The sequence below is a fragment of the Nocardia sp. NPDC087230 genome, from assembly GCF_044744725.1.
Taxonomy (GTDB): Bacteria; Actinomycetota; Actinomycetes; order Mycobacteriales; family Mycobacteriaceae; genus Nocardia; species Nocardia canadensis.
On record NZ_JBIUYV010000004.1, the window covers coordinates 446,957 to 502,190 of the forward strand.

Annotated in this window: 57 protein-coding genes, 1 tRNA gene and 1 other RNA gene (1 of these 59 only partly in view); 34 read left to right on the forward strand and 25 right to left on the reverse strand. The window is 70.2% G+C overall.

Translation table 11 applies throughout. The features are described from left to right. Window positions 1-155 precede the first annotated feature (155 nt). Window positions 156-497, forward strand: a complete 342-nt coding sequence (locus ACIO52_RS17755; RefSeq protein WP_402645000.1) for a DUF4377 domain-containing protein — start codon at window positions 156-158, stop codon at window positions 495-497. Between the two features lie 3 nt (window positions 498-500). Here the strand turns inward: ACIO52_RS17755 and ACIO52_RS17760 are convergent, their stop codons facing one another. Beyond that, complete coding sequence (locus ACIO52_RS17760) at window positions 501-1,454, reverse strand: ADP-ribosylglycohydrolase family protein (RefSeq protein ID WP_402645003.1); 954 nt, start codon at window positions 1,452-1,454, stop codon at window positions 501-503. 641 nt (window positions 1,455-2,095) lie between these two features. On the opposite strand from ACIO52_RS17760, the gene ACIO52_RS17765 reads away from it, so the two are divergent. The 4 genes from ACIO52_RS17765 (at window position 2,096) to ACIO52_RS17780 (ending at window position 4,554) form a co-directional block, all read left to right on the forward strand. Continuing rightward, window positions 2,096-2,536 (forward strand): hypothetical protein, encoded by a 441-nt coding sequence (locus ACIO52_RS17765; protein WP_402645006.1) that lies wholly within the window; start codon window positions 2,096-2,098, stop codon window positions 2,534-2,536. Between the two features lie 216 nt (window positions 2,537-2,752). After that, window positions 2,753-3,553, forward strand: a complete 801-nt coding sequence (locus ACIO52_RS17770; protein WP_402645009.1) for a class I SAM-dependent methyltransferase — start codon at window positions 2,753-2,755, stop codon at window positions 3,551-3,553. A 151-nt stretch (window positions 3,554-3,704) separates the two neighbouring features. Then, on the forward strand, window positions 3,705-4,283 hold the full coding sequence (locus ACIO52_RS17775) for an RNA polymerase sigma factor (RefSeq protein WP_402645011.1): 579 nt from the start codon (window positions 3,705-3,707) through the stop codon (window positions 4,281-4,283). After that, window positions 4,264-4,554: a hypothetical protein gene (locus tag ACIO52_RS17780; protein ID WP_316573983.1), complete on the forward strand. Its 291-nt coding sequence runs from the start codon at window positions 4,264-4,266 to the stop codon at window positions 4,552-4,554. Before ACIO52_RS17775 ends, ACIO52_RS17780 begins: the two co-directional genes overlap by 20 nt. Window positions 4,555-4,634: 80 nt before the next feature. On the opposite strand, the gene ACIO52_RS17785 is transcribed toward ACIO52_RS17780, so the two are convergent. The 6 genes from ACIO52_RS17785 to ACIO52_RS17810 all read right to left on the reverse strand — a co-directional run bounded on the left by ACIO52_RS17785 (window position 4,635) and on the right by ACIO52_RS17810 (window position 8,503). Continuing rightward, a complete protein-coding gene (locus ACIO52_RS17785; protein ID WP_402645153.1) occupies window positions 4,635-5,249 on the reverse strand; it encodes a histidine phosphatase family protein in 615 nt (204 codons plus the stop codon). A 112-nt stretch (window positions 5,250-5,361) separates the two neighbouring features. Beyond that, a complete protein-coding gene (locus ACIO52_RS17790; RefSeq protein WP_316573984.1) occupies window positions 5,362-6,183 on the reverse strand; it encodes a hypothetical protein in 822 nt (273 codons plus the stop codon). 580 nt (window positions 6,184-6,763) lie between these two features. After that, a tRNA-Val gene (locus ACIO52_RS17795) sits at window positions 6,764-6,835 on the reverse strand. Between the two features lie 32 nt (window positions 6,836-6,867). Continuing rightward, complete coding sequence (locus tag ACIO52_RS17800; RefSeq protein WP_218718893.1) at window positions 6,868-7,332, reverse strand: peroxiredoxin; 465 nt, start codon at window positions 7,330-7,332, stop codon at window positions 6,868-6,870. Between the two features lie 73 nt (window positions 7,333-7,405). Continuing rightward, complete coding sequence (locus ACIO52_RS17805) at window positions 7,406-7,828, reverse strand: DUF3052 domain-containing protein (RefSeq protein ID WP_218718892.1); 423 nt, start codon at window positions 7,826-7,828, stop codon at window positions 7,406-7,408. A gap of 117 nt (window positions 7,829-7,945) precedes the next feature. Beyond that, a complete protein-coding gene (locus ACIO52_RS17810) occupies window positions 7,946-8,503 on the reverse strand; it encodes a hypothetical protein (protein WP_316573985.1) in 558 nt (185 codons plus the stop codon). Window positions 8,504-8,995: 492 nt separating this feature from the next. Between ACIO52_RS17810 and aceE the strand changes: the two genes are divergently transcribed. The 6 genes from aceE to ACIO52_RS17840 all read left to right on the forward strand — a co-directional run bounded on the left by aceE (window position 8,996) and on the right by ACIO52_RS17840 (window position 17,445). Continuing rightward, entirely contained in the window at window positions 8,996-11,779 is a 2,784-nt protein-coding gene (gene aceE, locus ACIO52_RS17815; protein ID WP_394358680.1) for a pyruvate dehydrogenase (acetyl-transferring), homodimeric type, read from the forward strand. A 44-nt stretch (window positions 11,780-11,823) separates the two neighbouring features. After that, entirely contained in the window at window positions 11,824-13,125 is a 1,302-nt protein-coding gene (locus ACIO52_RS17820; protein WP_218718966.1) for a CdaR family transcriptional regulator, read from the forward strand. A gap of 127 nt (window positions 13,126-13,252) precedes the next feature. Next, window positions 13,253-14,167 carry an ACP S-malonyltransferase gene (locus ACIO52_RS17825; protein ID WP_218718889.1) on the forward strand — a complete coding sequence of 305 codons (915 nt, stop codon included), beginning with the start codon at window positions 13,253-13,255 and terminating at the stop codon, window positions 14,165-14,167. A gap of 81 nt (window positions 14,168-14,248) precedes the next feature. After that, window positions 14,249-14,548 carry a meromycolate extension acyl carrier protein AcpM gene (gene acpM / locus ACIO52_RS17830; RefSeq protein ID WP_019046010.1) on the forward strand — a complete coding sequence of 100 codons (300 nt, stop codon included), beginning with the start codon at window positions 14,249-14,251 and terminating at the stop codon, window positions 14,546-14,548. Window positions 14,549-14,558: 10 nt separating this feature from the next. Beyond that, the gene (locus tag ACIO52_RS17835; protein ID WP_218718888.1) at window positions 14,559-15,809 is read left to right on the forward strand and encodes a KasA/KasB family beta-ketoacyl-ACP synthase; all 1,251 of its coding nucleotides are present in this window, start codon (window positions 14,559-14,561) and stop codon (window positions 15,807-15,809) included. A 205-nt stretch (window positions 15,810-16,014) separates the two neighbouring features. Next, window positions 16,015-17,445: an acyl-CoA carboxylase subunit beta gene (locus tag ACIO52_RS17840; RefSeq protein WP_218718887.1), complete on the forward strand. Its 1,431-nt coding sequence runs from the start codon at window positions 16,015-16,017 to the stop codon at window positions 17,443-17,445. A 75-nt stretch (window positions 17,446-17,520) separates the two neighbouring features. Here the strand turns inward: ACIO52_RS17840 and ACIO52_RS17845 are convergent, their stop codons facing one another. Further along, window positions 17,521-17,919 carry a DUF4279 domain-containing protein gene (locus ACIO52_RS17845; RefSeq protein WP_218718886.1) on the reverse strand — a complete coding sequence of 133 codons (399 nt, stop codon included), beginning with the start codon at window positions 17,917-17,919 and terminating at the stop codon, window positions 17,521-17,523. A gap of 808 nt (window positions 17,920-18,727) precedes the next feature. On the opposite strand from ACIO52_RS17845, the gene ACIO52_RS17850 reads away from it, so the two are divergent. Then, window positions 18,728-19,192 (forward strand): helix-turn-helix domain-containing protein, encoded by a 465-nt coding sequence (locus ACIO52_RS17850; protein ID WP_218718885.1) that lies wholly within the window; start codon window positions 18,728-18,730, stop codon window positions 19,190-19,192. An 88-nt stretch (window positions 19,193-19,280) separates the two neighbouring features. On the opposite strand, the gene ACIO52_RS17855 is transcribed toward ACIO52_RS17850, so the two are convergent. Continuing rightward, window positions 19,281-19,976: a nitroreductase gene (locus ACIO52_RS17855; protein ID WP_402645021.1), complete on the reverse strand. Its 696-nt coding sequence runs from the start codon at window positions 19,974-19,976 to the stop codon at window positions 19,281-19,283. Between the two features lie 266 nt (window positions 19,977-20,242). On the opposite strand from ACIO52_RS17855, the gene ACIO52_RS17860 reads away from it, so the two are divergent. Continuing rightward, window positions 20,243-20,404 carry a hypothetical protein gene (locus ACIO52_RS17860; protein WP_218718883.1) on the forward strand — a complete coding sequence of 54 codons (162 nt, stop codon included), beginning with the start codon at window positions 20,243-20,245 and terminating at the stop codon, window positions 20,402-20,404. Between the two features lie 204 nt (window positions 20,405-20,608). After that, window positions 20,609-22,480, forward strand: coding sequence for an Eco57I restriction-modification methylase domain-containing protein (locus ACIO52_RS17865; protein WP_402645023.1), 1,872 nt, complete (start codon window positions 20,609-20,611; stop codon window positions 22,478-22,480). Here the strand turns inward: ACIO52_RS17865 and ACIO52_RS17870 are convergent. Beyond that, a complete protein-coding gene (locus ACIO52_RS17870; protein ID WP_218718881.1) occupies window positions 22,474-23,097 on the reverse strand; it encodes a TetR/AcrR family transcriptional regulator in 624 nt (207 codons plus the stop codon). The two genes, ACIO52_RS17865 and ACIO52_RS17870, sit on opposite strands and share 7 nt — an antisense overlap. On the opposite strand from ACIO52_RS17870, the gene ACIO52_RS17875 reads away from it, so the two are divergent. Then, window positions 23,078-23,404 (forward strand): hypothetical protein, encoded by a 327-nt coding sequence (locus ACIO52_RS17875; protein ID WP_342800007.1) that lies wholly within the window; start codon window positions 23,078-23,080, stop codon window positions 23,402-23,404. The genes ACIO52_RS17870 and ACIO52_RS17875 overlap by 20 nt on opposite strands. A 4-nt stretch (window positions 23,405-23,408) precedes the next feature. On the opposite strand, the gene ACIO52_RS17880 is transcribed toward ACIO52_RS17875, so the two are convergent. Then, entirely contained in the window at window positions 23,409-23,924 is a 516-nt protein-coding gene (locus ACIO52_RS17880) for a gamma carbonic anhydrase family protein (protein ID WP_316573992.1), read from the reverse strand. Between the two features lie 7 nt (window positions 23,925-23,931). Continuing rightward, a complete protein-coding gene (locus tag ACIO52_RS17885) occupies window positions 23,932-24,888 on the reverse strand; it encodes a helix-turn-helix domain-containing protein (RefSeq protein WP_316573993.1) in 957 nt (318 codons plus the stop codon). A 71-nt stretch (window positions 24,889-24,959) separates the two neighbouring features. Here ACIO52_RS17885 and ACIO52_RS17890 point away from each other — a divergent pair, with 71 nt between their 5' ends. Then, window positions 24,960-25,730 (forward strand): MBL fold metallo-hydrolase, encoded by a 771-nt coding sequence (locus ACIO52_RS17890; protein ID WP_218718877.1) that lies wholly within the window; start codon window positions 24,960-24,962, stop codon window positions 25,728-25,730. A 41-nt stretch (window positions 25,731-25,771) separates the two neighbouring features. On the opposite strand, the gene ACIO52_RS17895 is transcribed toward ACIO52_RS17890, so the two are convergent. Further along, a complete protein-coding gene (locus ACIO52_RS17895) occupies window positions 25,772-26,389 on the reverse strand; it encodes a hypothetical protein (RefSeq protein ID WP_402645030.1) in 618 nt (205 codons plus the stop codon). 81 nt (window positions 26,390-26,470) lie between these two features. Here ACIO52_RS17895 and ald point away from each other — a divergent pair, with 81 nt between their 5' ends. After that, window positions 26,471-27,583, forward strand: a complete 1,113-nt coding sequence (gene ald, locus ACIO52_RS17900) for an alanine dehydrogenase (protein ID WP_402645033.1) — start codon at window positions 26,471-26,473, stop codon at window positions 27,581-27,583. A 14-nt stretch (window positions 27,584-27,597) separates the two neighbouring features. Here ald and sigJ read toward each other — a convergent pair whose 3' ends face one another. Beyond that, on the reverse strand, window positions 27,598-28,536 hold the full coding sequence (gene sigJ / locus ACIO52_RS17905; RefSeq protein ID WP_316573996.1) for an RNA polymerase sigma factor SigJ: 939 nt from the start codon (window positions 28,534-28,536) through the stop codon (window positions 27,598-27,600). 118 nt (window positions 28,537-28,654) lie between these two features. Between sigJ and ACIO52_RS17910 the strand changes: the two genes are divergently transcribed. Together ACIO52_RS17910 and ACIO52_RS17915 are read left to right on the forward strand one after the other, a co-directional pair. Beyond that, window positions 28,655-29,587, forward strand: a complete 933-nt coding sequence (locus ACIO52_RS17910) for a cobalamin biosynthesis protein (protein ID WP_402645036.1) — start codon at window positions 28,655-28,657, stop codon at window positions 29,585-29,587. A gap of 55 nt (window positions 29,588-29,642) precedes the next feature. Beyond that, window positions 29,643-30,194 (forward strand): dihydrofolate reductase family protein, encoded by a 552-nt coding sequence (locus ACIO52_RS17915; RefSeq protein ID WP_218718872.1) that lies wholly within the window; start codon window positions 29,643-29,645, stop codon window positions 30,192-30,194. Between the two features lie 10 nt (window positions 30,195-30,204). Here the strand turns inward: ACIO52_RS17915 and ACIO52_RS17920 are convergent, their stop codons facing one another. Both ACIO52_RS17920 and ACIO52_RS17925 read right to left on the reverse strand, forming a co-directional pair. Further along, window positions 30,205-31,074, reverse strand: coding sequence for an SURF1 family protein (locus ACIO52_RS17920; protein WP_402645039.1), 870 nt, complete (start codon window positions 31,072-31,074; stop codon window positions 30,205-30,207). Further along, window positions 31,074-31,577: a low molecular weight protein-tyrosine-phosphatase gene (locus ACIO52_RS17925; RefSeq protein ID WP_218718870.1), complete on the reverse strand. Its 504-nt coding sequence runs from the start codon at window positions 31,575-31,577 to the stop codon at window positions 31,074-31,076. Before ACIO52_RS17925 ends, ACIO52_RS17920 begins: the two co-directional genes overlap by 1 nt. A 44-nt stretch (window positions 31,578-31,621) precedes the next feature. Here ACIO52_RS17925 and ACIO52_RS17930 point away from each other — a divergent pair, with 44 nt between their 5' ends. The 6 genes from ACIO52_RS17930 to ACIO52_RS17955 all read left to right on the forward strand — a co-directional run bounded on the left by ACIO52_RS17930 (window position 31,622) and on the right by ACIO52_RS17955 (window position 37,400). Continuing rightward, a complete protein-coding gene (locus tag ACIO52_RS17930) occupies window positions 31,622-32,974 on the forward strand; it encodes a pyridoxal phosphate-dependent aminotransferase (protein WP_402645043.1) in 1,353 nt (450 codons plus the stop codon). Window positions 32,975-33,215: 241 nt separating this feature from the next. Further along, on the forward strand, window positions 33,216-34,331 hold the full coding sequence (locus ACIO52_RS17935; protein ID WP_218721890.1) for a Nif3-like dinuclear metal center hexameric protein: 1,116 nt from the start codon (window positions 33,216-33,218) through the stop codon (window positions 34,329-34,331). A gap of 110 nt (window positions 34,332-34,441) precedes the next feature. Beyond that, complete coding sequence (locus ACIO52_RS17940) at window positions 34,442-35,179, forward strand: zinc ribbon domain-containing protein (RefSeq protein WP_402645045.1); 738 nt, start codon at window positions 34,442-34,444, stop codon at window positions 35,177-35,179. A gap of 4 nt (window positions 35,180-35,183) precedes the next feature. Further along, entirely contained in the window at window positions 35,184-36,335 is a 1,152-nt protein-coding gene (locus ACIO52_RS17945) for a bifunctional RNase H/acid phosphatase (RefSeq protein WP_218721886.1), read from the forward strand. 128 nt (window positions 36,336-36,463) lie between these two features. Next, window positions 36,464-37,168: a S1 family peptidase gene (locus ACIO52_RS17950; protein WP_402645049.1), complete on the forward strand. Its 705-nt coding sequence runs from the start codon at window positions 36,464-36,466 to the stop codon at window positions 37,166-37,168. A 106-nt stretch (window positions 37,169-37,274) separates the two neighbouring features. Then, on the forward strand, window positions 37,275-37,400 hold the full coding sequence (locus ACIO52_RS17955; RefSeq protein ID WP_402645051.1) for a hypothetical protein: 126 nt from the start codon (window positions 37,275-37,277) through the stop codon (window positions 37,398-37,400). 5 nt (window positions 37,401-37,405) lie between these two features. Here the strand turns inward: ACIO52_RS17955 and ACIO52_RS17960 are convergent, their stop codons facing one another. After that, complete coding sequence (locus tag ACIO52_RS17960; protein WP_316574002.1) at window positions 37,406-38,197, reverse strand: helix-turn-helix transcriptional regulator; 792 nt, start codon at window positions 38,195-38,197, stop codon at window positions 37,406-37,408. A gap of 112 nt (window positions 38,198-38,309) precedes the next feature. Between ACIO52_RS17960 and ACIO52_RS17965 the strand changes: the two genes are divergently transcribed. Next, window positions 38,310-38,702: a hypothetical protein gene (locus tag ACIO52_RS17965; protein WP_402645054.1), complete on the forward strand. Its 393-nt coding sequence runs from the start codon at window positions 38,310-38,312 to the stop codon at window positions 38,700-38,702. A gap of 68 nt (window positions 38,703-38,770) precedes the next feature. Here ACIO52_RS17965 and ACIO52_RS17970 read toward each other — a convergent pair whose 3' ends face one another. Further along, window positions 38,771-39,313, reverse strand: coding sequence for an NUDIX hydrolase (locus ACIO52_RS17970; protein ID WP_218721876.1), 543 nt, complete (start codon window positions 39,311-39,313; stop codon window positions 38,771-38,773). Window positions 39,314-39,498: 185 nt separating this feature from the next. Between ACIO52_RS17970 and ACIO52_RS17975 the strand changes: the two genes are divergently transcribed. Beyond that, the gene (locus ACIO52_RS17975) at window positions 39,499-39,933 is read left to right on the forward strand and encodes an SgcJ/EcaC family oxidoreductase (RefSeq protein WP_402645058.1); all 435 of its coding nucleotides are present in this window, start codon (window positions 39,499-39,501) and stop codon (window positions 39,931-39,933) included. A gap of 16 nt (window positions 39,934-39,949) precedes the next feature. Here ACIO52_RS17975 and ACIO52_RS17980 read toward each other — a convergent pair whose 3' ends face one another. Beyond that, a complete protein-coding gene (locus ACIO52_RS17980) occupies window positions 39,950-40,837 on the reverse strand; it encodes an alpha/beta hydrolase (protein ID WP_402645061.1) in 888 nt (295 codons plus the stop codon). 110 nt (window positions 40,838-40,947) lie between these two features. On the opposite strand from ACIO52_RS17980, the gene rnpB reads away from it, so the two are divergent. Next, window positions 40,948-41,353: RNase P RNA component class A (rnpB, locus tag ACIO52_RS17985), an RNA gene on the forward strand. Between the two features lie 66 nt (window positions 41,354-41,419). On the opposite strand, the gene ACIO52_RS17990 is transcribed toward rnpB, so the two are convergent. Then, window positions 41,420-41,791, reverse strand: a complete 372-nt coding sequence (locus ACIO52_RS17990) for a hypothetical protein (protein WP_342800861.1) — start codon at window positions 41,789-41,791, stop codon at window positions 41,420-41,422. A 412-nt stretch (window positions 41,792-42,203) separates the two neighbouring features. Between ACIO52_RS17990 and ACIO52_RS17995 the strand changes: the two genes are divergently transcribed. Both ACIO52_RS17995 and ACIO52_RS18000 read left to right on the forward strand, forming a co-directional pair. Further along, window positions 42,204-42,536, forward strand: a complete 333-nt coding sequence (locus ACIO52_RS17995; protein WP_218721870.1) for a hypothetical protein — start codon at window positions 42,204-42,206, stop codon at window positions 42,534-42,536. A 20-nt stretch (window positions 42,537-42,556) separates the two neighbouring features. Then, window positions 42,557-43,987, forward strand: a complete 1,431-nt coding sequence (locus ACIO52_RS18000; protein ID WP_316574006.1) for an RNB domain-containing ribonuclease — start codon at window positions 42,557-42,559, stop codon at window positions 43,985-43,987. 294 nt (window positions 43,988-44,281) lie between these two features. Here ACIO52_RS18000 and ACIO52_RS18005 read toward each other — a convergent pair whose 3' ends face one another. From ACIO52_RS18005 to panB, 4 genes are all read right to left on the reverse strand, one after another. Next, window positions 44,282-45,139 carry a CHAD domain-containing protein gene (locus ACIO52_RS18005; protein ID WP_218721866.1) on the reverse strand — a complete coding sequence of 286 codons (858 nt, stop codon included), beginning with the start codon at window positions 45,137-45,139 and terminating at the stop codon, window positions 44,282-44,284. 3 nt (window positions 45,140-45,142) lie between these two features. Further along, window positions 45,143-46,105: a prolyl aminopeptidase gene (pip, locus tag ACIO52_RS18010; protein ID WP_316574007.1), complete on the reverse strand. Its 963-nt coding sequence runs from the start codon at window positions 46,103-46,105 to the stop codon at window positions 45,143-45,145. Beyond that, window positions 46,105-46,548 (reverse strand): hypothetical protein, encoded by a 444-nt coding sequence (locus ACIO52_RS18015; protein WP_218721863.1) that lies wholly within the window; start codon window positions 46,546-46,548, stop codon window positions 46,105-46,107. The genes pip and ACIO52_RS18015 overlap by 1 nt, the downstream gene beginning before the upstream one ends. A 296-nt stretch (window positions 46,549-46,844) precedes the next feature. Further along, window positions 46,845-47,702, reverse strand: a complete 858-nt coding sequence (panB, locus tag ACIO52_RS18020; RefSeq protein ID WP_402645068.1) for a 3-methyl-2-oxobutanoate hydroxymethyltransferase — start codon at window positions 47,700-47,702, stop codon at window positions 46,845-46,847. A gap of 212 nt (window positions 47,703-47,914) precedes the next feature. On the opposite strand from panB, the gene ACIO52_RS18025 reads away from it, so the two are divergent. The 3 genes from ACIO52_RS18025 to ACIO52_RS18035 all read left to right on the forward strand — a co-directional run bounded on the left by ACIO52_RS18025 (window position 47,915) and on the right by ACIO52_RS18035 (window position 53,979). After that, the gene (locus ACIO52_RS18025) at window positions 47,915-49,447 is read left to right on the forward strand and encodes an alpha/beta hydrolase (RefSeq protein ID WP_402645070.1); all 1,533 of its coding nucleotides are present in this window, start codon (window positions 47,915-47,917) and stop codon (window positions 49,445-49,447) included. 121 nt (window positions 49,448-49,568) lie between these two features. Beyond that, complete coding sequence (glnA, locus tag ACIO52_RS18030) at window positions 49,569-50,906, forward strand: type I glutamate--ammonia ligase (protein WP_218721857.1); 1,338 nt, start codon at window positions 49,569-49,571, stop codon at window positions 50,904-50,906. A 61-nt stretch (window positions 50,907-50,967) separates the two neighbouring features. Beyond that, window positions 50,968-53,979 carry a bifunctional [glutamine synthetase] adenylyltransferase/[glutamine synthetase]-adenylyl-L-tyrosine phosphorylase gene (locus tag ACIO52_RS18035; RefSeq protein ID WP_316574008.1) on the forward strand — a complete coding sequence of 1,004 codons (3,012 nt, stop codon included), beginning with the start codon at window positions 50,968-50,970 and terminating at the stop codon, window positions 53,977-53,979. 59 nt (window positions 53,980-54,038) lie between these two features. Here ACIO52_RS18035 and ACIO52_RS18040 read toward each other — a convergent pair whose 3' ends face one another. After that, window positions 54,039-54,242: a cold-shock protein gene (locus ACIO52_RS18040; RefSeq protein WP_218721900.1), complete on the reverse strand. Its 204-nt coding sequence runs from the start codon at window positions 54,240-54,242 to the stop codon at window positions 54,039-54,041. Window positions 54,243-54,464: 222 nt separating this feature from the next. Here ACIO52_RS18040 and ACIO52_RS18045 point away from each other — a divergent pair, with 222 nt between their 5' ends. Then, window positions 54,465-55,234, forward strand: the 5' portion of a protein-coding gene (locus ACIO52_RS18045; RefSeq protein WP_316574009.1) for a hypothetical protein. It continues 250 nt past the right edge of the window; the window shows 770 of its 1,020 coding nt (coding positions 1-770); it begins with the start codon at window positions 54,465-54,467; the stop codon falls past the right edge of the window.

The following is a 55,234-nucleotide window of genomic DNA, read 5'->3' on the forward strand; positions in this document are numbered from 1 at the left end:
ACTCGATGAGGAACCCATTCTGCCAACGGAATTCGCCGGCGGCACGTACCGATTTTCGGCCTTCTCGCCGTCGGTCGAGCTCGTCCGCCCGAGTCATGGTTACCGATCAGCTACCCTGGCAGGACACCTGATCCCGGCGGCCGAAGGACACCCTGATGCGACGACTCCTCCCGCTCGGCGCGATGCTCGCCGTCGGTGTCCTCGGCTGTGGGAGTCCCGCCGAAGAGCAGCCCGCTGCGAGGGACGAGACCGTCCGGATGTTCGTCGCGCCCGAGCAGGTCGACTGCGTCGGCGTCGCGCCGATGCGCTGTCTGCAGATCCGGTATCCGCCCGACGAGCGCTGGCAGCTGTTCTCCGAGGGCATCGCCGGGTTCTCCTACGAGCCCGGCTACGACTACGAGCTGACCGTGCGGGTCACACCCGTCGACGACCCGCCCGCGGACCATTCCAGCCGCCGCTACGACCTGGTCCGGGTCGACGCGAAGACGCCTGTCTGATCCTCACCGCCCGCGCCCGCGCGGATCCAGCCAGGCGGGCAACGGTTCCCGTGCCGACCGCCACGCGGGCGGCACCCCGATCACCCCGGGTCGGTCGCCGATTCCGGTGTAGGCGGCCACGATTCCGCCCACGATCGCGCCGGTGGTGTCCCGATCGCCGTCCGCTTCGATACAGGCGGTGATCGCCGCGGGATAGTTCGCCAGATGTGTCGCCGCGGCCCACAGCGCGAACGGCACCGTGTCCTGCGCTGTCACCCGCGAGCCGTTGCCCAGCTCGCGCACCGCGTCCGCGACGGAAACACCGAGCAGCGCACGGGCCCGGTGCAGAGCCCGGGTTGTCTCGCCGGGTTCGAGGCGCTCGAGTACTGTCGCGAGGAATTCCCTTGGGCCGGGCCGCATTCCGGTCGACCGTGCTCGCGCCGCCTCGCCCGCCGCCACCGCCACCGCCACCGCGCCGGTCACACCCTCCGGATGCAGATGTGTCACCTGCGCCGACCGAATCGCCTCGGCGACAATCCGTTCCGGCTCCTGCGCGTAGAACGCGCCCAGCGGCGCGACCCGCATCGCCGCGCCGTTGCCGCACGATCCCTGCCCGCCGAACGAGGCGCCGGCCGCCGCCCGCCAATGCGCGCCCTCGCGGATGCGCCGCAGCGTCGTCACCGTCGCGTGGCCGTAGTCGCGCGCGGGATCACAGCGCCGCGCGAAGACCGCGGCCAGCCGATCCTGGTCGACCTCGTCGCGCGCGTGCAGCTCGGCCACCAGGCAGGCCGCCATCTCGGTGTCGTCGGTCCAGACCCACGGTCCCGCCGGCGGCCGTCCCGCCCGCAGCTCCGGAATCGACTGACCCATGAGGAAGAACTGCGCGCCCAGCGCGTCGCCGACGGACAGGCCGTCCAGCGCGTCGCGCATCAGTTCCCGTCGGCGTTCCCGAGCGCCGGAACGCCGCCACACAGCCATCTCTCGACCAGTCCTTCCGCGCAGTGGATGCCGTCCAACGACTGTAGGCGGGCCCACGGCGCGCGGCGGACAGCGCGTGCGCGAAACGACCCAGACGAGCATTCGGCGAATGGGTGATCCGGCCGATGCGGCGGCCACAGGTGGCTCCCCAGCGTCCGAATCCAGGACGAAAGGACACCATCATGACCATCCAGTACATCGACACACTCATCATCGGCGCAGGTCAAGCCGGGATGGCGACCGGCAGTGCGCTGCGGAGGGCGCGAGAGCCGTTCCTCATCGTCGATCGCGGCGACCGCATCGGCGACGACTTCGCGGACCGCCGCCGCCGCATTCGCTTACGAACACAACCTCACCTGAATTCGGGCCGATCCGGTGATGTTTTTCCGGTATCACCGCAGGTGGGGTTCCACTTGATCGTTAACGATGCGAAAATGTCGGCGGATCGAGATCCGGTCCAGCAGAGGATGTTCCGCCGATCTCGGCGGGCAGACTGGAGGGGCAAGATGTTTTTCTCGTCTCGAACGAGTTCCAGCGCACGACGATTCGGCACGGTCGCCGTTCTCGCGGTAGGGGCTCTCGGCCTCGCGGCCACCACCGCGCACGCCGGACCAGCAGCAGCCGTTCCGACCGTCCAGGGCGTGGAAGGGGGAGTGGCGTTCACGGCGAGTCCGCTCGCCGACGGCTCCGGACTCACCGCCACCGTCGCCGACGGCAGGTTCCAGCTCGCCGGGGGCGCGGTCACGCTCACCGATCGGGCGGGCCGGGTGGTCGCCGCCGTGCCGACTCGCCTCGTCACCGGCGCCGGCGAGGTCGACCTGGCCGCGGGCATCGCCGCCGACGGGCAGTCGGTCACCTTACGGCCGGTCGCCGCACCGGCTTTCGTCACCGACAACCTGGCGTCGTTCGTCGACGAGGCGAGTGACACCCTCGCCCGCAAGCAGCACAACGCCGGCATCGGCGCCCTGATCGGCGCGGGCATCGGTGCGGTCCTCGGGTTCTTCCTGGGTGGTGTCGGCGCGTTGGTCACCGTGCCGATCGGTGCGGGCATCGGCGCCCTCATCGGCTACTCGACGCCTTAGCGAAGGGATGCGGTGGCCGGGCAGGCCCGGCCACCGCATCGCCGACCTCGACGGATCACGCACCGACTCGCGCCAGGGGAACGCGAGCCCGTTCGAGGTCGCTGCCGTGCGAGACCGATCCGACGCTCTACGCTGGGGCGGGGGCGACTCGACAGCCGGTCGCCGGAGACGGTGGACCGGGTGCGCGACGGTCCGGTCGAGCGTGGAGGGGATCCGGTGACAGCACCAGAGGACAAGCCTGCCGAGGTATTCGACTACGACGCGGAATTGCGTCTGCACAACGCCCACTTCCGGGCCGCCGCCCGGGTGCGGGTGCACGACCGGGTGCTCGATATCGGGTGCGGTGCGGGGCAGACCACGCGGGAAGCGGCACGCGCCGCCGCCGAGGGGACGGTGGTCGGCGTCGACGTCTCGGAGCGGATGCTCGAACACGCTCGTCGGCTCAGCGCCGACCTCGCCAATGTGAGCTATCAGCTGGCGGACGCCCAGACACATCCCTTCCCGCCGGGGCATTTCGACGTGTGCATCAGCAGGTTCGGCACGATGTTCTTCGCCGACCCGGTGGCCGCGTTCACCAATATCGGTCGCGCGCTGCGTCCCTCGGGACGGCTCGTGCTGCTGGTGTGGCAGGGACGCGACCGCAACGAGTGGACGTCGGTGATCCGCGAGACCCTCACCACCGAGGCGGCGCTCGCCGGCGACGGGCCCGGCGCGTTCGCGCTCGCCGATCCGGCCGTCACCGAAGCCGTCCTGGCCGCCGCCGGATTCACCGATATCGCGTTCGCCGAGGTCCACGAGCCCGTCTACTACGGCCGGGACAGCGCGGCCGCCTTCGACAATGTGCTGCGGCTGGTGGAGTTCCGCGACATCATCGCCGGGCTGGGGGTCGAGGCCGCCGAGGCGGCGCGGGAGCGGCTGCGGGCACTGCTCGACGCGCATCACTCCGGGGACGGCGTGTACTTCGACTCGCGCGCGTGGCTGGTCACCGCCCGTCGGCCTCCGCGAGCGGGATTCTGAATCCTTTTGCGCGGTGTGTGCCTCTTATCCATGTCCCGACACACTGTCGGGACGGAAACGGAGGTAGTCGTGCTCATCGGAATCGGTATCGTCGTCGGCTTGGTGGCGCTGTGCACGTGCATGGTCGTCGTGCGGCGCAAACGAGCCGGGCGTGGCTGAGGCGAGCTGGCCCGGCCATCAGCTGATCGTCGCCGCGCAGGGCGGTGACGTCGATTCGATCGCGGCGCTGGTGTCGGGCTCGCACCCCAACATCCAGCGCTTCGCGCGATCTCTGTGCGCCACCCCGGAGGACGCGGAGGACGCGGCGCAGGAGGCGCTGATCATCCTGTATCGCAAGATCGGGATGCTGCGGGCCTCCGGGGCGCTCGCGTCGTGGATGTTCCGCATCGTGCGCAACGAGTGCCTGCGACGGGCACGCAAGGGGATGCGGGACCATACGCCGGTGTCGCCGGAGATCGCCGCGGTCGCCTCCGCCGAAGACGAGGTGTTACAGCGCCTGGAAGCGGGCCGGGTCGCGGCCGCGGTCGCCGCCCTGCCCGCCGATCAGCGCCAGGTGCTGATCATGCGCGACATCCAGGGCTACAGCGGGCGGATGGTCGCCGACGCCCTCGGCCTCAGCACGGCCGCCATGAAATCCCGCCTGCACCGCGCCCGCGCGACCGTCCGGGAATCCCTGCACACCGTCACCCACCCGGATCCAGGAGGACACGATGACCGGAACGAAACCTGACACGCCCGACTACGCGAGCTCCTCGCTGCCCGTCCACCTACTGCGCGGCGCCCTGGGCTTCCTCGCCCTGACCGGCTCCGTCGCCCTCATCCCGATCACCGGCCTGCTCAGCCTCCTGCTCCTGCCCGTCGGCCTGTTCGCCCTGCGCGGCTGTCCGACCTGCTGGGCGATCGGCCTGATGCAGACCCTGTCCCGAGGCAAGCTGCGGCGCTCCTGCGAAGGGGGCGTCTGCACCCTCACCGTCGCCGACCGCGACAAGGTCGCCTCGTAGTCCCGCACCGGATCGCAGCGTGCCCCACACCATCACCGCGGGGCACGCTGCCCCCTGCCCGGCGCCTGATCCGCCCCTGCTCATCGCGGGGCGAGATGGCGGGTGTCGTCGAGGGTGTGGATTCGGCGGTTGTGGAAGTAGGGGTCTTCGCGGAGTTCGGTGATGCCGCCGGGGGTGGCGTGGAAGTGGGCGTAGCCCGCTGACTCGAGGGGCATGCGGATCCAGGACGTGAGGACGAAAGTCAGTGCGCCGCCGTGGGTGACGATGACCTGGTGGCGGCAGTCGCTGGTGAGGATGTCGTCCATGACGGTGTAGATGCGTTGGGCGAGAGCGGCTTTGGTTTCGGCGCCGGGGATGCCCTCGTCGTGGTTCATGCGGTCGCCGACGGGTGGGGGTGGCCGGAAGCGGTCGTCGAGCCATCGCTGGGGGCGCCCGCCCGCTTCGCCGTAGGACTTCTCGCGGAGTCGGTCGTCCAGGGTCGCAACGACTCCCAGCCACGCGGCGAGGGCGCCGGCGGTCTGCGCGGTGCGCCGGAGATCGGAGGAGTACAACTCGACCTCGGCGTCGGCGGGGATGCGCGCGCGCACGGCGGCGGCGATCGCTTCGGCGTCACGCAGTCCGGCGGGGGTGAGCGCGGAGTCGTACCAGCCGCCCACCAGATGGTCGACGTGGTGCGTCGCTTCCGGATGCGTCACGACGTAGACGGTGCGCACATAGGTGGGGAGTGGGAAAGTCAAGCCGACCGCAGTGTGGCGCGGTTCGTGTCTGGCGATTGCGGTGGGACGCCGAGTGTCATGCAGGAATCGGTCACCGACCATTCTCGGCTTCCTTCACAAGGTATCCACGGAGCTGGATGAGTCGCAGCGTGTAGTCGGCTTGGTTCAGAGTTGTGGCGGCGTCGATGTAGGCGTCGACGAATTCGATATACAACTCGTTCAGATGGACGGCGAGCAGTGCATCAGCGGTTGCGTCGAGCCCCTCGTTTCGCCACCGAGCTGCCGCTTGCACCAGTTGATAGGACCGCCCTCGGTACCATTCGATCGCGTCCTGGTTGCGGCCGATCTTGCTGGTAGCGAGGGTGTAGAGGAACCTGACCGGGAACAGTGTCTTCTTGGTGACCGCGCGTGTGCCTGCGGCGACAAGTCGCGACGGATGGTGCAGATCCGCGCGGTAGCTTTCGTCGATCTTGCTCAGCGCAAATTCTGCCGAGTCGATGATCAATTCGTTATGGGTGGGCACGGTGGCCGGTTGACGATTGTCCTGGCCATACAGCAATCGGCCCGACTCCAGCAGGTCCAGGCGGTCGATCGCGGGGAGCCGATGTGTCGGGCCGGCGCCGGATCGAACGCCGGACCAGTCGGACCAGAAGACGGACAGTCGCTGCGCCAGTGGGCTTTCGAACTGCTGCCGGACGGCATCGGTGACACGGAGAATTCCTTCTTTTACCTCTGCATCGCCATCGTTCAGCACGGTTACGAGGTCGACGTCGCTGACGAGCGGTGCGAAGCCGCCATGGGCGAGGCTTCCGATGGCGTAGCACGCTGCCAAATTCTCGCCGAACTCTGTGCGCGCGTGGGCGACTGCGGCGAGGAGTACGTGTTCACCGGTCTGCGTTCCAGCAAGGTCCACAACGTCATTTTGACCACAGAACCTCACTATGACCAATCGGTTCGGTCTGCGACTCGCAGCGCGCGACAAGCGTGGCTCTGCTGGCACTTCCCGCATTGATCGAATCGGTCCGTGTAGAGCATCGGAACGTGTACAGGCCGCGAAGTGGCTGCGGCGCCCGGCCAAGAAGCCCCGTCCGCGGCGCTTGGATTGCGAGAGTTTCATGCAGCGTGGCGACTGCGAACGGGCGCGGCCGCCTCGATGTCGAGCAGTGGTGTTCGCCACGGGCGCTGACTCCGCGGTGACGTCAAACAGTGGACAGTCAGATCGCCGCCGCAACCGTCCAGGCATGAGCGCCGTCCAACCTGAACATGGGAATGGACGCTGTCGACCGTGAAGCTCTTATCGCCGCTGGCCTTGACCCGGACGATCCGCAGGTCTGGCGCGACCAACAGCGGATAAGCGACCTGCTCGTTTGCTACGGACTGTGGACCCGGAGTTCTAGGAGCAGCGCGTAAAGTTGGGGTTCTCTGCCCCACGTGGGCGACGTGGGGCATACGTCGCAAGCCGCGAGCGGATCGTCTACCTGCAACATCTTCTGTGGGCGCAGAGGGGATCGAACCCCCGACCGCTGGTGTGTAAAACCAGTGCTCTACCGCTGAGCTATACGCCCTGGCACCGCCGGCGGGAACCGGCGGTGACGGTTTATGAATCTAGCGCGGCGAGCGCTTTCTCCCAAGCCGCCTGGTCACGGGCCTCTCCGGGCCCGTTCATCTCCGCGAAAGTGATGTAACCGGACTTGTCGACGACGAAGGTGCCGCGGTTGGGGTAACCGGACTTCTCGTTGAAGACGTCGTAGGCCTGGGTGACGGCGCCGTGCGGCCAGAAATCGGACAGCAGCGGGAACAGGTAGCCCTGTTCGGCGGCCCAGATCTTGTGGGTGGGTGGGGGTCCGACGGAGATCGCGAGGATCTCGGCGTCGTCGTTCTGGAACTTGGGCAGTTCGTCACGCACTTTGCACAGCTCGCCCTGGCAGATGCCGGTGAAGGCGAGCGGATAGAACACCAGCAGGACGTTCTTCTTGCCGCGGTAATCCGACAGCGAGACAGGCTGGTTGTTCTGGTCCTTGAGCGTGAAGTCCGGCGCGAGAGTGCCAACCTCTAGCGGCATACAGCGAATCCTCCGTCGTGTCGGGTCTCAGCCGAGCGTTCTCGTCCGGCTGAGACCTTAGCGAACGGCGGATTCAGCGCTGTTTGGACGGTGCCTTCGGCTGGACCAGGCGCGAGCCCGTCCAGCTGCCGAGGCTGATAGTGGATGTCTGGGTCAGGCCGGCCGTGGGCGCGGCTTCGGCGATCTCGCTCGGATCGACATGGCCCGGTTGACCGGTCTTGGGGGTGAGGACCCAGATGAAGCCTTCGTCGGCCAGCGGGCTGATGGCATCCATCAGCTCGTCGGCCAGATCGCCGTCACCTTCTCGCCACCACAACAGGACGGCGTCCACGACCTCGTCGGAGTCCTCGTCGACCATCTCGCCGCCGCTGACCTCCTCGATCTCGGCGCGCAAGTCGTCGTCGGTGTCCTCGTCCCAGCCCAATTCCTGAACGACCAAGCCGTGAGAAATGCCAAGCTTCTGAGCGTAGTTCTGCGCGTCCGCCGCGGCGACCACGGTGGTGTCCTCCCTAAACTGCCGACAGTAGATAGGTGCAAGCGAACATGGTTATCGGCCGCAGCGCAAGCCGATCGGGTGAATTGGGACCGTATGCCGCGTGTCGGCGGGACGAATTCAGCGGCTCGGGCAGGCGTCGTGGACCGCGGTGCGGGCCTGGTTGATCTTGCGACTGGCGTCGTTGAGCCGGGTCACCTGGGAGCTGTAGGTCATTTTTCTGGTCTCCGCCGACAGTTCGCGCGCGGCGACGACGTAGGCGGTGAACTTCTCGGCGAGATCGGCGGGCAGCGCCCCCGCCGCGGCGGTGACGCCGGACTCGACCTTGGTCGCGGCGTTGTCGAGGGTGGTGGCCGCCGCCTCGCGCTTGTCGGCGTAGTCGGGAGCGTTGCGGTCGTGGGCGGTGACGAACTCGTTGAAGGCGGTGACGCCCGCACCGGTCGTGGTCGGGAACTGGGTGCAGTTGTCGCTGATCGCCTTGGTCTGCGCGGCGGCGGCCTTGGCGGCGGCGGCCGCCGAGGCGGACGCGGCCGCGGAGGTCTTGTACGCGGCGACCTCGGCGGGATCGGTGGTCGCGGCGCCGGGCACCTGTTCGGCGCAGCCGGCCACGACCATGCCCGCGGTCACGGCGACAGCGGCACAGACCAGCCCGAGCCGGCGCACGTCCAGCAGCCTCATCGTTCCCCGATCCCTCTCACTCGGTTGCTTCCCCTGCAGAACTTAGTGGATTCCGCGGACACGTGGATCGGCGCTGCGCTGCGACTTCGGCCGGTCCGGAATCCATAGGGAAGTGATATGAATGAGGGGTGTCCGCGAGGTGGTGCGGCGGCCGGTTTCGCGCCGCTGTCGCCCGGGGCACGGGCCGCTGGGGGAGCGTCAGGCTGTGGTCCAGCGAAATACCGGGCAGTACCTGCTCGGGAGGGATGACCCGGGCTGCCTTTTCGGTAAGGATGAAAGGTGCGCCCGAAACTTTCGTGACGGGTGGCCCGCACACCAAGCGGGCAGGCCCGGGGATAGCGACGCCAACAAGCAGTTCAGCCCCCAGTACGAGGAGCAGATTTGACCGACCTGATCCACTCTGTGTCAGCGAATTCCGCGAACGATCCCGCCGCGGCGGCACCCGCCGCAGGCGCCGAGTCCGCCACCAGACCTACCGGTGAGCGGGTTCGGGTGATCCGCGAGGGAGTGGCGTCGTATCTTCCGGATATCGACCCCGAGGAGACCAGCGAATGGCTGGAATCCTTCGACGACATGCTCGACCGCGAAGGGCCGGGCCGCGCCCGGTACCTGATGCTGCGACTGCTCGAGCGCGCCGGCGAGCGTCGCGTCTCGATCCCCGCGCTCACCTCCACCGACTACGTCAACACGATCCCCACCGAGAACGAGCCCTGGTTCCCCGGCGACGAGGAGGTCGAGCGCCGCTACCGCGCCTGGATCCGGTGGAACGCCGCGATCATGGTGCACCGCGCGCAGCGCCCCGGCATCGGCGTCGGCGGCCACATCTCCACCTACGCGTCGTCGGCGGCGCTCTACGAGGTGGGCTTCAACCACTTCTTCCGCGGCAAGGACCATCCCGGCGGCGGCGACCACATCTACATCCAGGGCCACGCCTCGCCCGGCATCTACGCCCGCGCCTTCCTCGAGGGCCGCCTGAGCACCGACCGGCTCGACGGTTTCCGGCAGGAATACAGCCACGGCGGACCGGGCCACGGCCTGCCGTCCTACCCGCACCCGCGGTTGATGCCGGACTTCTGGGAGTTCCCGACGGTGTCGATGGGCTTGGGCCCGATGAACGCGATCTACCAGGCGCGGTTCAACCACTACCTGCACGACCGCGGTATCAAGGACACCTCCGACCAGCATGTCTGGGCCTTCCTCGGCGACGGCGAGATGGACGAGCCCGAGTCGCGCGGCCTGATCCAGGTGGCCGCCAACGAGGCGCTCGACAACCTGACCTTCGTGATCAACTGCAATCTGCAGCGGCTCGACGGGCCGGTGCGCGGTAACGGCAAGATCATCCAGGAGCTGGAGTCGTTCTTCCGCGGCGCGGGCTGGAACGTCATCAAGGTGGTCTGGGGCCGCGAGTGGGACGCGCTGCTGGGCGCCGACCGCGACGGCGCGCTGGTGAACCTGATGAACACCACCCCCGACGGTGACTTCCAGACGTACAAGGCCAACGACGGCGCCTACGTGCGCGACCACTTCTTCGGTCGCGACCCGCGGACCAAGGCGCTGGTCCAGAACATGTCCGACAGCGACATCTGGAACCTCAAGCGTGGCGGTCACGACTACCGCAAGGTCTACGCGGCCTACGCGGCGGCGATGGCGCACAAGGGTCAGCCGACGGTGATCCTGGCCAAGACGATCAAGGGCTACACCCTCGGCAAGCACTTCGAGGGCCGCAACGCCACCCACCAGATGAAGAAGCTGGCGTTGCAGGACCTCAAGGACTTCCGCGATCTGCAGCGCATCCCGATCACGGACGCCGAGCTGGAGAAAGATCCGTACCTGCCGCCCTACTACCACCCCGGCATGGACAACCCGGCCATCCAGTACATGCTGAGCCGGCGTCAGTCGCTCGGTGGTTTCGTGCCGGAGCGCCGCTCGGCCGCCAAGCCGCTGACGCTGCCCGGCGACGAGGCGTATCGCTCGGTGCGCAAGGGCTCGGGTAAGCAGAAGGTCGCCACCACCATGGCGCTGGTCCGCCTGGTCAAGGAACTGCTGCGCGACAAGGAGATCGGCAAGCGCATCGTGCCGATCATCCCGGACGAGGCCCGCACCTTCGGCATGGACTCGTGGTTCCCCACGCTGAAGATCTACAACCGCAACGGTCAGCTCTACACCTCGGTCGACGCGGAACTGATGCTCGCCTACAAGGAGAGCACCGTCGGCCAGATCATGCACGAGGGCATCAACGAGGCCGGTTCCACCGCGACCTTCACCGCGGCGGGCACCTCCTACGCCACCCACGGCGAGCCGATGATCCCGCTCTACATCTTCTATTCGATGTTCGGGTTCCAGCGCACCGGCGACAGCTTCTGGGCCGCCGCCGACCAGCTGGCGCGCGGTTTCGTCCTCGGTGCCACTGCGGGCCGCACCACGCTGACCGGCGAGGGCCTGCAACACAACGACGGACAGTCGCTGCTGCTGGCGTCGACCAATCCGGCCGTGGTGACCTACGACCCGGCGTTCTCGTTCGAGATCGCGCACATCATGCGCGACGGCCTGCGCCGGATGTACGGCGGAACGACCCCCGAGACCAGCCCGCTGCCCGGCACGAATCCGCCGGAGAGCGGCGCCTTCGCCGGGGAGAACATCTTCTACTACATCACCCTGTACAACGAGCCCTACCAGCAGCCCGCCGAGCCGGACGACCTCGACGTGGCCGGTCTGCTCAAGGGTCTGTACCTGTACCAGCGCGGTGGTGAGGGCAGCATCCGCGCCCAGATCCTCGTCTCCGGCGTGACCGTGCCCGACGGTCTGCGCGCCCAGGAGATTCTGGCGCAGGAGTGGGGCGTGGCCGCCGACGTGTGGTCGGTCACCTCGTTCGGCGAGCTGCGCAGGGAGGCGCTGGACAAGGAGATCCAGGCGCTCAAGCACCCCGACACCGATCCGGGCGTGCCCTACGTCACCCAGGCGCTCGCGCCGACGCAGGGCCCGGTCGTGGCCGCCACGGACTGGATGCGCGCGGTCTCCGATCAGATCCGGCAGTGGGTGCCCGGCGACTACATCACCCTGGGCACCGACGGGTTCGGCTTCTCCGACACCCGCCCGGCCGCCCGCCGGGTGTTCAACGTCGACGCGCAGTCGATCGTGGTCGCGGTGCTCGAGGGCCTGGTCAAGGACGGCACGCTGGACAAGGCGAAGGCGGTCGAGGCGGCGGCGAAATACCGCATCGACGACGTCTCCGCCGCGCCGAAGCCCAGTGCGGACGCGGCCGAGGAACTCGCGTAGCGGACTATTGGACTGTGGAGCGCAAACCGCCGCGGCCCCGTCGGATCACCGAGGGCACCAGCGAACACGAGGTCTACCTGCCGACCGGGGCACTGTCCCCGAATCGGCAGACCCGTGATCCGCTGCCCGACACGCTGCTCAAGCGGGTCAAGCAGTTCTCGGGCCGGCTGTCGACCGAGGCGGTGGGGTCGATGCAGGACCGGCTGCCGTTCTTCGCCGATCTGGACGCCGCGCAGCGCGCGGGCGTCCAGATGCTGGTGCAGACGGCGGTCGTGAACTTCCTGGAGTGGTTGCAGGATCCCGATTCCGATATCCGCTTCAGCCTGGACGCGTTCCAGGTGATTCCGCAGGATCTGGCGCGGCGGCTGACGCTGCGCCAGACCGTGGACATGGTCCGGGTGGCCATGGACTTCTTCGAGCAGTGGCTGCCCGCGCTGGCGCGCAACGACCGGCAGTTGGTCGCGCTCACCGAGGCGGTGCTGCGATACGGGCGTGAGCTCGGTTTCGCGGCCGCCTCGGTGTACGCCAGCGCCGCGGAGTCGCGCGGCGCGTGGGACACCCGCCTGGAGGCGCTGGTGGTCGACGCGGTCGTCCGCGGCGACACCGGTCCCGACATGCTCTCCCGGGCCGCCACGTTGAACTGGGACGCCACCGCGCCCGCCACGGTGCTCGTCGGTACGCCGCCCGCCGATCAGGGCGTGTCGACGGTCGGCGCGGTGCACACCATCGCGACCCGGCACGGCAGGGCCGCGCTGGCGGTCGTGCAGGGCGCGCGGCTGGTGATGGTGGTCAGCGGGCATCTCGGCGACGCCGGGATCGGCTCGCCCTTCCTGTCCGATCTGCTGGCCGACGTCTTCTCCGACGGCCCGGTGGTGATCGGCCCGACCATGCGGACACTGGGCGCCGCGCACGCCAGCGCGATCGAGGCGCTGGCCGGAATGGAGGCCGTGGTGGGCTGGCGCGCCGCGCCAAGGCCCGTTCACGCCTCGGAATTGCTCCCCGAACGCGCCCTGCTGGGCGATAGAGCTGCGATCGAGGCGCTGAACGAGTATCTTGTGCTCCCGTTGGCTGCTGCCGGATCTTCGTTATCCGACACACTCGACGCCTATCTGGATTGTGGTGGAGCAGTAGAAACGTGCGCGCGTCAGCTGTACGTCCATCCAAATACCGTTCGGTACCGTCTCAAACGAATCGGCGAGATCACCGGACGTGATCCCATGAATCCCCGAGACGCGTATGTGCTCCGAATCGCGGCCACCGTGGGCCGTTTGACACGAACGCATAACGAATCGTCACCCTCCGTCACAGAAACACCGCCTACCCCAGTGGGCTACGACCCCCTGTAACGAGATCGGGGAATCGGTCGATCGGGACACTCCACCTCGGATTTTGTGGGACCCCTACAAAACCCGTTCGAAAGCTTCATTCGCGCCGACATCTCGTGCGGCGGGGGTCACAGTGTTTTCTTAGGGAGTGATCGCGTTGTTCACCCCTGGACAGGGGTCCCAGACACCCGGCATGCTCGCGCCCTGGCTCGCCCTCCCCGGTGCGACCGACCGCCTCGAGCTGTGGTCGAAGGCCGCCGGCCTCGACCTGGTCCGTCTCGGTACCACCGCGACGGCCGAGGAGATCGTCGACACGGCGGTGACCCAGCCGCTCGTCGTCGCGGCCGCACTGCTCGCGTTCGCCGAAATCGCCCCCGAGGCGATCCCGGCGGATACCATCGTCGCCGGACACTCGGTCGGCGAATTCGCCGCGGCCGCTGTCGCCGGCGTCATCACTGCCGACGAAGCGGTCACCCTGGCCGCCATCCGCGGCCGGGAGATGGCCAAGGCGTGCGCGCAGGAGCCGACCGGTATGTCCGCTGTGCTCGGTGGTGACGAAGCCACCGTGCTCGCACGGCTCGCCGAGCTCGATCTCGTCCCGGCCAACCGCAACGCGGTCGGCCAGATCGTGGCGGCGGGTCGCTTGGAAGCTCTGGCGGAGCTCGCCGCGAACCCGCCGGAGAAGGCACGGGTCCGCGCATTGCCCGTCGCCGGTGCGTTCCACACCGTTTTCATGGCCCCGGCCCAGGCTGCTGTCGCCGATGCCATCGCTCAGATCTCGCCGAGCGACCCGATCCGGACGCTGCTGTCGAACTTCGACGGCAAGCCGGTCACCTCGGGCGCCGACGCGATCGACAAGCTCGCCGCCCAGGTCACTCGCCCCGTGCGCTGGGACCTGTGCACCGAGACCGTTCGCGAGGCGGGCGTCTCGGCGGTGGCCGAACTGCCGCCGGCGGGCACCCTCGTCGGTATCGCCAAGCGGGAGCTGAAGGGCACGCCCAACCTGGCCCTGAAGACTCCGGAAGACCTCCCCGCGTTGGTCGAACTGACCATCTCCGGCTAGCTTTCCCCCCGGCGGTCGCGCACGACGAAGTGCCGGCCGTACAAGACCCCTACAAATGAGAACAAGAAGGGAGCCACCAAAGTGGCCGCTCTGACCCAGGAACAGATCGTCGAAGAACTCGGCAAGATCATCGAAGAGGTTACGGGTATCGAACCCTCCGAGGTGACCATCGAGAAGTCCTTCGTCGACGACCTGGACATCGACTCGCTGTCCATGGTCGAGATCGCTGTGCAGACCGAGGACAAGTACGGCGTCAAGATCCCCGACGAGGATCTCGCCAGCCTGAAGACCGTGGGTGACGCTGTCTCCTACATCCAGAAGCTCGAGGCGGAGAACTCCGACGCCGCCGCGGAGCTCAAGGCCAAGTTCGACGCCGAGTAGGGCTGAACCAGTGACCACTCCTTCCACCTTGAACGGGAATTTCCCCAACGTCGTCGTCACCAGCATGGCGGCGACCACGTCGATCGCGGGTGATGTCGATGCGACGTGGAAGGGACTCCTCAACGGTGAGAGCGGAATCGACGTTCTCGAGGATTCCTTCATCGAGGAATACGACCTGCCGGTGCGTATCGGCGGTCACCTGAAAGTCAGCCCCGACACCCTGCTGAGCCGGGTCGAGATCCGCCGGATGGCGTATGTCGAGCGCCTGGCGACCGTCCTCGGTCGCGAGGTGTGGAAGAACGCGGGCAGCCCGGAGGTCGACCCCGACCGCCTGGGCGTCGCGATCGGCACCGGTCTCGGTGGTGGCGACGCGCTGATCGACTCGGTCGACAAGCTGAAGAACGGCGGCTATCGCAAGATCTCGCCGCTGGCTGTTCAGATGGTCATGCCGAACGGTCCGTCGGCCGTCGTCGGTCTCGAGCTGAAGGCCAGGGCGGGAGTGGTCACTCCGGTCTCGGCGTGCTCGTCGGGTTCGGAGGCCATCGCCAACGCGTGGCGGATGATCGTGATGGGTGACGCCGACATCGTCGTCACCGGTGGCGTCGAGGGCTTCATCGACTCGGTGCCGATCGCCGCGTTCTCCATGATGCGCGCGATGAGTACTCGCAACGACGATCCGAAGGGCGCCTCGCGTCCGTTCGACAAGGATCGTGACGGCTTCGTCTTCGGCGAAGCGGGCGCGCTGATGGTCATCGAGACCGAGGAGCACGCCAAGGCTCGCGGTGCCACCATCCACGCTCGACTGCTGGGTGCGGGCATCACGTCCGACGGCTTCCACCTGGTCGCCCCCGATCCCGCGGGCACCGGTGCGGCCAGGGCGATGACCCGCGCGATCCAGACCGCCGGTCTGACCAAGCAGGACATCACCCACATCAACGCCCACGCGACCGCGACCCCCATCGGCGACACCGCCGAGGCCAACGCGATCAACCTGGCCGTGGGCAACCACGCTTCGGTCTACGCGCCGAAGTCGGCACTGGGCCACTCGATCGGCGCCGTCGGTGCCCTCGAGTCCGTGCTCACCGTGCTCGCCATCAGGGACGGCGTCGTTCCGCCGACGCTGAACCTGGACAACCAGGATCCGGAGATCGATCTCGACGTGGTGCACGGGCAGGCCCGTCACCAGGAAATCGAGTACGCGATCAACAACTCCTTCGGATTCGGTGGGCACAACGTCGCGCTCGCCTTCGGTCGGGCATAGCTCGACCTGGTCAAGGGCCGAAGGAGGCAGCTTGCGTCACCACGTAGGCCCTCCAGGTCGGGCTGGTTGATACAGCCGCACCGATCGACTGCATTCACGATCCCCGGTGGGGTTCGCGCCAACTGAATGGTTCGACCCCACCGGCGGTTCGCCATACGCAGCCGCCGCAGCGGCAACTCTTCTTCGAAGGCAGGAGACGAACGCGATGACCATCATTGCTCCCGCGTTTCACGACACGACGACCGATCCGCGCGACCCGCTCGGCCGCCTGCAGCGGTTCTTCGATCCCGGCACGGTGCTTCCGCTGCACCCGCGGGACAAGTCCGGTGTGCTGGCCGCGATCGGCGAAGTCGACGGTGTCCGCACCGTGGCCTACTGCTCGGATGCCACCGTCATGGGCGGCGCGATGGGCGTCGAGGGCTGCAAGCACATCGTCGACGCGATCGACACCGCCATCGATTCCGGCCTCCCGGTCGTCGGCCTGTGGCACTCCGGTGGCGCTCGCCTGGCCGAGGGCGTCGAGGCCCTGCACGCGGTAGGCCTGGTCTTCGAGGCCATGGTCCGCGCGTCCGGCCTGGTTCCCCAGATTTCCGTGGTGCTCGGCTTCGCCGCCGGTGGCGCCGCGTACGGCCCCGCGCTCACCGACATCGTCATCATGGCGCCCGAGGGCCGTGTCTTCGTCACCGGTCCGGACGTGGTGCGTTCGGTGACCGGCGAGAACGTCGACATGGAGACCCTCGGTGGTCCCACCACACACTTCAAGAAGTCGGGCGTGTGCCACATCGCCGCCGACGACGAGGCCGATGCCATGCATCGCGCTCGCCGGCTGGTCTCGATGTTCGCTGAGCAGGGCGAATTCGATCAGGCCGTCGCCGAGCACGGTGACGTCGACCTGAAGGCGATGCTGCCCGCCTCGGCCAAGCGCGCCTACGACGTGAAGCCGATCATCCACGAGCTGCTCGACAACGTCGACGGCGAATCCTCCTTCGAGGAACTGCAGGGTGGTTACGCCCGCAGCATGGTCGTCGGCCTCGGCCGTCTCGGCGGCCGCACCGTCGGCGTGCTCGCCAACAACCCGCTGCGCCTCGGCGGCTGCCTGAACTCCGAAAGCGCCGAGAAGGCTTCGCGTTTCGTGCGCCTGTGCGACGCGTTCGGCATCCCGCTGATCGTGGTCACCGACGTCCCCGGCTACCTGCCCGGCGTCGGCCAGGAACTCGAGGGCGTCGTCCGCCGCGGCGCGAAGCTGCTGCACGCCTTCGCCGAGGCCCGCGTCCCGCGCGTCACCCTGGTGACCCGCAAGATCTACGGCGGCGCCTACATCGCGATGAACGCCCGCTCCCTGGGCGCCACCGCCGTGTACGCCTGGCCCGGTTCCGAAGTCGCCGTCATGGGCGCCAAGGCCGCGGTCGGCATCCTGCACAAGAAGGCACTCGCGGCCGCCCCCGAGGACGAGCGCGAAGCCCTCCACGAGCGCCTGACCGCCGAGCACGAGCAGATCGCCGGCGGCGTCGAACGCGCCGTGGCCATCGGCGTCGTCGACGAGGTCATCGACCCCGCCAAGACCCGCAGCATCATCGCCGCGGCCCTGGCCTCGGCCCCGGCCCGCAAGAGCCACCACAAGAACATCCCGCTCTGACCCCAGCGCGGTAGTCCTACCCGCCCGTCGGCTCGTCCTGCATCAGGACGAGCCGACGGCCGTTTCACGCCCACCTCAGTTGTATTCATCGATATCGAGCTCCGCTCCGGTCGCCACCAGGAACTCGAGCACGGCCGTCGTGAGGTGCCAACCCAGTGGACGCGGCCAGTTGTGGACATCGGCCAGACTTGTGCCGCCGGGTGCACCATGGACACCATCGGGATCGTCGTAATGGCGCACGACCTGCATACTCGCGCCGACATCCGGCCGGTCGATCAGGGAGAGCAGGCGGGGGAGTACCGGTGTCAGCCGGTCGATCAGGTACTCGATCTGTTCGTCGATGCTCTCGGGGCTGTGCCGGTGGATCTGCCAGCTGTGAGACCGGGGAAGGCGATGCTCCGCGGACCTGCTTCCCAGCACCCGGATCTCGTCCGGCTCCATGCTCAGGTGAACGGTCATATCGGCCGCGGTCATCGTCTCGCTGTACAGCGCGAAGTAGGAATACTGTCGGATCTTGATCACCGCGAGATCCCACCACGCGGTCGGCCGGTTGCCGAACGATTTTCGCGCGCACGAATTCGGGCGCCGAACCGCTGTCGACCAGGCGAAGTGGCGCAGGGACTCGGTTACGGTGTGGCCGTGAATGATTCTCGTGGAAAGGGCGCTGGGCGCCCCTGCCGGTGAACCCCGGCGCGTGGCCGGCTCCCGATGCTGACCAGACCACGTATCTCGCTCATGCGCTCGCACTCGCCGCTGTGGACGGTCCGGGACCGTGGCCGCGGGAGGGGCATCCGTATCCGGACGAAGTGCCCGGTGCGCAGACCTTTCCGAGTTCGAAGGTGCTGGACGGTGTCCAGACGCATCACTTCGCGGACGAGACCTCGTCGGCGGCCGGGCTCGTGGCGGCGGTGCGGGCACTCGTCGCGAACCCGACTCGCCCGCACAGTGCTCCCGCTCGATCGGATCGCTCGCGGCCCGGGAACCGAGGTCCCCCGGTGGGGTCCGGAAGGCATCAGCGACGGCATTGTCGAATCCGTGCTCTCGATGCTGTGCCGCGCCGCGCCGGGCACCGGGGAGCCTCTGGTGTGGGCCGGACTCCGTGGCTACTCCGTGCGGCTGTGACGTGTAGCACCCGGTGTCCTGACCACGTGGTTCGGCGACGACCTGCCCGGAGAATTCGTCGACCGGGTGGCGGCGGTAGCCGCGGTCGAACCCGACGATGATCTTCGTGCGCACCTGTCCGCCGCCGCGCGTTCGGGGAACGGGCGCGCATAATGGCAGGGTGCGCTACGAAGAACTCGCCGAGGTCCCGTGCTCGATCACGCGGCCGTTGGTGATCTTCGGGGACCGCTGGACCTTGCTGATCCTCAAGTACTGCTTCACCGGGATCCGGCGCTTCAACGCCTTCCAGAGCGCGCTCGGGATTTCGCGCGGTCGGCTCCAGGACCGTCTCGACCGGCTGATCGAGCACGAGATCCTGGTGAAGCGGCCCGCCGAGGACGGCGCCTACGAGGAATACCGCCTGACCGAGAAGGGGCACGCCATCTATCCGATCCTGATGGCCATCCGCGACTGGGGCGACACCTACATGGCCCCCGACGGCCCCCCGGTCGAATACCGTCACCGTGGCTGCACCGGCGAGGCCCACGTCCACCTCAGCTGCGACGAGTGCGCCGCCGAGGTCACCGCCCGCGACATCGTCCCCGAACCGGGCCCCGGCATCACCTCCACCGCCCGGCCCGCCTGACGCCATCACCTGGACAAACGCGCACCATGCTCTGGGGTGCCATCGGCAGAGAACCGGTCGCCCCAGCGCGTGGTGATCTCGAGCGAGGTCAGCTGGTGTGCCAGGTGACCTGGTCGGGGAGGGCGGCGCGGGTGGTGCGGAAGGTGTTGATGGGGTGGGTGCGGTCGGGGTGACCGAAGGAGACGCCGAAGACGACCTTGCGGTGGTCCGGGAGGCCGAAGTACTCGCGGATGAAGGGGGAGTAGGAGGCCAGGGCGGCCTGGGGGGCGGCGCCGAGGCCGAGGGCCTGGGCGCCGAGGAGGAAGCTCTGGAGCCAGAGGCCGCAGTCGACGGCGCCGTAGGTGCCCAGGTCGGCTTCGGAGGTGACGACGGCGACGTGGGGTGCGTCGAAGAACTCGAAGTTGCGCACCATCTGGCGCATGGTGTTCTCGTGGTCGCCCTTGGCGATGCCGAGGCTGTCGTAGAGCTGGAAGCCGCAGGCACGCCTGCGCTCCCGGTAGATGCCGTCGTACTGCGCGGGGAACTCGAAATCCGGTGCGGCGCCGCTGGTCTGGATGTGGGTGAGCAGCGCCTTGCGGAAGCTCTCGGTGCCCTCGCCCGCGGTGACGACGACCTGCCACGGCTGGGTGTTGCACCACGACGGGGTGCGCGCGCCCAGGCTCAGCAGCCGGTGGATCGTCGCCCGGTCGACCTCGTCGGGAAGGAACTGCCTGCAGGTCCAGCGCTCGTCGGCGAGGCGCTGGAGGGCGGCGAAATCGCCGTTGTCGTGGTCGGTCGGCGCCATGGCGCGGCTCCTCGGTCGATCCGGAGAACTAGTCTCATTTTGAGACCACGTTAGCAGCCGGGCGTGCGACGCGGAACCCGCCCGCACCTACGAATTCGGGTGCGAACGGGTTCCGCGGTGCGCTCAGGCGCGAGGTCGGGAGAGCACCCGGAAAGCGACGCCGATGCCGATCCCGCGCCGCCGATCTCGGCGAACCGCACGTGATTGGCCAGCCCCTGGTCCCAATTCAGGCGCACGTGTAGAAGACGTACCAGCCGGACCGGATCGTGTCGGTGTACGCGCCGTTGGCGTCGAGCGCGCTGGCGACGGTGAACGATCCGCCGCCGCTGGCCGGCGTCGCAGGGTCCGCCGGTTCGGCGAACCAGGTCTCCGCGGTGACCGAGCTCGGGCCGGAATCGGTGCCCCCCGGGCTCCATGCCGACCACTAGCCGCGTGGCCTGCCAGCCGGGCCTCGTCCCAGGTGAGCTCGGAGTGGGTCATGGCCGGGCGTAACCCCAAAATCGGTGGCACGAGCCACTGTTTGCCGGACGAAATGATGTTTCGGCAGGTAACGATCGGTTTTTCGCTCGGATACCGGTCCGCGGCCTCGCGCCTGCGGCACGACACCGGCCTCCCGGGGCAGAATCGAGCGCATGGCTTCGCAGGCCCGGGATGCCCAGGAGCGCAAACGGCACGGCAGGCACTACACCCCGCCCGCGTTGGCGCGGTTCCTGGCGCGACGGGCGCTGCTGCACGCACCGCGCACCGGCGAGCTCCGGGTGCTCGATCCGGCCTGCGGTGACGGCGAGCTGCTGCTGGCGGTACATCGCGAGCTGGCCTCGTCCGGCGTCACGGTACGGCTGACCGGCTATGACCTGGACCGGCGTGCGGTCGGCGACACCGCAGCGCGCGCCGCCGCCGAGGGGGTCGAGATCGATTGCCGAGCCGGGGATTTCCTCGCCGCGTCGACCCGGATCGCGGACGGTTCCTTCGATCTCGTCATCAGCAATCCGCCGTACGTGCGGACCCAGCAGCTCGGCGGGTCGACCGCGCAGCTGCTGAGCAAGCGGTTCGGGCTGCGCGGGCGCATCGACCTCACCCATCCGTTCGTGGCGATCACACCCCGGCTGCTCGCCGCCGACGGCGTGCTCGGATTGCTGTGCGCCAACCGATTTCTCACCACCAGGGCCGGGGCGAATCTGCGCCGGATCCTCACCAGCGAACTGCATCCCGCCGAGCTCTACGACCTCGGTGACACCAAGCTCTTCGCGGCCGCGGTGCTGCCCGCCGTCACCGTCGCGACGCGCGCGCCCCAGAAGTGCGACTGCCGGTACGTCTCGGTCTACGAGGAGCTCGGGGCCGAACCCGATTGCGCGACCGACCTGTTCGACGCGCTGGCCGGGGACGCGGCCTGCGTGGTCGGCGCGGGCGGGCGGGTGTTCGCGGTCGAGGTGGGTGTGTTGTCCACCGGGTCGGTCGGTGCGCCGATGTCGGCGCCGTCCTCGGACAACACACCGATCGGGCACGGCGACCAGGTTCGCGGCCGACCGAGCGTTCGACCCGGCGTGGGCTCCATGGCGCCGGGGAAGGCGCCCGCGTCATTCCGGAGCGGTCGTCGGGGACCGGCGCTACCGGGCCGCGAGCGGCGCGCCGAAGCAGCGAGTCTTTCCGGCGAGGTCGACCGGTCGAGTGTCGTGCCCCCGGGCGACACCGCCTGGCGCATGTCACGCCCCGCCGTCGACCGCTGGCTCGGCCGCATCGCCGAGCGCACGTGGCGCACCTTCGGCGACACCGCCCGCATCCGCGTCGGCATCAAGACCACCGCGGACCGGGTGTTCATCTCCGACCGCTGGGATCAGATGGATCCGAGGCCGGAGCCGGAACTGTTGCGGCAGTTGATCACTCACCACGATCTGCAACCGTGGCGGATCGGGCGGGATCGCGGCACCAGGGTGCTCTATCCCTACGATCTCGGGCAGCCGCGCCGCACGCCCATCGATCTCGCCGAATTCCCCGGTGCCGCCGAGTATCTGCGGTCGCACGAGGAGGTGCTCGCCGGTCGCCGGTATGTGCTCGACGGCGGGCGGAAGTGGTTCGAGATCTGGGTGCCGCAGCGACCGCACCTGTGGGGTGCGCCGAAACTGGTGTTCCCGGATATCAGTGAGCGTCCGCGGTTCGCACTGGATCGCTCCGGCGCGGTGGTCAACGGGGACTGCTACTGGATCTCGCTCACCGATCTCGGCATCGGCGAGCAGGCGACCGAACTCGCGTATCTGCTGATGGGCGTGGCGAATTCGGCGTTGGGACTGCGATTCTACGACGCGGTGTGCGGCAACCGGCTGTATTCGGGCCGACGGCGCTGGATCACCCAGTACGTGGCCCGGCTGCCGCTGCCCGATCCGGCGGATCCGGCCGCGGCCGCGATCGTCGGCCGGGTGCGTGGCGTGCTCGAGGACGGGGTCCCCGCGGCGGCGGCGGGCATCGACGAGGCGGTGGCCGCCGCGTTCGGCGTGCCCGCTCAGTGAGCGACGCGGATGCCGACCATCGGCAGCAGGGTGCGGCGGGCGAAGTCGCGGCCCGCGGCCGGGTCGTCGAGCGGGATGAGGCCGTCGGGGGTGAGCGCCAGCGACAGCGCGAGCCGGGCCATGATCTCGGCGACGAGATCGGGTTCGAAGTCGGGCACCGTCGCGCCTGCCTGGAGTTCGCGCAGTTTGTCGGCGAGATATCCGCGGCCGACCGCGAGGATCGGGCCTGCTTCGGTGGTGAGCTTGGGCAGGATGGCCTCCGGCTCGGTGCTGAGCAGCCTGCGTAGTAGTTCGTTGCCCGCCAGGGTCGTCACGAACGCGACGAAGATCTCCACGAGCTGTTCGCCCGGCTCGGTGACCGCCCGTACCCGCTCATCGATCTCGGCCACATAGCGTTGCGCCTCCCGCACCCCGACCGCTTCGACCAGGTCGTTCTTGGATTCGAAGCGCCGGTACAGGGTGGCCGGACTGATCCCCGCCCGCCGGGCGATCTCGCCCATACTCGTGCGTTTGATCCCGAAATCGAGAAACGCCGACAGCGCGCTGTCGAGCAGCTTCTCCCCGTCGGTGACGGGCTTTTCCAGTATCCGCGCGAGGATGGACGAGACAGTGGGCATGGCCCCATTATCCCTGTGGGGACAGATCCAGTGCGGCCATCTCTTGTTCGATCGCGTTCGCCGCGAAATGGACGCCGCGGGAGCGGAGTTCGTGGACCCGGCACTGGAGTGCCTCGATTCCGCCGGGCTGGGCGGCAATATCGGCCACGCTGAGCCGTCCCCCCGCTCGGTGCACACCGGACTGCACGTATGCCACCGTGATACCTCCTACCTCGCGTACCCGGTGCCGGCCGCCACACTCATGGCCGGACGCAATACGCAGGGCAAATGTTATCAGGTATCCCTACTGGTCACTTGCTCAGTGTGACGTGTCACAACACCTCGGCGTCGCGATGGGTCGCCAGATTGTGGAGGTACACGGCGGCATTGAGCTTGATCCCGTCCAGCTGGGCCTCGGTGAGCTCGCGGCGCACCTTGCCGGGCACGCCGGCGACCAGCGAACCGGGTGGAATCTGGGCGCCCTCCGGGATCAGGGCATTGGCCGCGATCAGGCTGCCCGCGCCGATCACCGCGCCGTTGAGCACGGTGGCGCCCATGCCGACCAGGACGTCGTCGCCGACGGTGCAGCCGTGCAGGATCGCGTTGTGCCCCACCGAGACTCCGCTGCCGACGGTGAGCGGGAAACCGGGGTCGGCGTGCAGCACGCAGCCGTCCTGGATATTGGTGCGCGCGCCAATGGTGAGCTGTTCGAGGTCGCCGCGCAGCACGGCCGAATACCAGATGCCGACCTCGGCGGCCAGGCGCACCCGGCCGATGACGGTCGCGTTCGGCGCGATCCAGGCAGTGTCGTCGATTTCCGGCGCGAACCCGGACACCTTGATGATCATGCGGTGATTATTGCGCCGCGCCGCGGAACTGGGCGCGGTGGGCCGCCGGACTGGTGCCGAGCATGCGATGGAAATGGTGCCGCAGGCTCACGGCACTGCCGAAACCGGTGTCGCGCGCGATCCGGTCGACGGTCTCGTCGGTCGATTCCAGCAGCAGCCGGGCATGGTCGGTGCGTTGCTGCAACAGCCACTGCTGTGGGCTGGTGCCGGTGCGCTCGCGGAACCGGCGGGTGAAGGTGCGTCGCGACATGAGCGCCTCGCGCGACCAGAGATCGAGGTCGATGCCGGTCTCGAGGTGCGTGCGCGCCCACACCATGGCGTGCTCGATCGGGTCGTCGCTGTCCTCGGCGGGGACCGCGACCGGGATGAACTGCGCCTGCGAGCCGTTGCGGTGTGGCGCGGTGACCAGCGCGCGAGCCAGATCGGTGGCGGCGCGGGCGCCGAGATCGCCGCGCACGATGTGCAGGCAGCAGTCCAGCGCGGCGGCCACGCCCGCGGAGGTGATCACGTCGCCGAGATCGGTCCAGAGCGTGTCCGCGCGCACCCGTACCCGCGGATAGGCGCGGGCCATCGCCTCGGCGGCGGCCCAGTGCGTGGTGAGTTCGCGGCCGTCGGCCAGGCCGGTCGCCGCGATCGCCCACGAGCCCAGGCACAGACCGACCAGCCGGGCACCGTTCGCGTGCGCGGTGTGCACGGCGTCGTTGAGCGCGGGGGAGACCTCCAGGTCGCGATGCCAGCCGGGGAAGACCACCATGTCGGCGCCGGCGACGGTGTCCAGGCCGTGGTGCACGGTGATGTCGAAACCGGCTGCGGTGGACAGGGTTCCGGGGTGTTCGGCGCAGACCCGCACGTCGTAGGGTGACGCGTCGTCGACACCGGTGCCGGAGCGGCCGAGCACCAGGGTCGGCACCGACAGGTGGAAGGGACTGATCCCGTCGAACGCGACGACCGCCACCGAACGCATGGCCCGATCTTAGCGATGGTCGGCCTGGAGGCCACTGTCGTGGGGTGTCGAGGTCGGCGACAGTTGTCGACATGACCGAGACGATCACCCGCCCCACCCTGCTCGACGTCCTGCACATCGGTGGTCCGACCCTGCGCTTCCGGTACGGGGGCCTGACCTGGCTCACCGACCCGACCTTCGACGAACCCGGCGACTACCCCGGCCCGATCACGCTGCACAAGCTCAGCGGCCCCGCGGTACCGGTGGAGTCGATCGGCGCGATCGACGTCGTACTGCTCTCGCACGATCAGCACGCCGACAACCTCGATACCGCGGGCCGCGCCCTGCTGGCCGACGTCGCGACCGTGCTCTCCACCCCGGATGCCGCCGGCCGGATCGCGGGCGTGCGCGGGCTGGTGCCGTGGGAGGTCGTGACGATCGGCGAGGTCGAGGTCACCGCGGTGCCCGCGCTGCACGGTCCCGAGGGCTGCGAGCCGCTCAGCGGCGTGGTGACCGGGTTCGTGCTGCGCGCGGCGGGCGAGCCGACGGTCTATGTCTCCGGTGACAACGCGTCGGTGGAGCTGGTCGGGCGGATCGTCGAGCGGATCGGGCGGATCGACGTCGCGGTGCTCAATATCGGCGCCGCCAATGTCGGCCGGTTCGGCGACAGCGACGTCACGCTCAACGCCAGGACCGCCGTCGAGGCCGCCGCCGTCCTCGGTGACGCCGTCGTGGTGGCGGTGCACGCGGAGGGCTGGGGTCACTTCAGCGAGTCGCTGGACTACCTCGAGCGCACCTTCGCCTACGCCGATCGCGCCGCGCAGCTCCGGATTCCGGTGCGGGGCGAGGTCTTCGCGGTCTGAGCGACCGTACCCGGCACCGATTTCCGTCACCCGCGCCCGAATCATCGGGCGCGGGTTTTTCCCACGATCGCAGGAGCAGACTTGCCGAACACACGGATGGGCAGCCGATCGCGCACGATGGTGCGGTTACTGCTGGCCCTGGTCGCGTTGGTGCTGGCGTTGTCGGCGTGTTCGTCGAACGGGTCCGGCTCGGACCGACCCGCCACGAGCACCGCGTCGAAGACCTCGGTCACCGCGACCACTGCGGCGACGAGCTCGACCCCGCCCTCGGCGAACCCGGGTGACGGCGGCACCTCGGGACCGAGCCACGATTCCCCGCCGGGACCCGCGACGAACGCGCCGACAGCCGCGCCGGGCGGCACCGAGCCGACCATCCCGCCGGGCCACAACTGTGTGCCGGGACCGGACTGCGGGACCGACAGCTGCGGCCCCACCGAATGCGGCATGACGACGGAAGGATGCCCGCCGGGCGTTCCGATCTGCGGCATCGACAGCTGTGGCCCCCAGCACGACCAGTGCGGCACGACCGTGCCGCCCGTGACGACCACGGTCGCTCCCACCCCGACCACCACCTCGCCCCCGGCGACGACGCCGGAGGCGACCACCACCCCGGCGACCACCTCGCCCACGGCCGCGCCCGACCCGGCGGTGACGACCACCGCGACGGCGCCGCCCGCCTAGCGACGACACACGACCGGTAACCCCCTGATTCCCGTCGGTGGGCGTCCTAAGCTGGCGCAATGACGGGAACAGGCGGAACGGTGGGTGTGCCGGCGGAGGTCAAACCGCAGGAGTTCCGGGTGGCGCTCACCCCGGCCGGTGCCACCGAACTGACCGCGCACGGGCACGAGGTGCTCGTGCAGGCCGGTGCCGGAACCGGATCGGGCTTCGGCGACGAGGACTATCTCGCCGCCGGCGCCCGGATCGTGCCCGACGCCGACACGCTCTGGGCCACGGCCGGGCTGATCCTCAAGGTGAAAGAGCCCATCGCGCAGGAGTATTCGCGGATGCGGCGCGACCAGGTGCTGTTCACCTATCTGCACCTGGCCGCGTCGAAGGAATGCACCGACGCGATCCTGGACTCCGGGATCACCGCCATCGCCTACGAAACCGTGCGGGCCGCCGACGGTTCGCTGCCGCTGCTCGCGCCGATGAGCGAGGTGGCGGGCAAGCTCGGCACCCAGGTCGGCGCGTATCACCTGATGGCGCCGATGGGTGGCGAGGGCGTGCTGCTCGGCGGCGTGCCCGGCGTCCGTCCCGCCGATGTGGTGGTGCTCGGTGGCGGGGTGGCCGGCACCAACGCGGCGAGCGTCGCGGTCGGGATGGGCGCGCGAGTGAGCGTGCTCGATACCAACCTGGCGCGCCTGCGCGAGCTCGACGCCCGCTTCGGCGGCCGGGTCGGCACCCTCGCCTCGCACGCGCTGGAGATCGAAAAGGCCGTGCTCGCCGCGGATCTGGTGATCGGCTCGGTGCTGGTGCCCGGCGCCAAGGCGCCGAAGCTGGTGTCCGACGAGCTCGTCGCCGGGATGCGGCCGGGTTCGGTGCTCGTCGACATCGCCGTCGACCAGGGTGGCTGCTTCGCCTCCACCCGGCCGACGACGCACGCCGATCCGACCTTCCCCGTGGCGGATTCGCTGTTCTACTGCGTCGCGAACATGCCCGGCGCCGTGCCGCACACCTCCACGGTCGCCCTCACCAACGCCACCTTGCCCTACGCGCTCGCGATCGCCGACAAGGGCTGGCGCGGCGCGTGCACCGCCGACCCCGGCCTGGCGACCGGTCTCACTGCCGTCGACGGAAAACTGCTCTCCGCCGAAGTGGCTGCGGCGCACGGGTATTCGCTGAGTGCGTGAGGCCTGATCGCGCGCTACTCGCCCGCGCCCAGGTACCAGTCCGGCTCGCCGTCGGTGGGCAGATCGTGGAGCTTGTCGGGGTTGCGGACGATATTGATCGCGACGATGCGGCCTGCGTCGACGACGAACGAGAACACGCCGGTGTTGGCGCCGTCGAAGACGACCAGGCCGGGCACGCCGTTGACCAGGACCGCGCGGCCCCAGGCGCCGGACGCCGACGGCGCGTGGTACCAGCCGAGCAGGGCCTTGGCGATGAGCTCGGCGCCGCGCAGCGGCTGGCGGACGGCGGGCACCTTGCCGCCACCGTCGGCGGTGAGCACCACGTTCTCGTCGAGCACGCCGAGCAGCGAGCTCAGATCACCCGAACGCCAGGCCAGCGCGAACGCCGAGACGACCTTCTCCTGTTCGGCCGGTGACGCCGGGAACCGCGGGGTCCCGGATTCGACGTGCTTGCGGGCGCGCGAGGCGAGCTGGCGGACCGCGGCCGGGGTGCGCCCGACGACCTCGGCGACCTCGGGACCGGTCATGCCGAAGACGTCCTGCAGGACGAACGCGGTGCGCTCGGCGGGCGACAGCGATTCCAGCACCACCAGCAGCGCGGTGGTCACCCGCTCGTCCTGGGAGATGCGGTCGGCCGGGTCGTCCCAGGTGGTGACCTCCGGCTCGGGCAGCCATTCGCCGACGTACTGCTCGCGACGGGCCCGCGCCGAGCCGAGCTGATCCAGCGCCAGCCGACCGGTGACCGTGGTGAGCCAGGCGCGCAGGTTGTCGATCTCGCCCGCCCTGCCCGCCTCGTGGTGGCGCTGCAGGCGCAGCCACGCGTCCTGCACGACGTCCTCGGCGTCGGTGAGGCTGCCGAGCGTGCTGTAGGCGAGTCGGCGCAGGTAGGGGCGGTGTTCTTCGAAACGGCGGGCCAGCTGTGCCTGGTCGATCTGCGAGGGTACGTCGGTCATCGTGGTTCGCCGTTCGGTCGTCTGGCCCGGGTCCGGGCGAGTGTATGAGGGTCGTCGCAGAGAGGACGAACCAGCGGGCACGGGTGTGACATTCCCGCGGTCGACTACCCTCGGCCGGGTGCAGAAGGGGACATCGACCGCGGTCGCGCTGATGCTGGGGTTCGCGCTCGATCGGGTGTTCGCCGATCCGCGCCGGTGGCATCCGGTAGCCGGATTCGGCTCCGCGGCAGCGGCGTTGGAACAGGTGACCTACGCCGACGAGCGGCGGGCCGGGGTGGTCCACGAGGCGGTCGCGGTGGGTTCGGTGCTGGGTTTCGGGGTGCTCGCGGCACGGGGCGGCGTGGTCGCCACCGCGCTGGCGACCTGGACCGCGCTGGGCGGGCGCAGTCTGGCGCGTGCCGGGCACGCGATGGCCGAGCGGCTCGACGCCGGCGACATCGACGGGGCCAGGCAACTGCTGTCGTCGCTGTGCGGACGCGACCCGTCGGTCCTGGACGCGGACGGGCTGGCCAGGGCCGCGCTGGAGTCGGTGGCCGAGAACACCTCCGACGCGACCGTCGCGCCACTGCTGTGGGGCGCCGTCGCCGGGGTGCCCGGACTGCTCGGCTACCGGGCGGTCAACACGCTCGATGCGATGATCGGCTACCGCAACGAGCGCTACCTGCGGTTCGGCTGGGCCGCCGCGCGAACCGACGACCTGGCGAACGTGCTGCCCGCCCGGGTGACCGGGTTGCTCACCGCCGCGTTCGCCCCGCTGGTCGGGGGCACGCCCGCCGCCGCATGGCGGGCCTGGCGGCGCGACGCGAGCAAGCATCCGAGCCCGAACGCCGGCGTGGTGGAAGCGTCCATGGCCGGGGCCCTCGGCGTCCGGCTCGGCGGCCGCACCCAGTACCGGCATGGTGCCGAACTGCGGCCGACGCTCGGCGACGGGCCCGCGCCGAGCACCGCCGATCTGCGGCGCGCGGTGCGCATGTCCGAGGCGGTGCAGCTGGGGGCACTGGTGGTCGCGGTGGCGGTCGCCGGAGTGTTGCGGCGCGCGCGTCGCGGTTAGCCTGCTATCTCTCGCTGGACCGATGAGTTTCGAGCATGGAGGAGGTCTACCCCGCATGAGGAAACTGATCTATGGATTCGGCGTGTCCCTGGACGGCTACGTCAACGACCGCGACGGCAACATCGATTGGACCGAACCCGACGACGAACTGCACCAGTTCCACAACGATCGGTTCCGCGATCTCGAGATCGTGCTGAACGGCCGTCGGCTGTACGAGCTGATGGCCGACTACTGGCCGCACGTCCCCGAGGACGCCCCGCCGATCCAACGGGACTTCGGCCGGCTCTGGACGGAGAAACCCAAGGTCGTGTTCTCCCGCACGCTCACCGAGGTCCGGTGGAACAGCAGGCTGGTCGCGGCGAACGCGGTCGAGGAGGTCCGCAGGCTCAAGGCCGACGGGGACGGCGTGATGGAGGTCGGTGGCGCGAGCCTGGCGTCCTCGCTGATCCCGCACGGGCTCATCGACGAGTACCAGGTGTACATCTCGCCCGTGCTGCTCGGCGGCGGCACGCCGATGTTCCCCGCGCTGGATCAGCGCATCGGGCTCCGGCTGGTGGAGACGCGGCACTTCGCGACCGCGGTGCTGCTGCGCTACCTCGCCGAATGAGACGCGGAACTCAGCGGTTGCGCCCGTAGCGGTCGGCCAGACGGGCCTCGGTGGTGGGCGCGGCCTGCGTGCTCGGCTCGGCCGAGACGGTCGCGGATTCGGGTGCCGCGGGCGCCTGCGCGCGGTCGCGACGGCGCGCGCGCAGTTCGGCGACGACGAAATAGCCGAGGCCGAGCGGGGCCATGATGCCGAACGCGAGCCACTGCAGGCCGTAGGACAGGTACGGGCCCGCGTCGAGCTGGGGGAGCGGGCTGGGGGTGAAGGCGCCGGGCTGGCCCGCGGCGAGCTGGAGGTAGCCGCCCTTGTCCGTGCCGGTGGGGATGGGCGTCAGCGCGGTGCCGAGGACGGTGGATTCCTGCCCGGTGTCGACGGTGTAGACCTGGCGATAGCCGTCCTGGGTGCTCGGCGGCTTGTCCGCGACGACGCCTTCGGAGGCGCGCACCCGGGCCTCGAGCCGCTGCGGGCCGGTCGGCGGCGCGGCGATCGCCGGGGGACGGGTGCCGTCGACGGCGGCGACCAGGCCACGGTCGACCAGCAGGGTGCGGCCGTCGTCGAGGCGGAACGCGTTGAGCACGGCGTAGCCGGGGGCGCCGTCGAGATGACGCAACCGGACCAGGACGGTCGACTCCGGGACATACGTGCCGCTCGCGGTGACCTTGCGCCATTCGGTGTGCGCGCTGGGGTCGCCGTCGAGGACGCTGTCGACGGTCACCGGATCGGCCTGCACGGAGTCGGCGATCAGCTGGTTGCGGTGCTCGGTGCTGGTGTTCTTGCCCAGCTGCCACGGCGCGAGCACGGTGAAGCACAGATAGGCGAACGCCACGACGATCACCGCGAGGATGAGCCAGCTCGGGCGCAGCAGGAAGGTGAGTTTGCGCATCAGCGGTGCGCGTCGGCGGTGGCGCGGGCGTCGAGTTCGGCGTGCACCCAGTCGAGCAGGCCGGGGATGGCGGCTTCGATCTGGTCGCGGACCAGGTCGAAATCGGTCTGGTCGCCGTAGTACGGGTCGGGCACGTCACGGCCGTCGGCGGCCGGGTCGAAGCTGCGCAGCAGCCTGCGCTGGTCGGTGGCGACGCCGCGCTGGGCCAGCTCCCGGTCGTGCCCGGTGTCCAGGGCGACGATCAGGTCGGCGTCGCGATGCTCGGGACCGAAGGTGGCCGCGGTGTGCTCGGTGGGGTAGCCCGCCCGGCGCAGCGTCGTCTCGGTACGCGGATCGGCCGGATCGCCGACATGCCACGATCCGGTGCCCGCGCTGGTCACCCGTACCCGGTTCGCGAGACCGGCACGGTACAGGTGCGCTTCGAACATCTTCGCCGCCATCGGCGACCGGCAGATGTTTCCTGTGCAGATGAATGACACGTGCAGCTGACCCACGCCTGCCATTGTCGCCCGTGCCGCCGAATCGCCGCCACGTAGGGTGTTCAGTTGTGTTCCAGGACTCCGTCGACCCCGCGATGCTGCGCCACCACGGCGACGTGGACGCGCGCCCTGGCATGCTCGATTTCGCGGTGAACGTGCGCGGCACCGCCCCGCCCGCCTGGTTGCGCGACCGCATCGCCGCCCGCCTGGACGACCTGGGCCGCTACCCGAGCGCCGAGGACGAGGCCGCCGCCCGCGCCGCCGTCGCCGCCCGCCACGGCCGCCGCCCCGACGAGGTCCTGCTGCTCGCCGGCGCCGCCGAGGGCTTCGCCCTGCTGCCCCGGCTCGCCCCGCGCCTGGCCGCGGTCGTCCACCCCTCTTTCACCGAGCCCGAGCTGGCGCTGCGGGAGGCCGGTGTCCCGGTGACGCGGGTGATCCTGGAACCGCCGTACACGCTCGATCCTGATCTCGTTCCCGAGGAGGCCGATCTGGTCGTCCTCGGCAATCCCACCAACCCGACCTCGGTACTGCACCCGGCGGCCGTTATCGCGGCGTTGCGTCGGCCGGGGCGTCTCGTGGTGGTCGACGAGGCGTTCGCCGACGCGGTCGCGGACGGCACCGTCGCGGGTGCGGCGGTGGACGGAGGACCCGGCGGCGGCGGCCGGGAATTCGGCGGTACGGGCGACAACGTGGCCGGCGCTGCCCGGAACGTCGCGTCCGGTGCCGTGATGCGCGGCGCGGTTGCCGATCCTGGTGGTGCGCGGCCCGCGTCGTCGTCCGCGCGCCGGACGCCGGACCTGTCGTCGACCCCGAGTGCGCCGGCGGCATCGTCCATCCGGACGGCGCCGGCCGTCGACGTGGAACCGGGAGCGCCGGTGCGATCGACCTCCCGACCGGGGTCGGATTCCCCGACGTCGCACATCGCCGGGGAACCGGAGTCGCTGGCCGCGCTGGCCGCCCCGGACGTCCTCGTCCTGCGTAGCCTCACCAAGACCTGGGCGCTGGCCGGACTGCGGTGCGGGTATGTGCTCGGCGCGCCGGAGGTGCTGGCCCGGCTGACCCAGGGCCGCCCGCACTGGCCGCTGGGCACGCTGCAGCTCGAGGCGATCATCGCCACCGCCGAACCGGCGGCCGTCACCGCGTCCCGTCGGCACGCCGACGAGATCGCCGTCGAACGCGCGGGCATGATCGAGCGCCTCACCGCCCTCGGTCTCGACGTGCACACCCCGGCCGCGGGCCCCTTCCTGCTGCTGCGCGTCCCCGACGGGGAACTGCTGCGCAAGCGCCTGGCCGACCGGGGCATCGCGGTGCGCCGGGCCGACACCTTCCCCGGGCTGGGGCCCGATCACCTGCGGGTCGCCGTGCGCGGCGCGGGCGAGGTCGATCGGTTGGTCGAGGGTTTGCGGGCCTCGCTGTGGTGACAGGAGCGACTGGGCCCGTCGTGGTGGCGGCCGGCTGGCCCGTGGTGCCAGACGCGACCGGGCCTGTGGTGGCACAGGCGGGCTGCCCTGTGGTGGCAGCGGCGGGTGGTGCTGTGGTGCCGGAGGATCGGGTCGGGGCCACCGCAGGTTCCCGGCGCGAGTAGTGGAAAGCATTGTGGTGCAAGGTGATCCCGCCGCTTCGATGGTGTCGGGGTAAGGCAACGGAACGAAGGAGGCGGCGGTGACCGACCTGGCCGAACTGATCGGGGTACTCGACGCGGCGTACCCACCGCGGCTGGCCGAAACCTGGGATTCGGTCGGGCTCGTGTGCGGTGACCCGGGCCAGGAGGTGACCAAGGTGGTGTTCGCCGTCGACGCCACCGCCGCCGTCGTCGACGAGGCGATCGAGTGGGGCGCCCAGGCGCTGGTCGTGCACCACCCGCTGCTGCTGCGCGGCGTCGACACCGTCGCCGCCGACACTCCCAAGGGCGCGCTGCTGCACCGGCTGATCCGCTCCGGCTGCGCCCTGTTCTCCGCGCACACCAACGCCGATTCGGCCGACCCCGGCGTCTCGGACGCGCTCGCTGCCGCCGTCGGCCTCACCGTCACCGGTCCGCTCGACCCCAAGCCCGCTGCCGCCGTGGACAAATGGGTGATCCAGGTCCCGCAGACGCACACCGCCTCGCTCATGTCGGCCCTGTTCACCGCGGGCGCGGGCGCGATCGGCGACTACCGCGAAGCCGCCTGGTACACCTCCGGCACCGGCCAGTTCCGTCCCCTGCCCGGCGCGAATCCGGCGATCGGGGCCGTCGGCACGGTCGAGACCGTCACCGAGGACGCCGTCGAAGTGGTCGCGCCGCCGACCTCCCGCCTGGCCGTCCTGGCGGCCCTGCGCGCGGCGCACCCGTACGAGGAACCGGCCTATCACGTCACCGAGCGCGCGCCGCTGCCGTCCTCGCTCGGCATCGGCCGCATCGGCGAACTCCCGGAACCCGAGACCCTGCGCGAGTTCACCGCCCGGGTCGGCGTCGGCCTGCCGCGCACCGTCTGGGGCGTGCGCGCCGCCGGCGATCCGGACCGCGTCATCCGGCGCGTCGCCGTCTGCGGCGGCGCGGGCGACTCCTACCTGAACGCGGCCGTCCGCGCGGGCGTCGACGCCTACCTCACCTCCGACCTGCGTCATCACCCCGTCGACGAACACCTGCGCCGCGGCGGCCCCGCCCTCGTCGACGCCGCCCACTGGGCCACGGAGTTCCCCTGGTGCGGGCAGGCGGAGCAGGTGGTCCGCGCGGCCCTGCCCGGGATCGAGACCCGCGTCTGCACCCTGCGCACCGACCCGTGGACGGTCACCGGCTGACCCCGCCGGGGAGCCCGGGCCCAGGTCCTCGGGTCATGGCGTACCCACACCTCGCGGCGCGGTACGGTTGACCAACCCATCCGTCCACCGTGTTCAGGAGTTCGTGCGCGTTGAATGTCGAACCGTCGGTCCAGTCCAAGCTGCTCCAGCTCGCCGCTGTCGATGCCGAGTTGACGCGGATCGCGCACCGCAGGAACGCGCTGCCCGAACAGCAGGAGGTGGCGCGCCTGGCGGCCGAGCGCAACGGCTACAAGGACGCCGCCGTCGCGGTCGAGATCGGCATCGACGATCTGGACCGCGACATCCGCAAGCTCGAGGGTGAGGTCGACGCCGTCCGCAAGCGTGAGGACCGCGACCGCGGCATGCTCACCGCGGGCACCGTCGCCGCCAAGCAGCTCTCCGAGATCCAGCACGAGCTGAGCAGCCTGGAGCGTCGCCGCTCGGTGCTCGAGGACGAGCTGCTGACCGTGATGGAACAGCGTGAGGCCATGGTCGCCGATCACGACCACGCGGGCGCCCGATTGAGCAAGGCCGATCAGGACCTCGCCGACGCCGAACGGCTGCGCGACGAGGCGATGGCCGATCTGGAAGTGGCCCAGCAGCGATGCGAGAACGACCGGGCCGGGCTGGTCGGCCTGTTCCCGGACGAACTGCTCGCCATCTACGACAAGCAGCGCGCCGCCCACGGCGTCGGCGCCGCCCTGCTGCAGGCCCGGCGCTGCGGCGCCTGCCGGATCGAGATCGATCGCGGCGAGATGCAGCGCATCGCCAAGGCCGCCCCCGACGCGGTCCTGCGCTGCCCCGAGTGCAGCGCGATCATGGTGCGTACCAAGGAATCCGGGCTGTAACCCGATGAACGAGGTGATCGTCGAGGCCGACGGCGGGTCGCGCGGCAATCCCGGCCCCGCTGGCTACGGCGCGGTGGTGTTCGCCGCCGATCATGTGCGGGTGCTGGCCGAGCGCAAGGAGTATGTCGGCGTCACCACCAACAACGTGGCCGAATACCGCGGTCTCATCGCCGGTTTGGCCGCCGCGGCCGAGCTCGGCGCGCGGGTGGTCACGGTCCGGATGGATTCCAAGCTCGTCGTCGAGCAGATGTCGGGACGCTGGAAGGTCAAGCACCCGTCGATGATTCCGCTCGCCGAGCAGGCGCGCGGGCTGGCCGCCGGGTTCGATCGGGTCACCTTCACCTGGATTCCGCGCGCGGAGAACTCCCACGCCGACCGATTGGCGAACGAGGCGATGGACGACGGCGCGGTCGTCGGCACCGTCCGCGACGCCGTGGCGGCCGGGCACGCGGCGGGCGACGAGGTCGCCGTGCCCGCCACCGAGCCGCGCGATTCCGCTGCCGCCCAGCGTGTTCCGGCCACCCCCGGCTGGACCGGCGCGGTCGGCAGGCCGACGCGGCTGTTGCTGCTGCGGCACGGCCAGACCGAGCTGTCGATCGAGCGCCGCTACTCCGGTCGCGGCAATCCGCCGCTGACCGATCTCGGCCGCGACCAGGCCGAGCGGGCCGCGAAGATGCTGGCCGCCAAGGGCGATATCGCCGCGGTGGTGACCTCGCCGCTGCAGCGGGCCCGCGCCACCGCCGAAGCCGCAGCGGCCGCGCTCGACGTGCCGCTGCGCGTGCTCGACGGGCTCATCGAGACCGACTTCGGCGACTGGGAGGGGCTCACCTTCGCCGAGGCCGCGCAGCGCGATCCGCAGCTGCACGCGGACTGGCTGGGCGACCCGTCGGTGCCTGCGCCCGGTGGCGAGAGCTTCGATCAGGTGCGCGAGCGGATCGAATCGGTGCGGCGCGATCTGGTGGGGCTGTATCCGGGCGAGAACATCGTCGTGGTCAGCCATGTCACGCCGATCAAGACCCTGCTGCAGCTGGCGCTCGGGGTCGGCCCGTCGCTGCTGTATCGCCTGCACCTGGACCTGGCCTCGCTGTGCATCGCGGAGTTTTACCCCGACGGCGGCGCTTCCGTCCGTCTGGTCAACGACGTCTCGTACCTTTAGCGCTGGCCGTCGGTCACCCGGGCGCGGTACGGTCGCCCCGGTTCGCGGTCGGCGTAACGACTATGCCCCGGCGCCCGAGAAGTCTCTCGGGCGTGCGGAGATGCCGCGGCCGTCGAGAAAGGTACTTGATGAGGTTTCTACGGATGGCGGCGTTCGCGGCGGCCATCGCGGGGGCGCTCACCGCGTCCGCTGGTGCGGGCAGCGTGTCGGCCGATCCGAGCGTGGTGCTCGGCGCGGCCTCGGGCATCGTCTTCGACAACAACTCCGGTTGCTCGCTGACCGCCATCGGCCACGACAACGCCGGTCGCCTGGTCGGCCTGACCGCCGGGCACTGCGCGCCGACGGGGGCTCGGGTCGGCGCCGAGCAGGCGCTCAACGCGGGCGTCATCGGCACCGTCGCCTTCTCCGACGACGGCGACTACCTGGACTTCGCGGTCCTGCAGCTGGACGCGTCGAAGGTCCTGCCGGTGCGCACCATCGGCCAGACCACCGTCGTCGGCATCGGCGGCGCGCCCGGCCCCGGCACCACCGTGTGCTCGGACGGTCGCACCAGCGGTCGCAGCTGCGGCGTGGTGTGGGGTGAGCTCGAAGGCACCTCGATCAACCAGTACTGCTCCCAGCCCGGTGATTCCGGCGGCCCGGTCGTCGTCGGCGACCGGCTGGTCGGCATGAACCAGGGCAGGCTCACCGGCCTGGGCCCCGTCGACTTCGACATCCCGTGCACCGGTGGCGCCAACCCGATCCACTCGCCCGCCTACTTCCAGCCCATCCAGGTCATCCTGGACGTGCTGAACCGGGCAGGCGGCGTCGGCGCGGGCTTCCAGCCGATCTGATCCCGGCTCGACAGGGGCGCATCACCGGCTCGGTGGTGCGCCCCTGTCGCCGTCTCCGCCCGAACTCGTCGCCGCGCCACCGGGCTGCACCGCGGTGTGCCTCGAATTGACCGAGGGCAACGAGGCCGCCGAAAACCTCTACCGGCGACACGGTTTCGCGTCGACCGGCCGGCGCGGTCCGGTGGAGCCGGGCGATCCGCGCACCGAATTCGAGATGCGCCGCTCGCTCTGAACCGGTCAGTGGGCCGTGGCGGCCATGGCGCGCAGCGCGGTGGCGGTGGCGTCGTCGAGGGGGTAGAAGAACTCGATGGCCAGTTCGGAGAGGGTGACGTCGGCCGGGGCGCCGAAGGTGGCCATGGTCGAGAACATGGTGAGGGGGCCCAGCGGTGAGTTGATGCGGATCGGGACCTGGAACGGGCCGGTCGGCTCGGCGGTGCCGGGCGAATCAGCCGGTGCCGGATAGCTTCTGACCTCGTCGTAGAGGGCGCGCAGTCGCCTGTCTCCGGTGGCGCCGAGCTGGCGCAGGAGCCGTTCGAGGAACAGTTCGCGGACCTGGTGCAGGTTCTCCAGCCTGCGCGCGAGCCCGTCCGGATGCAGGACCAGCCGGAAGACGTTGGGGCGCGGGGTGAGCAGGTGCTCGGGCACCCCGGCCATCAGCACGGGCATGGCGGCGTTGCCCGCCACCACATCCCACCAGCGATCGACCACCACCGCCGGATACGGCTCGTGCGCGGCGAGCATCGTCTCGATCGCGGCGCGCGCGGGCGAGAGCGCGACATCGTCGAGCGCGGACTCCCGGAACGCGGGCGCGAACCCGGCGGCCAGCAGCAGCGTATTGCGCTCCCGCAGCGGCACATCGAGGGTGTCGCACAGCCGCAGCACCATCGCTCGGCTCGGCTCGGCGCGCCCGGTCTCGACGTAGGAAAGGTGCCGGGAGGAAGTGTCGGCGGCCAGCGCGAGGTCGAGCTGGCTGAGCTTGCGCCGCTGCCGCCACTCCCGCAGCAGCGGCCCGATCCGCGGATCCGTCATCGGCCCAGCGTATCCAGCGCGACCACGGCCCGGCCATGACCTCGGAGGTCATTGCGAGCATGACCCGCGCCCCGCACAGTGGCCTCGTCCCCCCGGAGAACAGGAGCCGACGATGACCACGATCACCGACCGACGCCGCGCTGGACTGCCCACCGTCCTGCGTGTAGACGGCTGGAGCACAGCGCTCTTCGGCGTCGGGCTGACCCTGTGCGCGCCACTGCTGCGCGCGCCGCTCGGTCTGCCGACCGCGCTGTCGCTGCTCTTCGGCGCCGTCATGATCACCGGCGGCGCGGCCCTGCTGTCCATCGCCGGTCACCGTCCGCATCGCTACGGCCGCGTGGTCGTCGCTGTCAACGCCGCCTCGGCCGTGGGCATGACGGCTCTGGCCTGTTCGGGTCTGCTGCCCCTGACCGCCCTCGGCATCGGCTTCCTGCTCACCGGCGCGGTCCTGGTCGCGACCTTCGCCGCACTCGAATTCGCGGGCCTGCGAGCGGCCCTCCGATGACGGCAACCCGCGGACCGAATCAGTACGGCCGGTGGGCGACGGCACCCGCGTCACCCGGCTGGGAAGACCTACGGTGAGCTGAGGCCGCGTTCGTGCATGAGCAGCAGGCCGTACCCGGCTACCGCGTGGGCGTCGATGATCTCCCCGCGCAGGATCATCGCCTCGAACTGGGCGCGGGAGAACCACGCGGTGCGCATGTCCTGCTCCTCGGGCTCGCGCTGCGGCTCACCCGGGGTGAGGTCGGTGGCCAGGAAACAATGGCCACGCTGACTGGTCGAGGCCGGTGCGGTCGCCAGGATGCCCAGCGGCGTCATCCGCCCGGCTCGCAACCCGGTCTCCTCGCGCAATTCGTTGTGCGCCAGCTCGAGCGGCGACGGCGCCGTGCCCTGCGGGGGAGTGCCCGCGGGGAACTCCCAGTAGCGTTCGCCCAGCGGGTACCGGTACTGCTCGACGAGATGGAACCCCGCGCCGTCGAACGGGATCACCATCGCCCAGTCGACCTTGTCGACCACGGCGTAGATCCCCACCGACCCGTCGGACCGGCGAATGGTGTCCTCCCGCAGCCGCATCCACGGATTGGTGTAGATCGTGCGCGAGCTGAGCTGTTCCATGCCTCCATGGTGCCCGACTCGGGACTCGACATAGGGCAAGTGCCGGGCCTCGATCGAAGTATCCGTTCCGGTCGGCCTCTCGCCGGCGTATCCGGGTGGATGTCCGGCCATGACCTCGGAGGTCATTGCGGCGCCTGCCGATGGCACGGAAGGGTCGAACCGTCACTTCGAGACAGGAGACGGATATGACCACTCTCGGCGGGCCGATGGCCGAACCCGACGAGCGCGCCGTGCGCGCGCTGTTCGCCGCCCAAGCCGCGGCCTGGGCGGCCGGAGACGGCAGCGCCTTCGCCGACACCTTCACCGACGATGCCGATTTCGTCTCGGTCTTCGGTGAATTCGTCCAGGGCCGCGCGGAATTGGCGACCGTCATGCAAGCGGGGTTCGACGGGATGATGCGGGGCACCTGCCTGTCGGAGCCGGACGGGACGAGTCTGCGGTTCCCCACCCGCGATACCGCGGTGCTGGTGACCTATGGCGTGCGGCCCCTGCCGCCGGGCGCGCCGCGAACCGAACCGCAGGAGCGCAGCATCCAGATCCGAACCGCGGTGCGCACGGAACGAGGCTGGCGCTTCACCTCGTTCCAGAACACCCGGATCGCCGGCCGGCCCCCGCGCTGACGGGACCTCGGCGGGTTCAGGGACGCAACACCGACACCAGGAAATCGGTCTGGTCGCGCACGACCTGCTCGAAGACGTCGTCGAAGTACACGTCGAAGTGGCCGACCGGGTACTGCTTGACCACCGCGTGCTTGGTGCGCTCGGCCGCCTTGCGGGTCGGGCCGGCCGGGGCGACCGAATCGTTCTCGGCGATCGCGTAGAACACCGGTACCTTCAGCGCCTTCGCGCGGCGGCCCGGCGCGTCGAACAGGGTCGACAATGCCACCCGCGCACCGACTTTCGGCCGGTAGGTCTCGCTCTCCTCGGCGAGCCTGCCGAATCCCTCCGGGACATCGGGCGCGCTCATCAGCGCCGCGGCCCGTTTGCGGCCCGCCAGCCGGATCCGCACGGGCTTGCGCCGAATCGGGCCGAACAGCAGGTCGGTGGCGGCGATGGTGGCGACCTTGGTGACGCTGATCGGTCCCTTCGCCATCGCCGAGGCCCACCCGCTGGTGAACGGTACCTGCGCGACCACCGCGGCGAGGTAGTCGTCGTCGGGCGCCACGGATAACACGTGCCCGCCGCCGAACGAGGTGCCCCACAATGCGATTCGGGTCGCGTCGAACCCCCGGATACTGCGCCCGTAGGCGATTGCGGCCTTCCAGTCCTGCCGCTGACGGGCGATGTTGAGCACCTGGCGCGGATCACCCTCGCTGGCGCCGAAATGCCGGTAGTCGAACGCCAGCACCCCCATCCCCGCCGCGGCGAACCGCCGCGCATATCGATCCAACCCCATTTCGCGGGTTGCCCCCAGCCCGTGTCCCATGATCACCAGCGGGCGCGGCCGGGGCGCACCGTCGGGCAGGTAGAGCCAGGCAGCGCACTGCTGGTTACCCGAGGGGAAACTGACGTCGACACGTTCCATGGGTGATTACCGTACTGCGTTTTCGGGCGGCGCTCCCGGGGCCCTGCGCGGTCACGCGGGCTGCCGCCGCCGAGGCCGTCGTTCGCGCCACGGTACTCTGTACGAGCGGACGAGTCGGCCGGGCGACCGCGGTGACGAGAACGGGCGCGTGCGCGCCGCTGCTCGGTACCGAGGAAAGTCCGGACTCCACAGAGCAGGGCGGTTGCTAACGGCAACCCGGGGTGACCCGCGGGACAGTGCCACAGAGAACAGACCGCCGCACAGCACGTGCGGTAAGGGTGAAACGGTGCGGTAAGAGCGCACCAGCGCCCCGGGTGACCGGGGCGGCTCGGTAAACCCCGCCCGGAGCAAGGTCGAAGGTCGCACCTCACGGTGCGGCTGCGCAGGTGTTCGAGGGCTGCTCGCCCGAGCCTGCGGGTGGACCGCTCGAGGCACCCGGCGACGGTGTGTCCAGATGGATGGTCGTCCCCCGGTGTGAACCGGGGACAGGATCCGGCTTACAGGCCGGCTCGTCCGCCTGTCGAACGACGAGGCGGCGGCTCCCCCAGGGGAACCGCCGCCCCGGTCGCGCCGGAATCCGGCTCAGCACATCAGCGTGGACATCTGGTAGATCGCCTTGGCCTCGTCCTCGGTCGCGGCGTCGGCGCCGTTCTTGGTGGCCTTGATGATCCCGGCGATGGTGTCGGCCTCGGACTTGCCCGCCTTGATGTCACCGCACGACTGGTTCAGCACGGTCGCGACGGCGGCATCGTCACGCCCGGCGGCCAGCTTCGGGAAGGCGTTGCGGTAGCTCACCACGAACATGCCCGCCTTGCTCGGATCGACCTTGTACTCGGGCGTCGTGGTGGCCGAGGAGCCCGCGGCGGCGGAAGAGGAGGAGTCGTCGCCGCAGCCGGTCAGAAGCAGGGCGAAGACGGTGGCGCTGGCCGCGAGAGCGGCGGTAGTTCTACTCACGCGCGGGATGCTAGCGCCCCAGAAAACAAGCCGCCTCCCGTGAGGTTAACGGGAGGCGACAGGTGCTCGATCTGCTCGGTGAGCTACGCGGGGTTGATCACCAACAGCTGGGCCCAGTAGGACGCCTGGTCCGGGCCGAGGATCGGCAACAGGTAATCGAAAATCAGCGACGACATACGCTCGGAACTCCCATTTATCGACGTGGGTGCCGCACTGCCCGGCAGCTGCCGGGTGTGCCGCCGACACAGTAACAACTGGCGGGACGAGCGCGGGAAAAGTGTGTCGCCTGCGTGAAAATGCGCTGGAAGTCGCCGGAAACGTGAGCGAGGTCATAGAGTGTTCGCCGTCGGCAGGGCTCGCTGCCCGGGTGGTGAGCCCAACACATTCGATCGCGGAAGCAGGTCACATTTACATGCGGGTAGTTCGTTCCATTGTCGCCGGTGCACTGATCGCCGGAGCCGCTGCGGTTTTCACCTCGCTGGGTGCCGGATCGGCGAGCGCGGTCGCGGTGACCCCGCTGGCGGGCGGGGTCCAGGTCGACCTCAGCCCGGCCGATACCGCCTGGGTCCACCAGACCCGGTTCGGTCTGACCGTCGCCGGTCTGCCGCACCCCTCGGCGGCCTCGTTCGGTCAGGCGCTCGACGCCGCGGCGACCGTCTCCTCGTCGGTCCCCAACGGTCGGGTCACCTTCACCGTGTACGGCCCGTTCGACCAGCTCAACGGCACCATGCTGGCCCTGCAGTAGGCACTCGCTAACCTGCCAGGATGGAACTCCATCAGCGGATCGTCTCGGCGCCGGTCGACTTCGGCGCCATCCGTTCCGAATTCGGGCTGGCCTCGGACTATCCGGCCGAGGCCGTCTCGGAGGCCCGCGACGCGGTCGACGCGTTCGCGGGCACGCGGGTCGACCGGACCGACATCGAGTTCGTCACCATCGACCCGCCCGGCGCCATGGATCTGGACCAGGCGCTGCACCTCGAACGCACCCCCACCGGCTTCACCCTGCAGTACGCGATCGCCGATCTCGGCGCCGTGATCGTGCCGGGCGGTGCGCTCGCCCGGGAATCCGAAACCCGTGGCCAGACCTTCTACCTGCCCGACGGCACCGTCCCGCTGCACCCGACGGTGCTGTCCGAGGGCACCGCCAGCCTGCTGCCCGGCGTGGACCGGCCCGCCGCGCTGTGGACCATCGACCTCGACGAACGCGCTGTCCCGCAGCGCTTCTCGGTCACGCGCGCGCTGGTGCGCTCCCGCGAGCGCTTCGACTACGCGCAGGTCCAGGCCGCCGCCGACGCGGGCACGCTGCACCCCTCGCTGGTCGCGCTGCCCGAGTTCGGCAGGTTGCGGATCGAGGCAGGCCTCGACCGGGGCGCGATCGCGTTGCGACTGCCCGCCCAGGATGTGGTGCGCCACGGCGACAACTGGCGCCTGGAACTGGAACCGCGCACCGCCGCCGACGACTGGAACGAGCAGGTCTCGCTGCTCACCGGCATGTGCGCGGCCCAGATCATGCTGGCGCACCAGGGCCCGGCGATCGGTCTGCTGCGCACTATGCCGCCGCCGCCCGACAGCGCGATCGCCTCGATGCGGCGCACCGCGGCCGCGCTCGGCGTCGCCTGGCCCGCCGACATGCCCGTCGGCCGACTGCTGGCCGGCCTCGACGCGAACACCCCCGCCGCCCTGGTCCTGATGTCGGAGGCGACGAGCCTGCTGCGCGGCGCCGGCTACACGCTGCTCGCCGACCTCGACCAGCCGACCGCGGAGCAGCTCACCCACAGCGCGATCGGCGCCCCCTACGCCCACGTCACCGCCCCGCTGCGCCGTCTGGCCGACCGCTTCACCACCGAGATCTGCCTGGCCCACTGCGCGGGCACCGAGGTCCCCACCTGGGTGATCGACGGTCTCGGGCCCGCCGCGGAAACCCTGCGCCGCACCGACTCCGTCGCGAGCAAGGTCGACCGCGCCTGCGTCGACCTGACCGAGGCGACCGTGCTGGCGCCCCGGGTCGGCACCGAGTTCCCGGCGCTGGTCCTGCGCGAAGCCAACGGCACCCGCGACGCCGAGATCTTCGTCAGCGAACCCCCGATCCTGGGCCGCTGCGCGGGCAAACCGCCGGAAGGCGAGCACGTCCCGGTCCGGCTCGTGACCGCCGATATCGCCACCCGCACCATCGGATTCGACTACGCCCGACCCTGATCCGACACCGGCGGGCAGGCTCGGGGTGTGGGCAGCCGTCGCAACCGCCGTCTCCTGGCCGGCGACACGACCTACCGGTGGGCCGTCTCGCATCGGCACGAGCTGACCGGCGAGGCCGGCTGCGGCCGGGTGTGGCCGGGTGTGGTCCGCACCCTGCTCGACCTCGCGTCGGCCGAGGACGGGCTTCGACCGCACCAGGGAACTGGACGGCTGGCCGCTGCTCGACCGGGCGCTTCGGGAGCGGGACCGGGACCGGGAGGACTGGTGTCCGTGACGAACCGACGCGGCCGACCGCTAGTCGGCGGCGGTGGCGAAGGCCGCGGCGGCGGGATAGTGGGCGATGGCTCGGCCCGCGGCGGCTTCCTCGGTGTCGGCGAGGAGTTCGTAGAGGGTCGCGGTCGCGGTGGGCGACGTTGCGGCCGCGGCGAGGATGGCCTCGCGGGATTCGACGGCGTCACGGTGGTCGCCGAGGACGGTTTGCAGGCGTTTGGCGCGCGAGCCGAGGTCGGTCGCGTCGTCGCCGAGGACGGTGCCTGCCGCTTCGCAGGAATAGCGCAAGCGCTTGGCGCCCTTGCGGATATCGTGCAGAAGCTCGACGCGGTCGGCGGGGGCGGCGGTGGGTTCGGCGAGGACCAGTGCGCGCAGGCGCTTGCGGTCGCGACGCAGGACGCCGTCGAAGACCTTGCGCGCGGGCGTGCGGGCCAGGTCGCGGTCCAGCGGGGGATCGGTGCGCCAGGCGGTCAGGGTTTTGCGCAGGCGCCGGTAGCGCTTGCCGTCGAGCGCGCTCAGCACCTCGGCGTGGGCGTCGGTGTAGGCGTCGAGGGAGGCACCGACCAGCGCCTGGGTGACCTCGTCGGGGACCTCGTCGTGCTCGGCGAGCAGGTCGACGAAGCGCTCGGCGCGGACCTCGGCATCGCGGGCCACGCCGAGTAGATCGGCCAGCCACTTCAGCTCGGCCTCGGTGGCCGCCGCCCGCTTCGTGTGGAAGAGCCTGCGATAGGACCGCAGGACGCTGCGCAGGCGGCGGGTGGCCACGCGCATCTGGTGCACCGAGTCCTCGGCGTCGGCACGCACGTCGGGTTCGGCGGCGAGCAGCCGGTCGATGTCGTCCCGCAGTGCCGCGACGACGGCTTTGCCGGCCTTGGGCGCCATGATTCAGCCTCGCTTCCCGAACGCGTCGGTCGCTTCCACCAGATGGTGGGTGATGCCGGGCTCGTGGGCGGTGTGCCCGGCGTCCTCGACGATGTGCAGGGTCGAACCCGGCCAGGCGTTGTGCAGATCCCACGCGCTCACCGCGGGGCACACGATGTCGTGGCGGCCCTGCACGATCACCCCGGGGATGTCGGCGATCCGGTCCATGTCACGCAGCAACTGTCCCTCGTCGAGGAATCCGCCGTGCCGGAAATAGTGGTTTTCGATGCGCGCGAACGCCAGCGCGAAGCGTGCCTCGCCGGTCTCGGCCACCCGATCCGGTTGCGGCAGCAACGAACTCGTCGCGCCCTCCCACGTCGACCAGGCCACGGCGGCGTCGAGCGCCACCTGCGGATCGGGCGAGTGCAGCAGCCGGTGATACGCCTCCACCAGGTCCTCGCCGCGCTCGGCGACCGGCACCGGAGCCAGGAACTTCGCCCACTCGGCCGGGTAGACGTTGCCCGCCGCGCCGTTGTAGTACCAGTCGATCTCCTTGCGCCGCAACAGGAAGATCCCGCGCAGCACCAGCTCGGTGACCCGCTCGGGATGGGCTTGGGCGTAGGCCAGGCCCAGGGTCGATCCCCACGACCCGCCGAACACCTGCCAGCGGTCCACGCCGAGGTGCTCGCGCAGCAACTCCATGTCGGCGATCAGATGCCCGGTGGTGTTGACGCCGAGGTCCGCGCCGTCGGCGAGGTGTGGCACCGACCGGCCGCACCCGCGCTGATCGAAGAGCACGATGCGGTAGACGGCGGGATCGAAGAACCGCCGTTGCAGCGGCCCGGTGCCGCCGCCCGGCCCGCCGTGCACGAACACCACCGGCTTGCCGTCGGGATTGCCACTGACCTCCCAGTACACCGACTGGCCGTCGCCGACGTCGAGCAGGCCGTGCGCGAACGGCTCGATCTCCGGGTAGAGGTCGCGCATCAGAACGCCAGTCCCGCAGCGAGATTCGGCAGATCCAGGGCGGTCATCGCCTCGGTACGCACGTCCGGGCAGGCCTCGGTGGTGACCCGGTCGACGATCGCCTTGTCGGCCAGCACCTGGGCGTTGATCCCGCCGTTGCGCAGCGCCCACTCGTGCACCATCGCGTTGAGCGCGAACCGGCCCAGCGTCGGGCCCTGCACCCGGAAGTTGGACAGCTCGGGCCGGATCATGTCGCACAGCTGCGCGGCCGCGGTGTCGGTGATCGTCACGCTCCCCGGCGTGCCGGAGGTGCTCGGCTTCGCCACGCTGGTCGTCGCGGCGGTCGTGGTGCCGGAACTGCCGGTCGGGGTGGTTTCCCCACTGCCGCAAGCGCTCAGGCTCGCGACGGCGAGCGCGCCCGCGAGCAGCAGCGCGGGACGGGTCTTCCAACGGCGGTGCGGCATCGATACCTCTACTCGTGTCGACTATGTCGGTATCGAGTCTGCCATCCGGTGCCACCGCGCACATCCGGCCGAACCCTGAGTTCGACACGCGGCCCCGCACGCCCCGCTCTCGGCCAGGCACACCGTGAACCCGGCCCCGCGCGCCCCGACCCTGAGGAGGGGCAGGCCGCGCAGCGGCCGTCGCGGCCGTCCCGTCGGTCAGGTGCCGTTGCGTAGGCGACGAAGGAGCAAGCAACGGTGCCCGACCGACGGGACAGGAGGGGCCGCGACCTCGAGCGCGCCAGCGCTCCAGAAACTCAGAAGCTGTGCTCCGGGCCGGGGAAGGTGCCCCGGCGGACCTCGTCGGCGTAGGCGGCCGCGGCCGAGCGCAGCTCGTCACCGACATTGCCGAAGCGCTTGACGAACTTCGCCGTCTTGCCGCTGGTGTAGCCGGCCATGTCCTGCCAGACCAGCACCTGGGCGTCGCAGTCGGCGCCGGCGCCGATGCCGACGGTCGGGATGGTCAGCTTGTGGGTGACCTGGCCCGCCAGCTCGGCCGGGACCATCTCCATGACGACGGAGAACGCGCCCGCCTCCTGCACCGCGATGGCGTCGGCGATGAGCTGCTCGGCACCGTCGCCGCGCCCCTGCACCCGGAACCCGCCGAGGGTGTTCACGCTCTGCGGGGTGAAGCCGATGTGCGCCATCACCGGGATGCCGGCGGCGGTGATCAGCGCGATCTGCTCGGCGACGCGTTCGCCGCCCTCGAGCTTGACCGCGTGCGCGCCGCCCTCCTTCATGAACCGGGTGGCGGTGGCCAGCGCCTGCTGCGGCGAGGACTCGTAGGTGCCGAACGGCAGGTCGGCGACGACCAGCGCGTGCGGCGCGCCACGGACGACGCCGCGCACCAGCGGGATCAGCTCGTTGATGGTGATCGGCACGGTGGTGTCGTAGCCGTACACCACGTTGGCGGCGGAATCGCCGACCAGCAGGACCGGAATGCCCGCTTCCTCGAAGAGGCGCGCGGAGGAATAGTCGTAGGCCGTCAGCATCGACCAGCGCTCACCCTCGGCCTTCATCTGCTGCAGATGCTGGACGCGGGTCTTGCGGCGGGGCTTGGCTTCGGCGGCGGGAGCGGCACCGTAGGCAGGGGTCTGCTCATCGGATACGGACATCATCGTCCCTTTCGTCTGGTTCCTCGAGGCCCGTACCGGGTCCCCGGGTTTTTCTGACGAATCCAGTGTGCCACCTCGGGCCGAGCCGACTTAAGGGCCGGTACCGGTGTGATCGGTCACAGCGGTGGTTCGGCTAGCGTGAAGGAGAGCCCTTTCGCGCGGATCGGGCGCATCGTGTTGTGCGCCGTGCGGCGCGGAAAGGTGGGCCCACAGTGCAGCGTGGCAGGCTCGTCGTGCTCCTCGGCGCTCTCGCGGCGCTGATCGTCTCCGGCTGCACCAGCGCCGAGACCAGCGCGCCGCGCGCGGAGCTGCCGCCACCGCCGCCCGGTCTGGAGAAGTTCTACGACCAGCCACTCGACTGGGGTTCGTGCGAGGGCTTCGGCAGCCCCGAGGACCGGCTGCCGCCCAAGACCGAATGCGCGCGGATCACCGTGCCCGTCGACTACGCGCGCCCGGACGGCCCGACCGCCCAGATCGCGCTGTCGCGGATCCCGGCCACCGGCGACAAGATCGGCTCGCTGCTGCTGAACCCCGGCGGCCCCGGGGTCTCCGGGCTGTCGATGGTCACCGTCGGCAACCGGACCGAGCTGGCCGAGAAGTTCGACCGGGTCGGATTCGATCCGCGCGGCGTCGGGTCCTCGCTGCCCGCGATCGTCTGCCTGACCCCGCAGCAGGCCGACGCCGAACGCGCCGAGCCGCCCACCGACAACACCCCGGCCGGCATCGCCGACGCCGAGGCCGACAATCGCGAGTACGCCGACCGGTGCGCTCAGCGCACCGGCACCGACCTGCTCGCCCATGTCGGCACCCGCGAGGTCGTCCAGGACATGGACGTGCTGCGCGCGGTGCTCGGCGACCCGAAACTGAGCTACCTCGGCTACTCCTACGGCACCCGGCTCGGCTCGGCCTACGCCGAGAAGTACCCGCAGAACGTGCGCGCCCTGGTCCTCGACGGCGCGGTGGACTCCTCCCAGGACCCCGTGCAGGAGTCGCTGCGCCAGGCCGCGGGCTTCCAGGGCGTGTTCAACGCCTACGCCGCCGACTGCGCGAAGAACGCCGACTGCCCGCTCGGCACCGATCCGGCCCAGTCCGTGGCCCGGTTCCGCGCGCTGGTCTCCCCGCTGGAGACCACGCCCGCCGCCACCGCCGACCCGCGCGGGCTCAGCTACGGCGACGCCATCACCGGCGTCCAGCAGGCCCTCTACACCGACGACCTGTGGAACGTGCTCACCCAGGGCCTGACCGAACTGCGCGACGGCCGCGGCGACACCCTGCTGCAACTGGCCGACATGTACGACGGCCGCCGCGAGGACGGCACCTACGCCAACACCCAGGACGCCTTCAACGCCATCCGCTGCGTCGACGATCCGCGCGTCACCGATCCGGCGGTCACCGGCCGCCAGGACACCGAGTACCGCAAGGCCGCGCCGTTCCTCGACGACGGCAAGGGCACCGGCGCCGCCCCGCTGGAACTGTGCGCCGCCTGGCCGGTGCCCAACACCAGCACCCCGCACCGGGTCAGTGCCCCCGGCGCGCCGAAGACGGTCGTGGTCTCGACCACCGACGACCCCGCGACGCCGTACCAGGCCGGTGTCGATCTGGCCGCGCAGCTGGGTGCCGACCTGATCACCTTCCGCGGCAACCGGCACACCGCCGCCCTCGTCGCGGGCGACCGCTGCCTCGACGACGCCGTCATCGACTATCTGGTCGACCTCGCCGCGCCCGGCGCCGGACTCACCTGCTGAGGCGGATCGCGGCTCAGCGCGCCCCGTCACCGCGGGTGAGATGTGCGAACGATGTGACGAGATAGCAAACGCGAGCGCGTATGTAACACGGATTTAACGCCGGGTGCTTACGCTCGCCGGTATGGATCGCCAGAAGGAATTCGTGCTGCGGACGCTCGAAGAGCGGGACATCCGCTTCGTACGTCTCTGGTTCACCGACGTGCTGGGTTACCTGAAGTCCGTCGCCATCGCGCCCGCCGAGCTCGAGGGCGCCTTCGAGGAGGGCATCGGCTTCGACGGCTCGGCCATCGAAGGCTTCGCGCGCGTGTCCGAGGCGGACATGGTCGCGCGGCCCGATCCGTCGACCTTCCAGGTGCTGCCCTGGGCCACCTCCAAGGGCCACCAGCACTCCGCCCGCATGTTCTGCGACATCACCATGCCCGACGGCTCGCCGTCGTGGGCCGACCCGCGCCACGTGCTGCGGCGTCAGCTCAACAAGGCCGCCGACGTGGGCTTCAGCTGCTACGTGCACCCCGAGATCGAGTTCTTCCTGCTGGAGAACGGCCTGAAGAACGGCGCCCCCGTGCCTGCCGACAACGGCGGCTTCTTCGACCAGGCCGTGCACGACTCGGCCCCGAACTTCCGCCGCCACGCCATCGACGCGCTCGAGTCGATGGGCATCTCGGTGGAGTTCAGCCACCACGAGGGCGCCCCCGGCCAGCAGGAGATCGACCTGCGCTACGCCGACGCGCTCTCGATGGCCGACAACGTGATGACCTTCCGCTACCTCATCAAGGAGGTCGCGATCGACGAGGGCGTGCGCGCGACGTTCATGCCCAAGCCGTTCGCCCAGTACCCCGGCTCGGCCATGCACACCCACATGAGCCTGTTCGAGGGCGAGTCCAACGCCTTCGCCGACCCCGACGATCCGGAGAACCTGTCCGCCACGGCGCGCTCGTTCATCGCGGGCATCCTCGAGCACGCCCCCGAGATCAGCGCGATCACCAACCAGTGGGTCAACTCCTACAAGCGCCTGATCCACGGCGGCGAGGCCCCGACGGCCGCCTCCTGGGGCCGGTCCAACCGCTCGGCGCTGGTGCGCGTGCCGATGTACACGCCGAACAAGTCGTCCTCGCGCCGGGTCGAGATCCGCAGTCCTGATTCGGCCTGCAACCCGTACCTGACCTTCGCGGTGCTGCTCGCGGCCGGGCTGCGCGGCATCGAGAAGGGCTACACGCTGCCCCCCGAGGCCGAGGACGACGTGTGGTCGCTGACCGACGCCGAGCGTCGCGCGATGGGCTTCCGCTCGCTGCCGGGCACCCTCGACGAGGCCCTGCAGGTGATGGAGCGCTCGGAGCTGGTCGCCGAGACGCTCGGCGAGCACGTCTTCGACTTCTTCCTGCGTAACAAGCGCCGGGAATGGGCCGCCTACCGCAGCCAGGTGACCCCGTGGGAGCTCGAGGAATACCTCAGTCTGTGACACCGCGCCCGGCCGCGCCGGGCGTGACGCGGTCGATGCGCGGACCATGTACTTTTAGGGCATGGTCCGGCCACCGACTGCCCGCTCCGCTGTCCCCGGCGTCGGCCGGCTCGGCTTGCTCGAGCCCACCGCAGCGGATTCCCTGCACCAGCTCGGCTGGGACAATGTCGACGGCGTACCAGTGCTCTGGGCGCTGTCGCGTTCGCCCGACGCCGATCTGGCCCTGTCCACGCTGATCCGGCTGCGGGAGTCGCTCGGAACCGACTGGGCCGAACTGGATTCGGCCATCCGCTCCGATGCCACGTTGCGCGGCAGACTGTTCGGGCTGCTCGGCTCGTCCACCGCGTTCGGCGATCACCTCGTCGCCACGCCCGCCGCGTGGAAAGTGCTGCGCGCGAACCGGCTTCCCGAACGCGACGAACTGATCGCCGACCTGCTCGACGCGGTCGAGGCGAAACCCGAGAGCGGGCCCAACGCGGGGCCGATGCTGTTCCGGGCCGAGATCGCCGGTCCGGAGGCGATCGCGTTGCTGCGGAGCCGGTATCGCGATCAGCTGATGCTGCTGGCCGCGGTCGACCTGGCCTCCACTGTCGAGAACGAGCCGGTGCCGCCGTATCAGGTGGTCGGCAGGCACCTGTCCGATCTGGCCGACGCCGCGCTCACCGCCGCGCTGTCGGTCGCCGTGGCGCGGGTGTGCAAGAACGGCCCGGTGCCGGTGCGCCTGGCGGTCATCGCGATGGGCAAATGCGGTGCGCGCGAACTGAACTACGTCAGCGATGTCGACGTGGTGTTCGTCGCCGAGCCGGCCGACGCCACCGCGACCAGGCTGGCCGCGGAGATGATGAGCGTCGCCGGTTCGGCGTTCTTCGAGGTCGATGCCGCGCTGCGCCCCGAGGGCAAGGCGGGCGCGCTGGTGCGCACGCTCGACTCCCACCTCGCCTACTACAAGCGCTGGGCCCGCACCTGGGAGTTCCAGGCGCTGCTCAAGAACCGGCCGATGACCGGCGATCTGGAACTCGGGCAGCAGTACCGCGACGCGATCATGCCGATGGTGTGGACCGCCTCCGAGCGCCCCGACTTCGTCGCCGACGTGCAGGCCATGCGTCGCCGGGTGGAGGACCTGGTCCCCGCCGACCTGCGCGAACGCGAACTCAAGCTCGGCGCGGGCAGCCTACGCGATGTCGAATTCGCCGTACAGCTCCTGCAATTGGTGCACGGCCGGGTCGATGATTCGCTGCATGTCACCAACACCGTCGAGGCGCTCACCGCGCTGGCCGCGGGCGGCTACGTCGGGCGCGACGACGCGGCCAACCTCACCGCCTCCTACGAGTTCCTGCGGCTGCTCGAGCACCGGCTGCAGTTGCAGCGGCTCAAGCGCACCCACACCCTGCCCGCCTCCGACGACGAGGAGGGCATGCGCTGGCTCGCGCGCGCGGCCCACATCCGGCCCGACGGCAGGCAGGACGCGGTCGGGGTGCTCGAGACCGACATCCGCCGCAATTCGATGCGGGTGCGCAGGCTGCACGCCAAGCTGTTCTACCGGCCGCTGCTCGAGTCGGTCGCCCGGCTCGACTCCGACGCGCTGCGGCTGAGCCCCGACGCCGCGGTGCGACAGCTCGCCGCACTCGGCTACGGCGCGCCCGCCAACGCGCTCGGCCACCTCAAGGCGCTCACCGGCGGCGTCTCGCGCAAAGGCCGCATCCAGGCGCTACTGCTGCCGACGCTGCTCGAATGGCTCGGCGACACCCCGAATCCCGACGCGGGCCTGCTCGCCTACCGCCGGGTCTCGGAAGGTCTCGACGACCAGATCTGGTTCCTGCGCGAACTGCGCGACGAGGGCGCCATCGCTCAGCGGTTGATGATCGTGCTCGGCTCCTCGGAGTACCTGCCCGACCTGCTGATCAACGCCCCCGAGACCATCCGCATGTACGCCGACGGCCCCGGCGGTCCGCAGCTGCTCGGCCCGCAGCCCGAGGATGTCGCGCGCGGCATCCAGACTGCCGCGGCCCGCTACGACGATCCGTCTCGCGCTGTCGCCGCGGCCAGGTCGCTGCGCAGGCACGAGCTCGCTCGCGTGGCCTCGGCCGACCTGCTGGGCATGCTGGACGTGCCGCAGGTGTGCGCGGCGCTGTCGTCGGTGTGGGTGGCGGTGCTCGAGGCCGCGCTCAGCGCGGTCATCCGGGCGTCGGTGGCCGAGCGGGGCGCGCCGGCGCCCGCCGACCTCGCGGTCATCGGCATGGGCAGGCTCGGCGGCATGGAACTGGGCTACGGGTCCGACGCCGACGTGCTGTTCGTCTGCGACCCCCGCCCCGGCGAGGACGAGACCACGGCGGTGAAGTGGGCGACCGGCGTCGCGGAGAAGGTCCAGCGCCTGCTCGGCGCGCCGAGCACCGACCCGCCGCTGCAGGTCGACGCGGGCCTGCGCCCGGAGGGCCGCAACGGCGCGCTGGTCCGCACGCTGGCCGCCTATCAGGCCTATTACGCCCAGTGGGCCCAGCCGTGGGAGGTGCAGGCGTTGCTGCGTGCGCACCAGGTGGCCGGCGATCAGGATCTGGGCGTGCGGTTCCTGCACGTCATCGACCCGATCCGCTATCCGGCCGGTGGCGTCTCGGCGGAGTCGGTGCGCGAGATCCGCCGGATCAAGGCCCGCGTCGACGCCGAGCGCCTGCCGCGCGGGGCCAATCCGGCCACCCACACGAAGCTGGGGCGCGGCGGTCTGGCCGATATCGAGTGGACCGTGCAGCTGCTGCAGCTGCGGCACGCGCACGAGGTGCCCGCGCTGCACAACACCTCGACGCTGGAGGCGCTCGACGTCATCGAGGCCGAGGGCATCCTGGAACCCGAGGACGTCGCGCTGCTGCGGGAATCGTGGATCACCGCGACGGCGGCCCGCAACGCGCTCGTGCTGGTCAAGGGCAAGCCGACCGATCAGCTCCCCGGTCCGGGCCGACTGCTCTCGGCGGTCGCGCGGGTGGCGGGCTGGCCGACCGACGACGGCAGCGAGTTCCTCGACAACTACATGCGCATCACCCGCCGGGCCAAGGCGGTCGTCGAGCGGGTGTTCGGGGGATAACGCGGACAAGAGAAAGGCCCCGCACCGAGGGTGCGGGGCCTTTCTCGTTCACGCCGGAATCAGATGGCGCGGACGTCCTGAGCCTGGGGGCCCTTCTGGCCCTGGCCGACCTCGAACTCGACCCGCTGGCCCTCTTCGAGGGACTTGAAGCCCGAGCCGCTGATGGCCGAGTAATGCACGAAGACGTCGGGGCCGCCTCCGTCTTGGGCGATGAAGCCGAAGCCCTTTTCGCCGTTGAACCACTTAACAGTGCCTTGAGTCATGTGTTTTACAAGTCTTTTCAGTCGATGAGCCATGGCGATCTCTGTGATCAGCCCAGTCTCAGCAGCCAAGTATGCCATACTCGCCGACAAACTGCGCGCAGGGGGTCTCGGCACCGCGATGTGGGCGGAGTCTGCGCCTCGCGCACGGCGTGTCGCCATGGCCGATCGGCGACGGGTGCGCCGAGGTCACACTGTCGCCCGTGATGTGCCAATCTGGGCGGCATGGGTGAGAGCAACGAGGCGGACTCCGGACACGTCGATCTGGCACTGCGGGTGCTCGACGCGCACGTGGCCTTCGCCAAGGAACAGCTGCTGACGCCCGCGGGCTTCCTCGAACTCGTCACCGAGGAGGTCGACGGCGTCCTGGCCGAGTGCGCCGTGCTGACCCTGGCCGAGGCGGTCACCCGCGAGCAGATCAAGGGCGTCGCGCACAAGTACGCGGTGCAGATCCCGGTCGAGGGCGCGATCCCCGAACTCGTCGGCGAGATCGCCGCCCGGCTGTACAACCATCGCGCCCAGGACGAGATCCCCGTCGGCGACGTGGTGGACAACCGCCGCTTCGACGAACTGGTCTCGGCCGTGGCCGACATGGAGGTCTCGCACCGGCTGGTGCGGCTGGTGCTCAACAGCCCGGTCACCGTCGACGCCTGCGTCGAAGCGGTGCAGCGCGCCGTCGTGACCGCCGTCGACGACGGCAAGCACGCCGAGGGCGGCGGTCTGGCGCAGTCGCTGCGCGGCGCGCTGGCCCGGCTGGCCGAGCCGGCGCTGCCCGCGATCGAGAACGGCGTCGGCCGGATCACCCGCACCGGTGCCCGATTCGTCCTGCGCGGCAATCGCGACGACGCCGACGACATGCTGCTCGACGCCGCCCGCGAGACCTGGCGCAAGCACACCGGCGATTCCATCGGGTCCTTCCGCGAGCTGGTCTCGGCCAACGACGTGGAGGACGCCGTCGTCCTCACCTTCGAGTTCTGGCGCACCTTCCGCGACAC

Coding starts and splice junctions, on each gene's coding strand:
- ACIO52_RS17755 (WP_402645000.1), top strand. CDS start 156: ATGCGACGACTCCTCCCGCTCGGCGCGATGCTCGCCGTCGGTGTCCTC.
- ACIO52_RS17760 (WP_402645003.1), bottom strand. CDS start 1,454: ATGGCTGTGTGGCGGCGTTCCGGCGCTCGGGAACGCCGACGGGAACTG.
- ACIO52_RS17780 (WP_316573983.1), top strand. CDS start 4,264: ATGACCGGAACGAAACCTGACACGCCCGACTACGCGAGCTCCTCGCTG.
- ACIO52_RS17800 (WP_218718893.1), bottom strand. CDS start 7,332: ATGCCGCTAGAGGTTGGCACTCTCGCGCCGGACTTCACGCTCAAGGAC.
- ACIO52_RS17810 (WP_316573985.1), bottom strand. CDS start 8,503: ATGAGGCTGCTGGACGTGCGCCGGCTCGGGCTGGTCTGTGCCGCTGTC.
- ACIO52_RS17840 (WP_218718887.1), top strand. CDS start 16,015: ATGACCATCATTGCTCCCGCGTTTCACGACACGACGACCGATCCGCGC.
- ACIO52_RS17845 (WP_218718886.1), bottom strand. CDS start 17,919: ATGACCGCGGCCGATATGACCGTTCACCTGAGCATGGAGCCGGACGAG.
- ACIO52_RS17855 (WP_402645021.1), bottom strand. CDS start 19,976: ATGGCGCCGACCGACCACGACAACGGCGATTTCGCCGCCCTCCAGCGC.
- ACIO52_RS17865 (WP_402645023.1), top strand. CDS start 20,609: ATGGCTTCGCAGGCCCGGGATGCCCAGGAGCGCAAACGGCACGGCAGG.
- ACIO52_RS17875 (WP_342800007.1), top strand. CDS start 23,078: ATGGACGAGACAGTGGGCATGGCCCCATTATCCCTGTGGGGACAGATC.
- ACIO52_RS17870 (WP_218718881.1), bottom strand. CDS start 23,097: ATGCCCACTGTCTCGTCCATCCTCGCGCGGATACTGGAAAAGCCCGTC.
- ACIO52_RS17880 (WP_316573992.1), bottom strand. CDS start 23,924: ATGATCATCAAGGTGTCCGGGTTCGCGCCGGAAATCGACGACACTGCC.
- ACIO52_RS17885 (WP_316573993.1), bottom strand. CDS start 24,888: ATGCGTTCGGTGGCGGTCGTCGCGTTCGACGGGATCAGTCCCTTCCAC.
- ACIO52_RS17890 (WP_218718877.1), top strand. CDS start 24,960: ATGACCGAGACGATCACCCGCCCCACCCTGCTCGACGTCCTGCACATC.
- ald (WP_402645033.1), top strand. CDS start 26,471: ATGACGGGAACAGGCGGAACGGTGGGTGTGCCGGCGGAGGTCAAACCG.
- sigJ (WP_316573996.1), bottom strand. CDS start 28,536: ATGACCGACGTACCCTCGCAGATCGACCAGGCACAGCTGGCCCGCCGT.
- ACIO52_RS17915 (WP_218718872.1), top strand. CDS start 29,643: ATGAGGAAACTGATCTATGGATTCGGCGTGTCCCTGGACGGCTACGTC.
- ACIO52_RS17920 (WP_402645039.1), bottom strand. CDS start 31,074: ATGCGCAAACTCACCTTCCTGCTGCGCCCGAGCTGGCTCATCCTCGCG.
- ACIO52_RS17925 (WP_218718870.1), bottom strand. CDS start 31,577: ATGGCAGGCGTGGGTCAGCTGCACGTGTCATTCATCTGCACAGGAAAC.
- ACIO52_RS17945 (WP_218721886.1), top strand. CDS start 35,184: ATGAACGAGGTGATCGTCGAGGCCGACGGCGGGTCGCGCGGCAATCCC.
- ACIO52_RS17950 (WP_402645049.1), top strand. CDS start 36,464: ATGAGGTTTCTACGGATGGCGGCGTTCGCGGCGGCCATCGCGGGGGCG.
- ACIO52_RS17960 (WP_316574002.1), bottom strand. CDS start 38,197: ATGACGGATCCGCGGATCGGGCCGCTGCTGCGGGAGTGGCGGCAGCGG.
- ACIO52_RS17965 (WP_402645054.1), top strand. CDS start 38,310: ATGACCACGATCACCGACCGACGCCGCGCTGGACTGCCCACCGTCCTG.
- ACIO52_RS17970 (WP_218721876.1), bottom strand. CDS start 39,313: ATGGAACAGCTCAGCTCGCGCACGATCTACACCAATCCGTGGATGCGG.
- ACIO52_RS17975 (WP_402645058.1), top strand. CDS start 39,499: ATGACCACTCTCGGCGGGCCGATGGCCGAACCCGACGAGCGCGCCGTG.
- ACIO52_RS17980 (WP_402645061.1), bottom strand. CDS start 40,837: ATGGAACGTGTCGACGTCAGTTTCCCCTCGGGTAACCAGCAGTGCGCT.
- ACIO52_RS17995 (WP_218721870.1), top strand. CDS start 42,204: ATGCGGGTAGTTCGTTCCATTGTCGCCGGTGCACTGATCGCCGGAGCC.
- ACIO52_RS18000 (WP_316574006.1), top strand. CDS start 42,557: ATGGAACTCCATCAGCGGATCGTCTCGGCGCCGGTCGACTTCGGCGCC.
- ACIO52_RS18005 (WP_218721866.1), bottom strand. CDS start 45,139: ATGGCGCCCAAGGCCGGCAAAGCCGTCGTCGCGGCACTGCGGGACGAC.
- pip (WP_316574007.1), bottom strand. CDS start 46,105: ATGCGCGACCTCTACCCGGAGATCGAGCCGTTCGCGCACGGCCTGCTC.
- ACIO52_RS18015 (WP_218721863.1), bottom strand. CDS start 46,548: ATGCCGCACCGCCGTTGGAAGACCCGTCCCGCGCTGCTGCTCGCGGGC.
- panB (WP_402645068.1), bottom strand. CDS start 47,702: ATGTCCGTATCCGATGAGCAGACCCCTGCCTACGGTGCCGCTCCCGCC.
- glnA (WP_218721857.1), top strand. CDS start 49,569: ATGGATCGCCAGAAGGAATTCGTGCTGCGGACGCTCGAAGAGCGGGAC.
- ACIO52_RS18035 (WP_316574008.1), top strand. CDS start 50,968: ATGGTCCGGCCACCGACTGCCCGCTCCGCTGTCCCCGGCGTCGGCCGG.
- ACIO52_RS18040 (WP_218721900.1), bottom strand. CDS start 54,242: ATGACTCAAGGCACTGTTAAGTGGTTCAACGGCGAAAAGGGCTTCGGC.